Below are 51,579 nucleotides of genomic sequence, written 5' to 3' on the forward strand. Positions count from 1 at the left end.
GAAACATAAGCATGAAGGTTGTTTTGCCGATTCATGATTCCCAAGACATTTAAACGCTTTGTTCTACGACTATCAATGGGTGCATCTCAGTTTGGCAAATACATCAAATTGAAAGTTGACCGTTGAGATAAGCACAGCGAAGAGCAAGGATAGACGAAACGTTCTCAATCTTCCATTGCGCTCCCGATATTTTCACCCTTAATCCAATGCGCTTAATTAGTGATTCAATTGTTCCCGAACCAATCGAACTTATGGATTCTTCTTTGTAGTATTGGTAATTAACTATTCGGCAGCGATGAGTTTCTAAATAATTGCAAAACGTTTTAAATGCTTGACCTTTAAAGTTTTTAAATAATTTTATAACTTCATCAACTTTGCCTTTCCACAACATAGTTTCTGCTGATTTCAATCGTTTTATTGAACCCCCTACCTTGTAGAGATTTTCTTGTTCGATGATACCAATCTAAGATTTCTTGTCTTTGTTCATTGTCTCCAATTTCTTTAAATATGTTCCAAATCCCGGCATGACCGTCCCCTAGGCAATACATAGGATGTAGTAATTTTTGGCTATTAGTCCAATCAATTAAATCTTGATTGTTTTGAAAAAATGCTCCCGAATAAACATTATCTAAACACACGGCTTTATAGTCTTTCCAGTAACAGCTCTCGCCCTTGGTTTCGTTGCGTAATCTAACTTTACCGCCATCTAATGTAATTTCTTTGACTCCTTGTTGAGATGTAGGCAATTCAAATTCTTGTCTCTTGACTAATCTTTGTAATGTACTGTGAGAAATTTTTATTCCCGTCAATTTTTCTAAATCTTTTTCTGCCATTTGATAAGATTCATTGGCACTGATTAAAAGACAGCAATTTTCCATGAGTGGACTAAATTGACTGTAAGCTTTTAAGTCAAAATATTTTGCCTGATTATCTGTAATGTCGAGCGAGCCGATTATTGATTTTATTTTTCTGGGCTTTCCTGTTTTAATTCCTGATACTGCTGAAAAAAAAATTTCCCTATTTCTGGACCAACTTCTGATAACATTTTCTGACGGACTGATTTTTCTATACTTTCAAAACTTTTTAACTCGGTTGGATCTGTATTTCTGTAAAAAATTTCTGCTACCGCTTTTAAGTGGGCTTTTAGCTGTTGTTGGTCTGATGGTGTCATTTTATTTGCCTCATATTTATTTAACGATTTTACTAGCTTTTTCATTTTATCTCTTTTTTGACACATTTGCCAAAGTGAGATGCACCCACTATCAATTGACAAATATTCACCAATATCTTGCCATCCATAAGGGACACAAGGGATGCCACAAAATCCGGATTCATCCAAATAGTATAAATCAATTTTTCCCTCATCTTCTAATTGTTTTAATTTTGACAACTTTTCTTTTTTTTCCTGGTATTCTATGGGATCTGGCTTGCCGCCAACACCTCGACGCATCCTATGCCAACTCATGCTTTTTTTTAATTATTCTCTTAATTGTTTCTGTACTTATATTGACAGACCATTCTTTTTTGATTTTTTGTACTACTTGCTTTAATTGTTTTGGTTGCAATTTTACCCAGTCTCTAATTTGATCTGATTGTGCGGAATTAAATGTTTCTTTTCTGCCTCTACCTGGTTTATTATATAATCCGAGCATTCCCTCATGTTCCCATCGATTTAACCAGTTATACATGGTCTTATAACTAACTTTAAAGATTTTCATTAAATTTTCATTTGTGAGATTTTGTGAGGCTAAAATTAAAAAATGTGCTCTTTGGCGCACTTGATGATGTCTGCTTTCTCGATAAATTCGGTTTAGCAATTTCAAGGAAAGTGGATTGATATCTCGAAGTAAAAACATATAAAGCCTCTTTGAAGACAACTTAATATTTCTATTATATAATATTAGCTGTTTGTGTAATTAATTTTGTTTGACTACTTAATCCGACGCTAACAACTGTTTGCCGCTTTTTCTCGCCAGAAGCTGGGCCAGGTGTGAAAAATTGGGTGTCTGTCTGTTCTAGAAGCACTAAAATGCGCGATTGTATAGCTAAATAGCTGCGGAGGAAGTTTATTTGAGGGCGGGCATTGACAATGAATACGTCAATTTTGTCAGCCAAACCGAATAGTTTCAGGGCGAGGCGGCCGCGCGGCCGATCGATATTGTGGAAAAATACAACAATTTTCGGGCGATCGGGCAATTGACCACACACCGCCGCCACTGGAACACCAATGTCACCGCCGTTACAAAATATTACGTCGTCGCTGCTGACTTGCTTGGACAATTTGCGCGCGGCGGCCCAATGTTCGGGTTTAGAAGAAATTTTTGAGCGCAGCTTGTCGCTCAACGATATCGTTTCGCCATCCGGGGCATGAACGGTGGCATTTAAGCGGTCTCTGAGGGTTCGCAGGACGTGGCGAGGGCATTTGCCGAGTTTTGCATCGCGGTCAATTCCATCTAGGTCTATTTTGCGACCTAATGCCAAATGGTATTTCAAACTATTCTCCTTTACTGTTGAACGTGCTGGTGCGATCGGTCACTGGGTTTTAGATTGTAGATTTTAAAACAGATAAATCTAGTAAGCTAAGGCGCATTTAAATTTTATAGTCAAGTTTGATGACATTATTGTGGGGTGTCTCGCCCGCCCCAAAAATACAATTTAGATACGGGAAAGCTTAGTATCTGCTTAGTGTCTAAAAATTTTTTGAGTTCCACGAATCCTGTCTGGGGCTATACCAACGACCCTGATGGTTAGGAAACCGGGTTTCTCGACACCCGCGCGCAGATCCTGTACGAGTCAAAAACAGTGAAACGCGCCGATCGATTCCAAGGACTTAAGCTTTTATGCTGAAGTTAGCTAAAAAATTTATGTTTAACCTCATGTATATTTCTCCAGAGCAAGATCAAAAAATTCGCTACACCCTGCGCGAGTGCGGTCAAGAAGCTTACAAGCTCGCAGCCCAACCTTTTGAAGTTTGCGAGAAAGGGCCCAACGACTACGTAACGAGTATAGATCAATACCTAGACCGACAGCTATCAGCAGCATTTAGCGCTTTGTTTCCTGAAGACGGCAGAATCACGGAGGAAAACCTCGCCTCCAGAGCAGCTTACCGCGCCAATTACCAGCGCCTCTGGTGCATCGATCCCCTCGACGGGACTGAAGAATTTATTCGGGGAAAACTGCACTACGCTTCGATGGTGGGGCTGCTGCTTGAAGGGGAACCCGTGGCCGGCTGGCTCTACGCCCCGGCTTTTGACCAAATGTATTTTGGGGGCAAAGATTGGGGATTGTTCCAAAGTGTCGGAACCCAAGCGCCGCAGCCGATCGCCCTATGCAAACCCACGGCTCCGACAGCGGAAAATTGTAAAATTATTCTCGGAGACAAAGACCAGAAAAACTACGCCCAGGCGATCGCCCAAAGCATCCCCGGAGCCGAATTTTACTCGCTGGGCAGCTTTGGCTTAAAAGTGATGGAAGTTATCTTCGGTCGAGCTGGTTTGTACCTATATCTCAACGGCAGAGTTAAAGTGTGGGATACCGCCGGTCCTCTGGCTTTAGCAAAAGCAGCCGGATTGGTTTGTTGCGACTTGCAAGGTCAACCGCTGAGGTGGACTAAAGATGCGATCGAGCCGGAGACTCTGGCCCACACGCAGTCAATCGCGATCGGCTGGCCGGAATACATAGAACCTCTGTTGGGCAAAGTTCAACAGGCAGTGGCAGGCTTGTAAACCCGTTTAAGATTAAAGAATCTGCCAATTTTACGTGAACCGGGCCTCTGCACCCTTATCATCAATTAAAGGAGCAACGGATTGTTTGTGTTCCCAAACATTGATCGTTCCCTAGCTGTTGGGTGTCGCCTAATCATATTTCCCACCTCCGCGAGTTTGCGTCAGGAACCTCAGCTATCAGGCGTGAGGCTTGGAAGAGTAATCTGACAAGCCATTCTGACGGGCTATCGTCTTAACTGACTACGTTTTTTGAGTCACGACACTCCTTGAATGCGAAGCCAGTTTTGGGCTCTGTCGCTGAAGGTTAAACAGCCCTAATGTCACTGGGGCAGTGCTTTGGGCCCAACAAGCTCACTAAACCAAGGCGCAGGCTAACATCACCCCGAAAGGGAGGCTCGAAAGAGCAAAACACTATGCGTACAGGGCTGGGAAGTTTGAGGCGGTAATTGTCCCGCTGAAAGTGCAACACAAAAGCACACCGAGCCAACCAGTCCCAAGGCGGTAGTAATCAAAAAAAGACAATATAAAGCCGTCCTGAAGGACGGAGTTTCTACCCATTTTTTTGATGAAGACAGAAGCTTTCAGTGAGCTATTCCCTCTATTTAAGGGTGCTAACCCAGAAACCTTGGGAGGGCTGCTATCAAATGCCGTCAAGCATGAGTATCCCCCGGGCCGAGCTGTGGTGATGGAGGATTCTTGGGGCAACGCGATTTACTTTGTCGTGTCTGGCTGGGTAAAAGTCCGCCGCTTGTCAAACGATCGAGCTGTATCAATGGCTATTTTAGGACGGGGTGCCTTCTTCGGCGAAATGGCCATTCTGGACGAATCTCCTCGATCGAATGACGTGCTTGCTCTATCGCCCGTGCGACTTCTCAGCGTCACAGCTCAGCGATTTATCCAAACCCTGTTTAAAGACCCGCAATTGCACCACCGGATGCTGCAACTGATGGTGCGGCGGCTCCGCCAAACCAATCACCGCTATCAACTCCGAAACCGCCAGCCAGCGGTTAAACTAGCAAATACTTTAGTCGAGCTGGCAGAAAACTACGGTCAGAAAACTGCTGAGGGCAAAGAGATCTTCAATATTCCTTATGAAGACTTAGCTGATGTCACAGATATCACCCTAGATGAAACCAGCAAAATTATGGAAAAACTCGATAGTAAAGGTTGGATCAAAATCGATCCAGACCGCCAAACTATCCATTTGATCAACCTCAAGCACTTGATTAATTTGGCAAGTCAATGACTGATGTTACTTCTTTGGATACCTCGTCGGCTGCCGACAACCGTCAGGGGCAACTAACAGCACCGACAATTCAATATTCGGTGGCGATGCCGAATCCGGAATCCCACCTGTTTGAAGTGACTTTGCGCGTGCAAGGTTGGTCGAAGCCGGTTCTGGATTTAAAAATGCCTGTCTGGACTCCCGGTTCTTACTTGGTTCGAGAGTACGCCCGCCACCTGCAAGATTTTAGCTCCCAGGCGGGCGATTCCCTACGGGATAGCTACGCTTCACGTGCTTTACCTTGGCGCAAGCTCAGCAAAAATCACTGGCAAATCGAGACAACTTCGGTGTCAGATGTCACGGTTTTCTACCGCATTTTTGCCAACGAACTGACAGTGCGAACCAATCATCTAGACTCGACTCACGGTTATTTCAATCCGGCGGCTTTGTGCTTTTTCTTGTCCGGTTTTGAGAGCAACTGTTATACCGTAACCGTTGTGCCGCCGCAGCCCGAATGGCGCACAGTTACTACTTTGCCACCTGTTTCTGGCCAAAATCTTACTTTCGCTGCAGCGGATTTTGACACTCTCGTAGACAGTCCTTTTGAGATTGGCTGTCACGAAGTATACGATTTTGAAGTGATGGGAAAACCCCACCAGCTAGTTGTTTGGGGAAAAGGTAATTTAGAACCAGAACGCACGATTCGAGACATCCAAAAAGTGATAGAAGTCGAGGCAAAAATGTTCGGCGGTTTGCCTTACGAACGCTATGTGTTTTTCCTGCATTTGTCCGGCTCTGGTTTTGGCGGTTTGGAACATAAGGAGAGTTGTACTCTCAACTATCCGCGTTTTGGTTTTCGGGCTAAGGAAAAGTATGAACGCTTTATTCAGTTGGTAGCTCACGAGTTTTTTCACCTCTGGAATGTCAAGCGCATTCGACCGAAAGCTCTCGAAGTATTTGACTACGAAAAAGAAAATTACACTCCTTCTTTATGGTTCTCTGAAGGCACTACCAGTTATTACGATTTGGTGATTCCTTTTCGATCGGGTCTCTACAGCGTTAAAGGTTTTTTCCAAGGTATAGCTAAGGAAATTACTCGCTTGCAGACGACTCCGGGGCGGAGTGTGCAGCCTCTGAGCGAGTCGAGCTGGGATGCTTGGATTAAACTTTATCGCCGGGATGCTAATAGCGACAACTCGCAGATTTCCTATTATTTGAAAGGGGAAGTTGTATCGTTTTTGCTCGATTTGTTGATTCGAGCCAGACACGGCAACGATCGCTCGCTCGACGATGTGATGCGTTTGATGTGGCAGCAGTTTGGCAATGCTAATTCGGCTGGAAACGGCGGTTTTGAGCTGAAGTCGGAAACGGATGGCAAATCGGCGCATTTAACCTCAAACGGAGAGTTATATTCTCCTTCGCTGCCAGCAGCAGAAATAGGCTTTACTCCCGAACAGTTGCAAAGTGCGATCGAGTCGATCGCCGGCATTGATTTGAGCGACTTTTTTGCGCGCTATATAGACGGTACAGAAGAGTTGCCTTACAACAAGTATCTGGAACCTTTCGGGCTGGAACTTACCGCAAGTGAAACTAGCGAAACACCTCGAATCGGTTGGACGTTGGGAACGGAAAACGGGCGGGAAATGGTTAAATTTGTCGAAGTAGGATCTCCGGCACAATTGGCCGGAATTGATGCTGGAGACGAGTTGCTGGCGATCGAAGGTTTTCGGGTAAATTCAGAACAAGCGGGCGAGAGACTAAAAGATTTCAAGCCTGGGGATATCGTCTCGGTGACAGTTTTTCACCAAGACGAACTGCGGACTTGTCCTGTTACTCTCGCCCCGCCGCGCCCGACGCGTTACTCGATCGTGCCAGTGGAACAGCCCACCGCTATTCAGAAACAAAACTTTACTGGATGGCTGGGAGTTCCTCTATCGAAATTGTGACATAAATGAAGGGGAACGGGAAAGAAAAGACAAGAAGGAATCAGGCTCAATTCCCAATTCCCAATTCCCAATTCCCAATTGCCCATTCCCAATTCCCCATTACCCATTTTGATTATGCAAACCCCACCTCCTCCATCAATTACGCCCCGCCAAATGAATCTGCTGAGAATTGTTGCTTCTATGGCCTGGGCTGACGGCGAACTGGCCACAGAAGAAGTTAATTTAATGCTCGATCGCTTTTGTCGTTTGTTTGCCCCAGATACCGACGGACAACAAATGCAACAAGAACTGCGGGATTACATCATGCAAAATATTCCCCTTGATGAGTTGATCGGTCAACTAGAAACTCAAGATGAAAAGGAATTAGTCTTGCAACTCGGCTATGAAGTGATTTCCTCTAGTTCTCGTACTCCCGACGAACCAAGAATTAACGCTGAAGAAGCCGCAGCTTATCAAAAATTAGTGCAGTTGCTGAATCTTTCAGAGGATGTGGTCAAGCGTATTGAAGCTGAATCATCGGCGGGAGATACTTCGGAGGGAATTGTCGAGAAGATGGCTCAAAAATTAGAAAAGTTCATCAAAGGCTAGTTCGGGACTTGCGTGCGCTTGGCTTAAAAACCCGGTTGATTTCTAGATTTCTCGTTACTCAACCTGGAATTTTTTGTATAAACCGGGAATAAGCCTCCCATCGGTAAGTCTTGTTACCTAATTATCTGAATAATAATTTTCTGAGTGCAACTCTTTACAACTAAAGCTGAAGGGAAATAAACCGAATTGTGACTCCCCATTTCCTACGCGATATACTAACAAAAAAACACAGGGAAGTTGAGAATATTTTTCATCGCCGGGAACGGTAACAGAATTTGCGTGAAGCGAAGCTATCCCGCTCTTAATCGCCCTTCCCGCGCACTGTCTTCCCCTTAACGAGAATTAGGGACTTAGGCAAAGCCTCAATCCCTAATTGAACTACCGATTTTTTGCCATAACTGAAAGTGGTATCGTTTCCGGTTGCATCGGCATAATAAGATCGAGTAAACAGTCAACACTCAACCATTCAGTTTTTCAACACCGAGTAAACAGTCAACAGTCATTTCGCTCGTACAACCGAAATAGATATTAATCCAACCCGTCATTAGTGCGGTAACTTGCTGAGGGCGTGCCAAGTTCTGTAGCCGACAATTCCATCTTGCGGTAAAGCCTGGCTGAGTTGTAATTGTCGCACTGCTACATCTGTCATCGCCCCGAAGAATCCGTCAATCGCACCGAAATAGTATCCATTGATTTTCAAGACATTCTGAACTATTTTAACAGCATTACCAGAACTGCCCTTCATGACGATCGGCATATTCACAGGTGCACCAGAGTATAGTGCTTCCCAAGTGATAGGGCCGACAATCCCATCTTCTTTTAAAAAGACGCGGTGTTGATAGCCTTTGACCGCGTTTTGAACTTGGACGCCGAAGATACCGTCAATCGGGCCAAAATAATATGCCCAATGATATAGAAGCTGTTGTAGTTCCTTGACAGCTTGGCCTGTTGAACCCATTTGTAAAGTAGGTTTGTTTACTCCCGTGGTTTCAGCAAATGCCAGAGTTGATTGAGCAGTAGTATCGGCGACGAGAGCCATAGTTTCATTGTTCAAGCTTCTTTCTTCGGTGTACATAATGTGGTTCCTCTCAATATTTAAGTTTTGGTCTTTGATATTTCAGGTATAACTGCTGGGATTTGTGGATGCACAGTCACTTTTTGGAGTGTCACTCATGTGAGTGTCACTCGTTTGAGTTACCCGTTGGTTTGTCGTAAGGAATGCAAGTTGTAATATTTTGATGATGAGTTCCGTTGCCAATACTAACCAAGGGGTAAGGTGCGCGGTGCACACCTACCCAATACAAAGATGCGGGGTACGCACTATACCAACTCATGTTGATTGTTTGCTAAGAAAATTCTCGCAAAGCTGGAATTAAATACTGTGTCAAAGTAAAGGCATCTACTCCTAATTCCGTCCGTTCTTTGGCCGCCAGGATTCCGGCTTGAGCGTGCCACCAAACTGCTGTTGCAGCAACTGATTCGGGGGGGGATTTGCGTGCGATCGCACTTGCTAATAGTCCCCCTAACAAGCCGGTGAGAACGTCGCCGCTGCCGCCTCTGGCGAGGGCTGGGGTGCTTTCGGGATTGAGGTAGGTGATGGTACGTGAAGCGTCACTATCCCGTAGGGAATCGCCCTCATCCTTCCAACTTATGCACACTCTGGCTCCTTTGAGCAATATCGTTGCGCCGCAAAGCTGAGCTGCTGCTTGAGTTGTGGCAATTCGATCATCGCCGGTTTGCTCGGCTAATTCGGGAAATAAACGCTTGAATTCGCCCGGATGAGGCGTGATAATTGTCAGTGCTGGGCGTTCGGACAAAATCGGGACTGTGCCGAGTTGAGCGAGGATATTTAAACCGTCAGCATCTAACACCAGAGGTCGATCGCTCTCCAGTACAGATTCTACAGCTATTGCGGCTTCCAATGTCAGACCTGGCCCTGCGGCGATCGCATCATAGGTACTCAAATCAATTGCTACTGGCAATTCGCTAATTGCACCGCTCTGGGTTTCGGGACATCCTATAACTAATGCCTCTGGCAACTGGCTGCTCAACATCGATTTAATCGACTCAGGAACAGCAATTGACAGCATTCCGATGCCGCTAGCTCTTGCTCCCAATGCTGCCAAAATTGCGGCTCCGCTGTAGCGGCGGGAACCTGCAATAATTAGTAAGTGACCGTTAGTGTATTTGTGCGAAATTGGCGATCGGGGTAACGGCAAATGCTGAGTTGCCGAGGCTTCTGTAATGCGTTGTATTGCTGGCTTTTCACCCAATATTGCTGCAATATCTGGTGCGGGAATATCAAAATCAATTAATTCGGAACTCCCGATATATTCTAACGCTCTATCTTGCAGAAATGCCATTTTCCACAAACCCAAACATAATGTATGTTTGGCCCGAATTGCCGTTCCCAAAACTTCTCCGGTATCTGTATTAATTCCCGATGGAAGGTCTATACTTAAAATGGGGATATTTAAATTATTTATTTCGTCAATCGCGGCTGCTGTGGCGTTAGTAATTTCTCGTTCTAATCCAAAGCCAAATAAACCATCTACGAGTAAATCGCAGTTTTTCAGCAGTTCAATTTTATCAACAAATGGAATATTTAAAGAACTCGCATAATCAGCGTGATTTTTTGTTAGCTCTTTTAGTTTAGAAAACGGGCAGTAAATAACTACTTGGAATCCTTGAAAGTGCAATTCGCGGGCAACAACCAAAGCATCGCCGCCGTTGTGTCCGGGCCCAACCAATACGCCGATAACTGGCAATTGAGAATTAACAAGATTTTTCCCTTCTTCCCTTTTCCTTCTATCCCTTAAATCCCGTACACTGCTTGCCGAACTTCGTTCCGCTTTCAAAAGCTCCTGAATGCGTAGGGCAATCAGTCCCGCGACTTTTTCCATTAAAGCTGCGACTGGCATTCCAGCAGCAAAGATTCTGGTTTCTATTTGCCGCATTTGGTCGGCGGTGACAACAAATTTTTGAATAGTCATATTAGTGCTAAAATTTCAGCTAACAGCAGCAGTGGCAAGTTGTAGTATACTTGTGGTATAATAAATTAGCTCGATCGAACAAAGTAACCGTAAAATAGCAATTTCTCCCCAACCATGAACAAGATTGTTGTAGGCCTCTCCGGCGGGGTCGATAGTTCCGCAGCAGCCGCAATTTTACACCATCAGGGATATGAAGTGGTGGGTTTAACGCTGTGGTTGATGAAGGGCAAAGGTCAGTGCTGCTCTGAGGGAATGGTCGATGCCGCTAAAATTTGCGAAGATTTGGGCGTTCCCCACCACATTGTTGACAGCCGCGAGGTCTTTCAGGCAAGTATTGTCGATTATTTGGTGGAGGGTTACAGTGCAGGAGTTACGCCTTTGCCTTGTTCGCAGTGCAATAAAACTGTGAAGTTCGGGCCGATGCTTAAGTTTGCTCGCGAAGAACTCGGAATTGAAAAAATCGCTACAGGCCACTACGCTCGGATTACTTACGATGCTGCTACGGGTCGCTATCAGTTGCTGCGGGCGATCGACCCGGCGAAAGATCAGTCTTATTTCTTGTATGATTTAACACAGGATTTGTTGGCGGGTACGGAATTTCCTTTGGGGGAAATTACCAAGACAGAAACTCGCAGAATTGCGACGGAATTTGGCTTGACAACTGCTGATAAGCCGGAAAGTCAGGATTTGTGTTTGGTTGAAAGTAACGGTTCGATGCGGGCTTTTCTGGACAAGTACATTGCGCCGCAAAAGGGTGACATTGTGGACAAGTCAGGGCGGGTGCTCGGACAGCACGACGGCGTGCACCACTACACCATCGGCCAGCGGAAGGGACTCGGTATTGCTGCACCGGAACCGCTGTACGTGATTGAACTCGATGCTACTGGCAATCGGGTAATTGTGGGCGATCGACAGTTGGCAGTAGAATCTGAGTGTACAGTCCAGAAAGTGAATTGGGTTTCTGTGGCTGCACCGACGGCTCCGATTCGGGCTCAGGTACAGATTCGATATCGATCGCAACCCGTCCCGGCTACAATTATTCCGGTGGAATCCTCCCAAGCAGAGGAAAAAGCCGGCGGTACAAGAGTTAAGTTGATTTTTGACGAACCGCAGTTGAGCATTACCCCCGGACAAGCGGCTGTTTGGTATGACGGCGATGTGCTATTAGGCGGCGGCATCATCGAAAGAAACCAACTCCCAAATTAAAGCAAGGGGCGGGCTAGAAGCCCAACCCCTACTCCCCACAAGAAACCACCCACAAGAAAACTCACTCTTTGTGGAACAGGCAAGATGCCTGTTCCAAAAGGAAGTTTATTTTTGATTTCACATGGGTACATTTACTTAACTAACTTTTTTTCCAAACGCAAGATATTTCCCCTAGCATTAGTACGGTAAACCCAAGTTTGACTACCATCAGAAACCACAACCCGCCAACCTTCGACAATCATTTGACCGCAAATTTCATCCGTTTTCGCGAGTCCTAAACAAGTATTCGGCCAACTTTGTCCGCTCGATTCAGTTACTTTCAACTTGTCAGCAGCAATGCCAGTGGAGTCCGACAACTCTCGGCGAACTGCTTCTGCTACGGTTGCGGGCAATTTGTTCGGGGGATTTGGGCGCATCGTCTCGACCAAAACGCCCGGTTCGGAAATTAGAGTATTGAGTGCCAATACTGAATAGCTGATGTTTTGGGGCACCGCGGCTGAGGAAAATTGCTGCGCGGTTTGCTGCTGTTGCCTTTCCAACTGGGCAAAGGAATCTTTGAGGGCGCCCGCGTTAGCCGCAGCGGTGTGTCTTAGCGCCGGATACATTTCCCATACCAGAATCCCTGTCAGCACCAAAGCTAAGATTACAGGATTGGGTTGCTTTTGGTCTCTGTTTTTATTTTTTTGAAATTTATTTTTCGAGATTCTTTTCATAATATGCCCTCTGCCTCACTTTACACAATGCGCGATCGCTCCTGAACACTCAACTACAGATACTTATTTAGACACTATTGCTGGTGCTATTGGTTCCTTTGTGCAGAACCGATTTGACTGCTGGTGCGTGCGGCGCAAGTATTTTCTACTCGCCGCCTGCAGTTGTGTTTCAGGAAACTTGCACTACCCAGTTATTACTTAATTTTTACTTTTTGTCTCAGGGTATTAAGAAAAATTTATGCTTAAGTAAATATTCTTAAAAGCCTCTAATCCTGCCCCCAACTCTCAGTACAAATTACTATTCTGCGTTCCAAAACTGCTAAACGTGTTTTAGACTGTGGGAGGCGAGCTGAGCCAAGGATATCACAGGGATGCCGCAAAAATTGTTGCAATAGGACAAAAACGCATTAGAAATTAAATCAGCTATCGCTGATTAATTGTATTAGTATTGTGGTTTTCTAGAGCGAGAGTCCCGCAACTACTTTAGTAGCAAAGGCTACTTTTTGAGTACAATTTTGTTGACATCTATCCATTATGAACAGGAAATCCCTGGCAATCTATTTAATGAATCGGCTGAGTTATCCTCAAAAACTTCTCCTGATCGGTTTTCTATTTGCAATACCGTTAACCTTGGTCATGTACCTGTTGATTTCCGAAATTAACAGCAGGGTAGATTTTACTCAAAAATAAATCTACGATAATGAATACCTGCGACCGGCGCCAGTTGAGGGAATATATACCGAAACTTCAACTGTTAAATTATCAGAGTTTAAATACAAATTTAAGCCTACCAGATACGAGAGTAGATTTAGAAGCTAAGATGGACGCAAACTTTCAATTCCTGGTTAATACAGCTCGCCAGCTTGGAAACATATTAATGTTCAGTGATAAAATTAATAATATTTATCAAGATTGGCAAGATTTAAAACTTCGCCGCAGCCAGTGGAGTTTAGAAAATTACGATTTTGTCTATCAACGTTTAGCTACAGAAGTTGATAGACTGAGCGCTCGCGTCGGCGATACTTGCAATCTAATTCCAGATCCAGATTTGGATACCTATTATTTAATAAATGCTACTTTGCGTCAGCTTCCAGAAATGGAAAAACTTTGGTCAGAAATTAGGCAAATTTCTCAAAAAATTAGCCTGCGTTCCGATGCCACACCAGAAGAAAGAGCGCAACTAATTACTCTTTCGAGCAGATTGAAAGAAATCAATAATGATTTGGAAATTAATATGGAGGTAGCATTTAGCAATAACCATCAGGGTAATTTGCGCTCGGCATTAACAGAGGATTTAATAAAATTAAACTCTCTGGTTAAGCAGGTAACTAAGCAACTAGATAAAACAATATATCAAACGGTATCACTAAAATATTATACCTAGATCACTGGAAGCAATTTTGCTTTAAGTACAAGTTTTCAACTCGGCGATAAAACTGTAGTAAATGAGTTGTATTTTATTTTTCAGCACCGGATTGATGCTTTTATTAACAGAAAACAATTGATTTTTATTTTACTGTTAATAATATTAACTATCGTTATTCATCTATTTGTGTCTTCTTACAGGGCAGTTATGCAAACTGTATTTGCTCTTGATGAAACATCAAAAAAGATGGTCAGTGTAAATTTATCCCAAAAAACTATTTTGGATAACAGAGAGGAACTGGGGCAAGTTGTGGGTGCGTTTAACAAAATTGCCGATGCCTTAGTTGGTGCAAATCACAAAATTACTGTTTTCAACGATCGCCTAAAAGCTGAAAATATGCGAATGAGCGCCGAACTACACGTTATTCGCAAGATTCAGCAGATGCTACTGCCGAAAGACCGAGAACTCAAGGAATTTATCGGCTTAGATATTGCGGGATTTATGCAAGCTGCTGAGGAAGTAGGCGGCGACTATTACGATGTACTCCAACACAACGGTAGAGTAAAAATCGGCATTGGGGATGTGACGGGACACGGATTTGAGAGCGGTATTTAATGATTATGGTTCAGACGGCAGTGCCAACTTTGCTAGCCTACAATGAACCAGACTCAGTAAGATTTTTAAGTGCTATTAACATTGTAATTTACGATAATGTGCAGCGGATGAAATGCGATAAAAACGCCAGCCTTGCCTTGCTAGACTATCAGCAAGGAATGCTGAAGTTGAGCGGCCTGCATGAAGAAATGATTGTCGTGCGGTGTAATATCATGTCCGGTCGATTCCCTCCGCTTCGCTTCGCCCGAAATCAGGTAGGGGGGGTAAACCTGCCAATATCTGCCAATAATTGACAATCTCAAAAACCCGCCCGGTAGGGATATTATGGTCAATCGATCGGACATCATATAACGGTTCTGTCGAGCGGTTTGATACAATCGATTTGGGTTTCCAGATCGGGCTGGATGCAGATATTGCTGAATTTGTTGCTGAAAAAATTGTGCATTTGCATTCAGGAGAGGTGGTTGTGCTGTACACTGACGGGATTACGGAAGCTAAAAATATGGATAAACTGCTTTATGGTTTAGATAGGTTAATTGAGGTAAGAGAGATTAATTGGCAGCGCTCGGCTGCTGAAATCAGGCACGCTGTAATTAAGGACGTGCGATCGCATATCGACGAACAAAAAGTTTTTGACGACATCACATTGCTGGTACTCAAACAAAAATAACTACTTGGATATCCATTCTAAAGTTTAAAATATGTTCACTGGGGTACCTCATCTAAAACTTTAGCTCTTACATTGATATGATTAACATTTTAGGCGATTTCATAGAGCAGCCAGCTAGCCAAGAATACTTAATAATTGGATTTTCTCCGAGTTCGGTCCCTCTCAAGCAGCGGTGGCGAAACAACGGTTTGTCAGCGGATTTTCTGGCTGACTACCTGACGAGTTTTTTTCCGGGAAATCAAGATGATCCCTCGACAATTGAAAGACAAGCTGAAATAAAAAGCGCTGTTAGCTACATTGCTAACGAGTTATTGGAAAATGCCATGAAGTTTAATGATGAAACCTCGGAGTACCCGATCGATATTAAACTGCAATTAGAGAGCGACGGAGTGATTTTCTCAGTTGCTAACAGCATCTCTCCGCAAGCTGTGGAAAAGTTTCAGGCTTATATTCAGGAGTTGCTGACCTCGGAACCAAGCGAACTTTACCTTCAGCGGTTGGAAAAAAATGCTGCTGACGACAACTGTACCAATTCTGGATTGGGTTTGTTGACCATGCTCACCGATTATACCGCCAAACTTGGCTGGAAATTCGAGACTTTGCACAAAGACCCTGAAGTAATTGCGGTCACAACTATGGTGCAATTAACAGTATAAGCAACGCTGGCGATCGATAATATCTAAGGGACTTTTTTGTGTGGCTATGGAAATTAATACAGAAGATTACGAGATCTGTTACGATCCAGCAACGGCAACCGTGATTTTTATTGGATCTCTAAGGCTGAGCGGGCCTGCAGAGTACGCGCCGATAGCGCAGTTTCTGACCAAGGTTGCCGACTTGGAACCGACTAAAATTACCCTCAATTTGCAGCAGTTAGAATTTTTGAACAGTTCGGGCATCAATATGCTATCAAAGTTTATTATCGAGATCCGCAAAACAGCCAAGGTGCAAATGGCGGTACAAGGCTCTCAAAGCATAGCTTGGCACGGTAAATCTTTGAGGAATTTCCAGCGCCTGATGCCTGGTTTGCAGTTGGAATTTATATAGAAACACGATTAATTTTAGGGTGCGAGATGTTGAGCAATTTTTGTTAGTCGAGGCGCCAATTCTCGAGTTATGCTGGAAGAACAAACATCTAGAGAACAGCTACTTTTAGAGATAGAAAGATTGCGCCAGCAAGTGGAAGACTTGAAGGAGGAAAAAGCGGATCTGGAAATCTTGCTGGAAACTACTGCTGAACATTCTGATACGGTTGAAACTGAGTTACGCTCTCGCGCATTCGAGGCCGTGCGCGAAGGTGAAATTAAGCTAGCTCAATTTCTAGAAGCGATTCCCATAGGTGTGCTCGTGCTGGATTCTCTAGGCCAACCTTACTACGTAAATAACGCCGGGCACCAGTTACTCGGCCAAGGAGCTTTGCCCTTAAATTCAGTGGAGGATTTGTCAGAAAGTTATCAAATTTATATCGCGGGAACTGAGACTATTTACCCTTTCGAGAATTTGCCGATCGTCCGAGCTTTGAGGGGCGAAAACGCGACGGCTGATGATCTGGAAATTTATCAACCCCACAAGAAAGTTCCCCTAGAGATTTGGGGAACGCCAATTTTTGACGATGGTGGCAACGTTGCTTTTGCGATCGCAGTTTTTCAAGATGTCACGGAACGCAAAGAAGCTGAAGCCGATCGCCATTTATTTATTAAGAAACTATTTGATCTCAACCAAAATCTAGAAAAATCTCTGGATGCCGAATCAGACTTAACTGATGCCTACGGCAGATTTGTGCCACACCAATTTCTAAATCTGTTGGGATATGAAAGTATTATAGATGTCCATTTAGGCGACCAAGTGCAGCAGGAAATGTCGGTGCTATTTTCGGATATTCGAGACTTCACGACGCTTTCAGAAACTATGACTCCCCAAGAAAATTTTAAATTTATCAACGCTTACCTTTCACGGATGGAGTCTGCTATTACTAGCAATAACGGGTTTATTGACAAATACATCGGCGATGCAATTATGGCTTTGTTTAGTGACTTTGCAGATGATGCAGTGAAAGCGGGTATTGAAATGCTAAATATCCTGAAGAATTATAACGAATACCGTCAAGGCGTCGGCTACGTCCCGATTAAAATTGGCATTGGCATTAATTCCGGTTCTTTGATGCTGGGGACAGTCGGGGGTACAAGCCGAATGGACAGCACTGTGATTAGCGATGCTGTTAATTTAGCATCTCGCATTGAAGGACTGACCAAAGATTACGGCGTACCTCTATTAATTTCTCAGCAGACTTTGGAACGGTTGCGAAATCCCACAGATTATGCTATTAGAATTGTGGATAAAGTACAGGTAAAAGGAAAATCTCAATATGTCGTAGTCTATGAGGTATTTGATGCAGATCCGCCGGAAAGTTTGTCGGCAAAGCTAGCAAATTTGTCTGTATATAATGAAGCTATGTTACTGTGCGAACGGAAGGAATTCCGAGAAGCAGGAAAATTATTTGAAGAGTGTTTGCGAACAAATCCCAGCGATCATGTAGCTCGCATTTACCTGAAACGCTGTCGGGATTGGCGATCGCTCCTTAAAGGAATTTAGTTGATTGTAGATTGTAAATTGTAGATTGTAGATATACTCCACAGATGAATCTGGGAGATTAAAGTTTGGTATAAAAAATTGAGCTGCTTACGACTTCTGGCAGAAAGCAAGTATCCATTTTTGAGCGGAGTTATGAATCAAGATTCATATCAAGTCGGTTGAATTTAAATAATATAACAGTCGCCAAGGCTGTTAGGAAAGATACTAGAGATAGTCCCTCGTCTTAATAGTGTTCACTCCCCTCACGGCCAAACCATACAGTTACAATCTACTACGTCACAAAGTCATCCAAGCCCTGAGAGCTTTCTGGGATGAAAAAAACAGAAGTCTGTCGCGTGTTTAAAATCAGCCACAACATCATCAACAATCGAGCTTTTAGGCACAACCCAGAGACTTTCAATAAAAGCCGAATCGTCCCCGGTACGACACTGGTTTTTAAGGTGAAACGTTTATATTTTCAAGCTAGTATAACTAAAATATATCTTGAGGGGGGTAACTGACCTCTGGAATCTGTCAAAGGTGTAAAATATAAATAGCTTGATACTTGTTACTTCTGAGGGTTGTCAAAATAGAACGGCTTAGGGAACAAAAACCAGCGATCGGTAATTTGCTGCGAGAACGGCGGCCAGCGCTAAACCTGTCTTAGAAAAAGTTGGCGAATGAATTAGGTATGACCTTACCCCGATTAATCGTTGGGAAAATGGACACGCTACGCCTTCTCGCTTGGCACTCAAGCAAATTTAGATATTGCTGGATGAGTTAGGTGATTCGCCAGATGCAACGGCGAATGCAGTAAGGCACAGCGAGCAAGATATTTTTCGGATAAGGAGTAAAAAGGGTGAGTGTAGAGGGAATCAACAGCATTTTCAGAGATATTCGACTACTTCCCTATGGTGTGGCCACCCTCTCCGTGGCTCTGGCACTGGCGCTAACCCGATCGCTTTTACCGTGGATCTACCCAACCACGACACCCCTGTTTTTCATCGCGGTGATAGTGAGTAGCTGGTATGGCAGTTTCGGGGCTGGGTTACTGGCAACAATTTTATCCACGCTGGCAATTAACTATTTTTTTATTGAGCCGTTCTATTCTTTACAGATAGTTAATGTAGAGACAATTCTTCGGATTGGTATGTTTTTGCTCGCGGCAGGATTGATCGCTTCACTCAATCAATCGTGGCGCACTGCTATAAAAAACGCGAAAGCAGCCTTGCAAAATTTACAGCAGTCAATGGAAGTAGAACAACAGGTGCGCGGCGAAGCAGCACAAGCTGCGGCGACTGAGGCAAAAGAACAACTAGAAACGGTACTTTCTACCATCAACGATGGGTTTTACATCCTCGATCGCGATTGGCGCTACACCTATGCCAACGATCGCTACTGTGAAATGGTTGGAATGCCGCGGTCAGCGATTCTGGGTCAGAACGTTTGGGAGCTATTTCCGGCGACAGTTGACACCGATGCTTATGTGCAGTTTCATCGGGCAATGCGCGAACAAACGCCACTCCAGTTTGATTATCTCTACTCACCTTGGAAGGGTTGGCATGACTATCGAATTTACCCTTCGCCCAGTGGACTGACCGTTTTGGTTGCTGACATTACCGATCGCAAACAGGCAGAACTCCTGCTAATCGAGCAGACACGACTGTTGGAGTCGATCGCATTCGGGCAGCCCCTCGAAGACTGTCTGGCAGCCGTGTGTGACTCAGTATCCAGGCTGAATCCCGGTACCCGCGCCTGCTTCCTGCTAGCCGATGCTCAGCGGCTGACGTTTAAGAGATCAATTACTCCAGACTTTCCACCGTCTTTTGGTGAAGGACTTCAAGATGCTCCCATTAACGATTTGTGCATTGGAACCTGTGGCGAAGCAGTATATAGCGGTCAGTCCGTGACCTGCGCCGACATTGCCAACGACGATCGCTGGTCGCAAGCATGGCGAAATTTATGCGTGGCTCATGGCATTCTAGCCTGTCATTCTCAGCCCGTGTTCAGGCAGGACAATATACCTCTGGGATCGCTGATGCTGTGCTTTAGCGAGGCGCGGATGCCGACGGATTGGGAATATAAACTCGCCGAGTTCGGCACCCAAGTTGCCAGCATCGCCTTCGAGCGCGATCGATCGTTCCAGGCGTTGCGCGAGAGCGAAGAACAGCTCCGACTGGCTTCCGAAGGCGGCAATTTGGGTTTGTGGTATTGGGATATAGAAACTGACACGCTGAGTTTTACGGACATAGCCAAAGCGATGTTTGGTTTACCCGTAGATACGGCAATGTCGATGCAGGTGTTTTTAGAAGCGGTGCATCACGACGATCGCCCATTCGTTCACACCGTGATCACGGAGCTAAAAGCGAATCAACCGCATACTGAAATTGAGTATCGGACGCTGTGGGCAGATGGCACCGTTCGTTGGATTTTGGCAAAGGGCGATTGCGCCTACAACGCTGATGGCGTCAGAATTTCGATGCGCGGCGTATTAATCGACATCAGCGATCGCAAACAAGCCGAAGAAGCGTTGCGTCAAAGCGAAGAGCAGAGTCGCAACATTCTAGAGAGTATTGATGATGGATTCTTTTCCCTTGATGAGAATTGGCGTTTCACTTACGTGAATCGGTCAGCGGAAATTCTGCTAGACCGCGCTCCGGGCGCTCTGATTGGGAAGAATTTTTGGGAAGAATTCCCAGGGCTCAATGGCAGCGAGTTTGAGCGGGTTCATCGGCGCGTGGCAAACGAGCGCGTGGCTTTTTCAGTCACGGCTTTTTATCCCGATCACGATCGGTGGTATGAGGTTCGCACCTACCCTGCCGCCAACGGGATTACCATTTATTTCCGAAATGTCACCGATCAAAAACTGGCCGAGGAGGTATTGCAACAACGAGAAACAGAACTTCGTTTAGTTACCAATGCCGTGCCTGCCTTAATTTCCTTTGTAGACTCAGGTCAGTGCTATCGCTTCAACAATCGAGCATATGAAGAATGGTTTGGACATCCGGCAGCGGAAATCTATGGCAAGCACCTCCAAGAGGTTTTAGGCGAAACTGGCTATGAAGGGATTCGTCCTTATGTTGAGCAAGTCTTGGCAGGACAGGAAGTGACCTTTGAAAGCCAAATTCCCTACAAAGATGGTGGAACCCGTTATATCAATGCGACCTATGTTCCCCGCTTCAATAGCCAGGGAAAAGTTGAAGGGTTTGTAGCACTGGTCAACGACATCACCGATCGCAAACAAGCCGAAGCCACACTACGGGAGAGTGAGGAACGGTTCCGGCTGATGGCAGATGCTGCCCCTGTGCTGATTTGGATGTCGGGCACCGATAAACTCTGTTATTACTTCAACCTCCCGTGGCTAAACTTTACGGGAAGGACGATCGAGCAAGAAAGGGGCAATGGTTGGACAGAAGGAGTCCACCCCGACGACCTTGATCGGTGTTTAGACACGTATGTGACTGCCTTTGATGCCCGTCAACCGTTCAAGATGGAATATCGCTTGAAACGCTGTGATGGCATATACCGTTGGGTTATGGATGAAGCTGTTCCTCGCTACGGATTGGAAAGTGAGTTCTTGGGCTACATCGGCTCCTGTGTTGATATTGAAGACCACAAGCAAGCTGAGGAAGCCCTGCGCGAGAGTGAATCCCGCCTCCGTCTGATCATTGAAAGCGCCAAAGATTATGCCATCTTCACCATCGACCTTAACGGCATCATTGCCAGTTGGAACTCAGGGGCAGAAAGGTTGTTGGGCTATACCGAGACAGAAGCAATTGGTTGCTCGAGTCGGATGATCTTCACACCCGAAGATAACGAACAAGGACAAGCCGAGTACGAGAGGCAAACGGCTCTACTTCAAGGACGGGCAGAAGACGAACGCTGGCACATCCGCAAAGATGGGAATCGCTTTTGGGCCAGTGGATTGATGATGCCCCTGCTTAACGAAGCGGATTGTCCGCAGGGATTTGTCAAAATAATGCAGGACAAGACCGCACAACGGCAAGCGAGTGAGCGACTGCAATTACTGTATGAAACTACCCGCGATCTGATGCAGACAGAACAGCCTCTGGCTTTGATGGACACGCTATTCCGCAAACTTGCAGTGCAACTCGATCTGCACTCTTACTACAACTTCATGGTCGAAGAAAAAGACAACCGCCCGATGCTGCATTTGAGAAACTATGATGGCATCTCTGAAGAAAGGGCGCAGGCGATCGCATGGATCGAATTAGGGGAATATCTCTGTGGACTGGTTGCCCAAACGCAGCAGCAACTTGTCTTGAATCAAGCCGAACTTTCCACTCATCCGAATGCTAAAGCCGCCTCTGAACTGGGCATCACGGCTTACGTGGGTCAACCGTTAATTGCTCAAGGGCGGTTATTAGGGACGCTCTCATTTGCCAGTCTGACTCGGACGCACTTCACGCCTGCAGAAATCGAGCTGCTGGGCTCTATCTGTGACCAAATCGCGATCGCCCTGGAACGGGCAAACCTGAACGATTCACTGCAGCAGCAAGCGGAACAGCTAAAACAGGCAAATCGGATCAAGGATGAGTTTTTAGCGGTTCTATCCCATGAATTGCGATCGCCCCTCAATCCGATCCTGGGGTGGACAAAGCTGCTGCAAACTGGCAAGCTGGATGCGGCCAAAACTGCACAGGCGTTAGCGACGATCGAACGCAATGCCAAGCTGCAAAGTGAATTGATTGAAGATTTGCTTGATGTCTCGAAAATTCTCCAAGGCAAGCTCAGTCTTAATATTCGTCCAGTCGATTTAGCTTTAACTGTGGAATCGGCGATCGAAACTGTCAATTTGGCTGCTGTTGCCAAATCCATTGATATTCGGACTGTGTTAGATCCTCAGATCGGACAAATTTTGGGGGATTCGGGCCGTTTGCAGCAAGTAGTCTGGAATCTTGTTTCCAATGCGGTCAAATTTACTTCAGCCGGGGGGCGCGTTGAGGTGAATTTGATTCGTGTTGGCAATCAGGCTCAAATTACTGTAACGGATACAGGGATTGGCATCGCACCGGAGTTTTTACCCTACGTGTTTGACTACTTCCGGCAAAAAGATGGCGCTACAACCCGCAAGTTTGGTGGCTTGGGATTGGGGCTGGCGATCGTGCGGCATCTAGTCGAACTGCACGGTGGCACCGTTGGGGCCCAGAGCCAGGGTGAAGGGTTAGGAGCTACCTTTACTGTAAGACTGCCCCTATCAGGGAAGGTAAGAGAAGAAAACTCTTTTGCAAGACTTTCGGAACGATCGACTGCGGATGAACCGTTATCGGGGATGCGGATACTTGTGGTAGATGATGAGCCGGATATGCGAGAGTTGATTTCTTTTTTGCTAGAAGATGCAGGTGCAGAGGTACTGACTATTGCTGTCGCTCAAGAAGCCCTCACAGCGTTGGCTAATTTCCAGCCAGATGTCCTGTTGAGCGACATTGGAATGCCGGGGATGGATGGCTATATGCTGTTGCGACAAGTGCGAGCCATGCCGCCAGAACGGGGTGGGCTGATTCCCGCGATCGCCCTGACTGCCTATGCGGGAGAGTTTAATCAACAGCAAGCTTTGCAAGCTGGATTTAACCGACATCTGGCAAAGCCGATCGAACCGGATCAATTAATTAAGACGATCGTCGCACTTCTTAGCAAGAACACTCATGACCCAGCAAGCTATAAAGATTGAGCCGAAAGAGATCAAACCGCTCAAACATCACCAAGCTTTTAAGTTGCTGTGGCTAGGCAGCGATATTTGTATTAGAGGAGAATCTACAAATAAATCCGGTTTCTAGTCTAACAGTGCGTAAGTCCTGATAATATAATCAATAATTTGGAGTGTCAAAAAAAGACGATGGGAATTAACAAGCACCAGCCTAGAATACGTATAAAACCTTCAGTGATTAAAGCAATAGCTCTGTTCTTTATGTGCTGCTTGTTAACTGCAAGTTGTGGACAAAGAACACGTCCATCGGTCACTGCGAGCGGCGAAAATGCTAATAACCGCGTTACTATTGGCACAACCTTGAAATTACGGACGATCGACCCTGCGGACGGTTACGAAACCTTATCAGGACAATTGCTGCGAAATTTGGGCGACACTCTCTACACTTACAAGTCGGGAACTACAGAGTTAATCCCCCACTTAGCGACAGCAATGCCAAAAGTTAGCCAAGACGGATTGACATATACAATCCCCTTGCGTCAAGGCGTTATTTTTCACGACGACACACCGTTTAACGCCGCCGCAATGGAATTTTCCTTGCAGCGGTTTATCAAAAATGGTGGCAGTCCGGCTATGTTGTTGAGCGATGCAGTAGAATCGGTAAAAGCCACGGGCGAATACGAATTAACTTTTCAACTCAAAAAGCCTTTTTCTGCTTTTCCTTCCCTGTTGACATTTTCCGGTATGTGTGCTGTTTCTCCGAAAGCATACGAGATTGGACAGGGTAAATTTAAACCCGATACGTTTGTGGGAACTGGACGTTACAAGCTGGCGAAGTACGGCAGCGATTCTGTCAAGTTTGACGTGTTTGACAAGTATTGGGGGGAAAAGCCGGTTAATCAAGGAATTGACATTTTGCTGCTTTCTAGTTCGTCAAATTTGTTCAATACTTTTCAGACTGGTGCAGTTGATGTGGCTTATTTGTCTATGGATGCAGACCAAGTTCAAAGCTTGGACGAGGGAGCAAAAAAAGGGAAATGGCAGGAAATCGCGGGGGAAAGCAGTACGGTTAATTACATAACGCTGAATACCAAGTCTAAACCGCTGGACAAGTTAGAAGTCAGACAGGCTATCGCAGCAGTGATGGATCGCCCGGTGATTAACGAGCGCGTACTGCGGGGACAAGCACAACCGCTTTACAGTCTGATTCCCACAAACTTCGACGTTCAAAAACCTGTTTTTAAAGAACTCTACGGTGATGCCAACACGACAAAGGCTAAGGAACTTTTAACGAAAGCGGGGTACTCGGCCACCAATCCTTTCGTTCTGCCAATTTGGTATGCTTCATCTTCCACAAAACGAGCTTTAGTGGTGAGCATGATGGAGGCGCAAGCTAAACTCAAAATGGACGGGATAATGAAGGTAGAAATTAACAGCGTGGAATCTCCGACTTTGTTTCAAAACATAGAGAAGGGAATTTATCCTGCGGTTTTAGTGGATTGGTCTGCGGACTTTTTTGACGCTGACAATTACATTCACCCGTTTTTAGATTGTGCGACAGGTTCCGAGGCTGAGGGCTGCTCCAAAGGTCAAAGTCAAGGTCAGGGTTCGTTTTATTATAGCGATCGGGTAAATCAACTGATCGACAAGGAGCGCAAAGAAACAAACCCTGAAACCCGCAAAGCCCTATTTGGCGAAATTCAAGACATACTGGGTCAAGATGTACCTTTCATCCCTCTTTGGCAAGATAAGGACTATACGTTTGCTCAGAACAGCATTACCGGCGTCCGTCTCGAACCGACGCAATCTTTTCCTTTTTGGTTCCTGAAAAAGCAATAATTCTTTACAAGAATTTCCAGGAGGTGAAACGTCAATAATTATTGCATATTGTGTACACAATAGGGTGATGATTGTCACAGTTTATCAAAGAGACTGATCACCCAACCCTCTTTAATAATGTGCGATATTATTAAAGAGAGATATTGCTGAGGGTGGGTATATGAAACTTGGGATTTTAACAACAACAGGGCTGCTGATTGCGATCGGTTGTGCCTCGGGAGTAAAGGCAGAAAACGTATCGCACGTCAAGCAATTATTAGAAACTAAAAAATGTAGCCAATGTGACTTGACAGGAGCGCAGCTTGCTGGTACTGATTTGACTGGCGCAGATTTGAGCGGTGCGAACCTGAGCGGTGCGAACCTGAACGGTGCAAATTTGAACGAAGCCAAACTGAATGAAGCAAATCTGAAACAAGCTAAATTGCAAGGTGCAAGTTTAATTGCGGCTAAAATGCACGGGGCTAATTTGGAGAGTGCTGATTTGAGCCGCGCTAATCTGAGTTTGGCGGGTTTAGTGATTGCGAGTTTGAAAAATACCAACCTCACCAGTGCTAATTTAATCGGCGCTAATTTAGAAAGCGCCAATTTGGCGGGTGCAAACCTGAGAAATGCTCGCCAGTCTGTAGCGAATTTAGCTAATGTCAGCCTCAAAGGTGGCAGTTTGTCGGGAATAGACGTACAGGGAGTCAACTTGCGGGATGCAAATTTGACTAATGCAAATTTGAACGGTGCAAATTTGAACGGTTCGGACTTGACAGGTGCTAATTTAAAGAATGCCAATATGGCAAATGTAGATTTGAAAAACGCTTCTTTGCCGTAGGATGATCGCCAATTGCTATATCAAATTCTGGTGCTTAACAAAGTTAGTATAATAAGGTAGGGGCAATTATGAAATTGCCCCTAAATTTTTAATTGTAGGACTTATCTTGTTTCCGATCGCTGCGTAGCGTAGATGATTGTTCGGTGTGCGAAGCTTTTCCTTAGCGTCTGCGATGGCTTCATATTTGGATCTCGGATCAATCTTCCTCGTGAGAATCTTGGGCGAAGCGGATAATGTCATCATCGCCGAGGTATTCACCATTTTGGATTTCGATCATCACCAGGGGAATAACGCCTGGATTTTCTACGCGGTGAGCAGTATTCATGGGAACGTAGGTTGACTGTTTCTGCATGAGAATCGTCTCTTTGTCATCGCAGATAACTTTAGCGGTACCGGAGACGACAACCCAGTGCTCGCTGCGGTGATAGTGCATTTGGGTGCTGATGTGATGCCCCGGCTTGACTTCAATGCGATTGATCTTATAACGATCGCCCGCATCTATTACTGTAACTTGACCCCAGTAGCGGGTTTGTGTGCGATCGTCAATTTTTTCGATTGTGTCCACTGTTTCCACCATCCTATTTATCTCGCCAACGGTGTCTGTCAAAATATCTGTAGTTCAAAGTATAGCAGGGATTGGCTAAGTGCGTAAGTGCGTAAGTGCGATCGGCTTCTGCAACCTTCGCTAACGAGTTCATTCCTGAGTTTTTATCCCAGAATCCAGCTTCATGAGATTAATCGCCATTCGCGAGCATCCACAAACTGAGACAAATGACCCACATTTGTTGTCGCAATCACCACTTCATTGCCTGCATTTACTTCCAATATTGCTTGAGCCGCCAGAATCACATCCCCGTCAAGTGCATTGGGTTCTGCTGTTGTCTTTCCTCTGTTTCTTGCATCCGCCCACAACTGAGCCGCTAGAAGCATTACCTCGGTAGTCAAAGGACGGTAGGGGATTTGCGATTTAAGTTGATCGAGTCGTCTAATACCTGCCGTTTTACCTGCACGAATTAATTCGCGCCTCACCTCATAGTCAGCAATTTCAGGAAGCATGACAATGTAACCTTTTAGCGGCAAAGATTGCAGCCAGACTTTACCCTCTTGAGATAAAGGAGAGGCGGCTTTGGGATTTGTAACAATTGCTAAAGGCCCAGAATCTAAGAAAACTATTCTGCTCATGGACTATATATGCACCGGGTTTTCTTCTAGTGCCTTGCGGAGAACTTCAGCGGTTTCAGTTTGTTCCTGTTCATCTCCATCATCTACCCAAGACTGTAACAGCTTGCTCAGAGCTTCGTGCTGCTGTAAAGGATCGATAATTTCTGGTTTTTCGTTATCCTCATTTCCCTCCTTTATCCCCGCTAGCATTACTCTGCTCATAGCTTGATTTCTGTTGATACTGCTCTCCTTCGACAGTTTAGTAAAATCTACATTTTCAGGTGTCTCGGCGGGTTCCGACAATCCTGGCTTAACTGTCACAGTTTCCAGAAATAACCTCATCATTTTAAGCAAATTAGGCCAATATTCTCTCGGAGTTTGCTGAATTACACTGAGAAACTCTACCATTTCATTACCAATGCGAATTTCGGGCACTGAAGTTGGTGTCTCTGGGTTTTCAGTGATTAAAGCTCGTTCAGACATACTTTTTTTCTCCTCAAGCGGATTTATAGGGATTGGCAGGTCGATATCCTGGATCGGAATTAGAGACTGGCGATCGAACTCGCCTCTACTTATATTTTAAACAAAAAACGGGGGATGATTCATGGAGATTCTGGGATTTGTTGTAACCGCAGATGTCAGCGGATTAACACAAATGAACGCAGATAAAATTCATCTGCGTACACCTGCGTTCATCTGCGTTTCAAGATAAGCAGTTCGCTGAGTTTCGACGAAATTACTTGCTCAATACACCATCGGGAATCCCCAAAAGATCCTCAATGCGAGGCATATCTTCCAAAGCAATCACTCGACCTTCATCCTCAAAACCAGCAATTTGATCGAAATTCAAATATCGATACAAATCACCAGCAAAAGGATCGATTCTCTTCGACACAATGTCATTGTATTCTTGGACTGTAGGAATGCGACCTAACAGCGAACAAACTGCCGCCAATTCCGCCGAACCGAGATAAACTTGTGCATCTTTGCCCATGCGGTTGTTAAAGTTACGAGTAGAAGTTGAAAAAACCGTTGTCGCATCTTTAACCCGCGCTTGATTGCCCATACAAAGACTGCAACCGGGCATTTCTGTACGCGCTCCAGCGGCTCCAAAAATGCTGTAATAACCTTCTTCTTTGAGTTGCTGTTCGTCCATCCGAGTTGGCGGACAAATCCACAGGCGAGTTTTGACTTCGCCTGCACCTTCCAACACCTTTGCAGTGGCGCGGTAGTGACCGATATTTGTCATGCAAGAACCGACAAATACTTCGTCAACCCGATCGCCCGCAACCTCACTCAACAACTTAACATTATCCGGGTCATTGGGAGCAGCCACAATGGGTTCTTTAATCTCGTTCAGATCGATTTCGATGATTTCAACGTATTCCGCATCAGAATCCGCCTCCATCAGCACCGGATTTGCCAGCCATTCCTCCATCTTAGCCACCCGGCGCATCATCGTCCGCGCATCTTGATAGCCCCGCGCCACCATGTTTTTCAGCAGCGCGACATTGGAGCGAATGTACTCGGAAACAGTCTCCACGCTCAATTTAATCGTGCATCCAGCGCAAGAACGCTCGGCCGTCGCATCTGTCAATTCAAAAGCCTGCTCGACCTTCAAATCGGGCAAACCTTCAATCTCCATAATCCGCCCAGAAAAGATGTTTTTCTTGTTCTGTTTCGCGACGGTTAGCAAACCTTTTTGAATTGCTACATAGGGAATGGCATTCACAACATCCCGCAACGTTACTCCCGGCTGCAATTCACCTTTGAACCGCACTAAAACCGATTCCGGCATATCCAAAGGCATGACGCCCAAGGCCGCCGCAAATGCCACCAATCCCGAACCTGCAGGGAAGGAAATTCCCAAAGGAAAACGAGTGTGAGAATCGCCGCCAGTTCCCACTGTATCCGGCAATAACATTCGGTTCAGCCAAGAGTGAATAATGCCGTCTCCGGGGCGCAAAGCTATGCCGGCGCGTTCTGCCATGAAATCGGGCAATTCATGGTGAGTTTTGACATCAACTGGTTTTGGATAAGCGGCGGTGTGGCAGAAACTTTGAATTACCAAATCAGCGCTAAATCCCAAACAAGCAAGTTCTTTCAATTCGTCCCGAGTCATCGGCCCGGTGGTATCTTGCGAGCCGACTGTTGTCATGACTGGTTCACAAGATGTACCGGGACGAACGCCGGACAAACCGCAAGCTTTCCCTACCATTTTTTGTGCTAAAGTGAAGCCTTTGCCTGTATCTACTGGGATTGTAGGACGGGTAAAAATAGTGCTAGGTTCTAGTCCTAAAGCTTCGCGGGTTTTGTCTGTTAAAGTGCGTCCAATTAATAGCGGAATTCGACCACCGGCGCGAACTTCGTCTAGAATTGTGTCGGGTTTGAGGGTGAAGGTGGAGATGATTTCTCCGGCTTCGTTGGTAATTTCGCCTTTGTAGGGATGGATGGTAATTACCATTCCTGTTTCCATTTGGGAGACATCGCATTCGATCGGCAAAGCGCCGGAATCTTCAGCGGTATTGAAGAAAATCGGGGCGATCGCACTTCCTAAAATATAACCGCCGCTGCGCTTGTTCGGCACAAACGGAATATCATTGCCAATGTGCCACAGCACGGAATTAATCGCCGATTTCCGCGAAGAACCGGTACCGACAACATCACCAACATAGGCTACCGGATGGCCTTTTTGCTTCAAATCTGCAATGGTTTGCAAAGATCCTGGCATCTTACTTTCCAGCATCGCCAAAGCGTGTAGGGGAATGTCCGGCCGCGTGGTAGCATGAGGTGCTGGCGACAAGTCGTCAGTATTGGTTTCTCCAGGAACTTTGAAGACTGTAACGGTAATCGCTTCTGGCAACACAGGACGACCCGTAAACCACTCGGCATCCGCCCAAGAATCGACTACCTGCTTGGCATAGGGATTGGTATCAGACAAAGCTATAACGTCATGGAAAGCATCGAATACTAACAACGTTTTGCTCAGTGCCCGGGCGGCGGTGGCGGGAATTGCAATTTCGGCAGTGGGATTGAGCAAATCGATTAAAGATTGCACGTTGTAACCGCCCATCATTGTCCCCAGCAGGTAAACTGCCCATTTGGGAGCAATTAGGGGGCTGTGGATTTCGCCTTTAGCAATACCGGTTAAAAAACCAGCTTTGACGTAGGCGGCGCTGTCTACTCCGGGTGGGACGCGATCGCGCAATAATTCTATTAAGGTTTCTTCTTCTCCAGCCGGCGGATTTTTCAGCAGTTCACACAGTTCCGACGTTTGCTGGGCGTCTAGCGGCAGCGGGGGAATTCCCAAAGCTGCCCGTTCGGCAGCGTTACGGCGGTAAGATTCAAGCATTTCTCCTCTCTCCTGGGATAGTTTCAGTGGTTGGCAAGCAGATGACTTTACTTTTTAGATTAGGAGCTTCCGCTGCACATTGGGTAAAGTACCTCGCTCTACATAAAAACTTAACGCAACTTTAAAAACAGTAGATTGTCATACCAAAGAGAGATGTGTTCTTCACCGGGAGTGCAAAATATCAAACTCCTGCCGAGCAGTTTAGAGGCCTTCAGTTGCATTGTTGTGGTTAAGATTAATGTGTTGTGGGGTACTTTTGATCGTCCTCTGCATCCATCCCTGACAACTCAAGCTAGGGAAGCATTTGTCAATGAGCAATTATGCTCAGAATTTATTCTGATTATGGGTACAAAACTCAGATTGGCGCGATCGAGGAATCATGCCAAGCGCCATATTTATGCCTACCCACTCCCAAATCGCGAATTTTCTACTCCTAGAAAAGCTGTTTTTTTGAGTAATCTTACTGATTGACAAATGAAATTAAGTCTTCAGTTGTTACTAATGCTCTGCGTCTGAAATCGTCATTTACCACAAGTTTAAAAAAGTTGTCCTGCTAATGGATAGATTGAAAAATGGAAAGTTTTATCCCTGAAAACTCTGAAGACTCTCACGGCTGGGCCTCCAAGCCAGATTTGTACAAAGAGCTGCAAGGAACCAAAGAATTACTGCTGACGATCGCCAACTCGATGCCGATGCCCCTGATCGTGAGCAGTCTGGCGGACGGCACAATTCTTTATAGCAATGATTTATGCCGTCAGGCTTTCGGGTTCACAGGATTCAAGTCGATCGACCGCCAAAAAGCCGAAATGCTGTACCACAAACCTGCAGAGCGCCAAGAATTGCTGTTGCGACTCGCCCACAACGGACACGTCCGCGAGACAGAAATCCGGCTTAAAAAAGCTGACGGCACGCTATTTTGGGCAAGTGTATCGATGCGGTATCTGACATTGGTGTCGGGGAAAGCTGTTCTGTCGGTGTTCAGCGACATTACGGATCGGAAGCGAGCGGCCGCCAAGGAGCAGGAATTGCTCACGTCAATCCACTCGCGGGCCCGCCAGCAAGCTGCCGTCGCTTACTTGGGGCAGCAGGCCCTGGCCGAAACAGATTTGTCCGCACTGATGGACAAAGCTGCGGTTTTAATTGCTCAAACCCTGGACGTTGATTATTGTCAGTTGTTAGAACTGTTGCCCTCTGGTCATGCTTTTCTCCTGCGAGCGGGGGTTGGCTGGCAGCCAGGCCTCGTCGGCAGCGCTACTGTTGCCGCTTCTGCCCGATCGCAAGCAGGTTACACATTGCGAGTGGGTGAACCGACAATCGTGGAAGATTTGCGGGTGGAAACACGCTTTAGCGAGTTGCCGCTGCTGCACAACCACCGCGCTGTCAGCGGCGTTACTGTGATCATTCCCGGCAATCGAGGACTGGGGAGCAACTGGGGACAAGCAGAACCAACGAACAGTTCCTCCTCGCAGGCCTGGGGCATTTTGGGGGTTCATACCAGCCAAAGGCGGGTTTTCAGTCAAGATGATGTTTATTTTGTAGAAGCGATCGCCAACGTGTTAGCTGCGGCGATCGAGCGGATTCGATCGCAAGAGCGCTTACAAATGATGGAACGGGCGATCGAAAGTTGCAGCAACGGCATTGCAATCACCGACGCAACCGTTGCAGATAATCCGATTATTTATGTCAATCCCAGTTTTGAGCGGATTACGGGTTATCGCAGAGACGAGTTAATGGGCAAAAATTGCCGTTTTTTGCAGGGTACAGACACTGACAGCCCCGCTGCCAAACAATTGCGAATTGCGATTGAAGAAGGGAGAGAAGCTCAAGTTATATTACGCAACTTTCGGAAAGACGGCACGCCTTTTTGGCACGAACTGTCGATCGCTCCGATTTACAACTCGCGGCGACACTTAACCCACTTTATTGGAGTACAAACAGACATTACCGACCGCCAGCGCTCGGAAGAAGAATTATTTTTAAAGTCTCAAGCTTTAGCAGCTTTTAGCGCTAATCTCAAACACTTGCACCGGATTACAACTTATCATTATCAAAACTTTGAAGAACTGGTTGACGATTATCTAACAGCAGGCTGTTTGATGTTTGGACTTTCTATAGGGATCATGGCTGAAGTTGAGAGCGAAACTTTTATTGTCCAAGCAGCGAAAACAGATTTAGGATACTTCGTGCGAGGCTTAGAATTGAACCTCAGCGATACTTACTGCGCCGCAGTCATTAAGCTCAACAAAACAGTTGCGTATTCTCATATAGGAGCAGACATAGAGATGCGCGAACATCCAGCTTATCAAAGCTGCAAATCAGAATCTTACATCGGAACGCCGATATTTGTTAACAATAAAACCTACGGAACTTTAAGTTTTAGTTCGCCAGAAATAAAAAAAAGGAAGTTCAAGTATGAGGAGATAGAAATTATAGAATTGATGGCTCAAAGTATTGGCAAAATTCTGGCGGTTCACCAAATGGAAGTCGAACGCCAGCAAGCTGAAAAAGAGCGATGCGAGTTAATAGTATCACTCAAAGAAAGTGAAGAACGCTATCGCCGTTTAGTAGAACTATCTCCCGAAGCGATCGCCGTTCACAGTCAAGGGAGAATCGCCTACATCAATGCTGCCGGCGCGAAACTCCTCGGTGCGATCTCTCCCGAAGCGCTCATCGGCTTTCCCGTATTGCATTTCGTCCATCCAAACTATGTGGAAACTGCCAAAGAGCGCATCCGGCTAGTCGAGACAGAAAATCAGCCGATCGACCTTGCCGAACAAAAACTGATTCGGTTCGATGGACAAATAATAGACGTTGAAGTTGTCGGCATCCCCGCTACTTATCAAGGCTCAACCGCCGCCCAGATTATTATCCGAGATGTCACCGAGCGCAAGCGAGTAGAACGGGAACTGCTGCACGGCGCTTTTCACGATGCGCTGACAGGTTTGCCCAACCGCGTTTTGTTCCTAGACAGGCTAGGACAAGCCATCCGCCGAGCCAATCAGTCCCCGGATTACAAATTTGGTTTACTTTTCCTCGATTTAGACCGCTTCAAAGTAGTTAATGATTCTTTAGGACACGTTTTAGGAGACAAACTGCTAATCGCCCTAGCCCAGCGACTGCAAACCTGCGTCCGGGTTTCTGATACCGTCGCCCGGCTGGGGGGAGACGAATTCACCATCCTGCTAGACCACATTCAGAGCCTCAGCGACGCCACCCTCGCAGCTAAAAAGATACAAAAAGAACTGACGAAGCCGTTTCATATCGAAGGGCACGAAGTATTTACCACCGCTAGCATTGGCATTGTTTTCAGTCGAGGCGAAGCCACCGACAGTGGGGAATCGAATCCGTACACTCACCCGGAAGAATTCCTACGCGATGCTGACATCGCTATGTACCGCGCTAAAGCTTTGGGTAAGGCCCGCCACGAAGTGTTTAATTTGGCGATGCACGACCAAACTATGTCGCTGTTGCAGTTAGAAACTGACCTGCGGTTGGCTATTTTGGGCAAGGAGGAATTAGGAGAGAGCAAGGATCAATGTTCGCACTTTATTGTGCACTACCAACCGATTGTTTCGATCGCCAGCGGTGCGCTCGAAGGTTTTGAGGCCTTGGTGCGCTGGCATCACCCAGTTCGGGGTCTAGTCCCGCCGTCTACTTTTATCCCTGTAGCTGAAGAAACAGGTTTGATCGTGCCTCTGGGAGCCTGGGTGTTGCGGGAAGCTTGTCAGCAATTGCGGATTTGGCAAGAAATGTTAACCGAGGAACAGGGAAGAAGTCCAATGGAAGTCGGAACAAGGCCCTTCGACTCCCTTGGGCTGCACTCAGGACAAGTTGCTCAGGGTAACAAGAAGGAAGAAGGCGCTTCGACTTCGCTCAGGGTAACAACAGGGAAGAGGACAACGGGCAATGTAGGGAATTTAACTGATGTAACAGATACAGGGCATGAGGAACACGGAACTTTTACTGAGCGTAGCCCCAGTATTGGTCACAGGAAAGAAAGAATAGGTAAAAAATTACCAATTCCCAGTTACCAATTCCCGATTACCGATTTCCACTCATCTATTACCAATTCCCAATTCCCAATTACCAATACTTCGGCTACGTTCAGTACAACTGCCCAGGTACCAATTCCTAATTTTAAATTACCAATTATTGATCCTTCGCAATTAACAATGAGCGTCAATCTCTCTCCTAAACAGTTAGGTTTTCCGAATTTAATTGAGGAAATCGATGAAATTTTAGCAGAAACGGGCTGCGCTCCGAGCTGTTTAAAATTGGAGATTACTGAAAGCGCGATCGTGGAAAATGTCAAGAAAGCCAATATTGTGCTAGCCCAATTAAAAAATAGAAATATTCGATTGTCGATCGACGATTTCGGTACTGGCTATTCGTCTTTGAGTTACTTGCACCGTTTTCCGCTGGATACACTGAAGATCGATCGATCTTTTGTGAGCCGCTTAGGGGCCGTCGAAAACGGTGACGACGGGGGCCAGCCTTTGCAGATTGTGCGGGCGATCGTAACTTTGGCTCACAATTTGGGATTGAATGCGATCGCCGAAGGTGTAGAGACACCCGAACAATTATCACAGCTTCGAGAACTAGACTGCGAATTAGCTCAGGGATATTGGTTTTCTAAACCTTTGGACAGTTCTACCGTGACAGAAATGCTGATCAATCTCGGTAATAGAGCAATTATGGACTGAGTGAGGGACAGATTGGTAAATTGTGCGTCACCCCGTGAAGACATTTTTGCTACAAACTCACAATCTCAAAACTGATGCACCGGCCCGAGAAATTCTCTTTTTAAAACCGCAGATGATGGCAGATAAACACAGATTAACGCAGATGAATTAGATCCATTCCGGTTGCATTGTCGGTAATTGTTGACTATTGACTGGATTTTATCAGGACGATGCTACCGGATTTGATATGGTTGACAATTACAAAACTGACGCACCGTAACGCTTTCGCAATTGCCAATTGCCAATTATATCATTTCCGGTTACACTCATACATGATGTTGACTGTTGACGGTTGACTGTTGACGCCGTGAACAGTGAACAGTCAACAGTCAACCGTCAACTCGAATTTACCATTCCGATGCTAACGGATTTGATATTACAACTTACCAATTCCCCATTAACAATTAGCTTAGAGGGGAATCTCGATCGCCAATTCAGTACCCTGTCCCGGCGAAGAAGTACATTTCAGCGAACCTTTGTGTCTGTCTGTAACAATTTGATAGCTAATTGACAAGCCCATCCCAGTGCCTTTACCCACAGGTTTAGTGGTAAAAAACGGGTCAAAAAGCCGAGTGCCGACAGTCTCCGGTATTCCCGGCCCGTTGTCAGCAATCCGAATGATTACCTTGCCCGCTGGCGATATTTCAGTGCGGATGCGGATGTGGCTGGGCTGTTCCCGCATTTCCTCAGCAGAACGGCGCAGATCCCGTTCTTCCAAAGCATCCAAAGCATTGCTCAAGATGTTCATAAATACTTGATTTAACTGTCCGGCATAACATTCTACTAAGGGCAGTTCAGCGTATTCTTTAATCACCTCAATTTCTGGATGATTGTGTTTAGCTTTGAGCCGGTGCTGCAAAATCATCAGGGTGCTATCTATGCCCTCGTGGATGTTGACTGCTTTCATTTCCGCTTCGTCCATGCGGGAAAATGTGCGGAGAGAAGCAACAATTTGTTGAATTCTGTCTGCACCGACTTTCATTGAAGAAAGCAACTTGGGCAAGTCTTCCATCAGAAAGTCTAGTTCAATATTGTCTACTTCTTCTTGAATTTCCGGGACTGGATCGGGATAGTGATTTTGGTAAAGTTCGATCAGGTGTAGCAAGTCTTGAGTATAGTCGTTGGCGTGGGTGAGATTGCCGTAAATAAAGTTAACTGGGTTGTTTATTTCGTGGGCGACTCCTGCCACAAGTTGACCGAGACTTGACATTTTTTCATTTTGAATTAACTGCGATTGAGTGCTGGTTAATTTCTGCAAGGTTTGTTCTAATTCGAGAGCTTTATTGCGAGTCTGGGCGTAAAGATCGGCTTGGTTGAGAGCGATCGCCAATTGAACTGTAATCGCTTGCAACAATTCTACTTCGCTGTCGCTCCAGGGTCGTACAGAACAGCAGGAGCAGCAGCTAACTGCACTTATTACCCCAGAAAGTGCCTGCAGGGGAATGATTAATACAGATTGGTAGCCCATCGATCGAACGATTTGTTTCCAAACAGGATCTGCGACTGTTTCGACATCATCCACCCGCAGCATTTCCATCTGCAATACTTTTTCTCCCACAGGACCGAAGTCGGAAGCTTGATAGCTACCTGTTAAATCGGGAAGTTCCCGAAGGCGAGATTCTTTAATAATTTCCCAGAAAGGCTCCTCTCCGTCGTCGCGATACCAGGCAAAATTGCAACGATCGATCTGCAGGAAAGCGCGAATTTCCTTAACTGCGACTGTAACGATGCTGTCGAAATCGAGGGAATTGCGGATTTGAGTAGTGAGGTTGTTGAGCAATTTTTCTCGCTCGGCCTGCTGCTTGAGTTGGGCTTCCGATCGCCTCAAGGCAATTTCTCCCCGCTTGCGATCGGTAATGTCTTCGGTGACAGCTAATAGATATTGCGGTTTGCCATCAGCATCGAGTATTGCTGTTTTCTTGGTATGAAATATCCGCGTTTCTCCTTGGCTTGTTTCAATCTCTTCTTCGGCGATTTCTACAATTTGCCCGCTGTTGAGCACTTCCCGGTCTTTGGCGGTAAAAAAATCAGCTTGTTCTGTTGGGAAAAAGTCGTAATCATTTTTGCCCATAACTTCTGCTGCACTGAAACCGAGTAACTGTTCAGCTACTGGGTTCCACAGAACAAACCGCAGTTCTTGGGCATTCTTGGCAACCACTCCTACGGGTATGGTTTTGAGTACGGACTCCATAAACTGTTGGGCGTGGTGGAGTTCTGCTTCTGCCTGTTTGCGATCGCTAATATCTCGGACGTTTGCAATGATGCTGAGATTGCCGTTGAGATGAATTCTGGACAGGGCAACTTCTGCATCAAAAGTTGAACCGTCGTTGGGACGCCTCGCTTTCCATTCCACGCGACCTGTTTCGCCTGCTAATACTCTTTCCCAAAGTTCTTCCATTTGTTCAATGGGATTGTCGTCTGTTGAATAGTCGTTTTTAATTGATAATTTTGTTGCTTGCTCACGGGTAACTCCGTACATTTCTAACATTCGATTATTGACATCAAGAATGTTTCCTTCTAAATCGTGAATAAAGATAGCATCGTAGACATTGTTAAATATGGTTCGCAAGTTTTGCTCGGAAACTAGCAGCGCTGCTTCTGCCTGTTTACGATCGCCAATTTCTTGTTCTAATTGCGTGACTGCTTCGGAAAGTTCGGCCGTGCGATCGCTCACTCTGTCTTCTAACTCGACTGCTGCTTGCCGTAGTGCTGCTTCGGCGGCTTTGCGATCGGTAATGTCGAGCGCCGTACCGAACAGTTTTACCACCTTGCCGTTCGCATCGGTTTCGGCTTTGCCCACGGCGTTCAGGTATCGCAAGGTGCCGTCGGGACGGTAAAAGCGGTAGTCAAAATCGTAGGGAATGCCGAATTCAAGGCTCTGCTGTATTTGCCTTTGCCACAATTCCACATCTTCTGGATGGTACAAAGAGATTTGCTGCTCTACGCTGGGCGCTGCCGCAGCGGGTTCGAGTCCGTAGATGCGGAAGAGTTCTTCCGACCAAGTGACGGTATTCGTAGCTGGGTAGAATTCCCAATTGCCGACGTGGGCGACTCTCTGGGCTTCTTTTAGCTGCCGCTGGCTCTCGCGGATGGCGGTTTCGGCAACTTTGCGATCGGTAATGTCGAACAATACGCCGCAAAATACGATTTCGCCGTTCTCGCTGCGGGTGGGCATGGAGTCGCCCTGCCACCAGCGAATCTCACCGTCGGGCTTGACTAACCGTCCTTCGTAGTGCCAGAGGGAAAGGTTTTCTACGGCTTCGTTGACGGAGGCGATGTAGCTTTCCAAGTCTTCGGGGTGGACGCGGGAAATGAATGTATTCATGTCTCGCATCATTTCTGCTGCTGTGACGCCGCTGATATATTCGATGCGATCGCTCATGTAGTCAATGCGCCAAACTCCGTCACGGTTGCAAAACTGGAACAAAGCTCCGGGCATGGTGGCTGCGATCGTCCGAAACTTGGTTTCGCTGGCACTGAGGGCGGCAAAAGTCTGGCGCAGTTCTGCCGTGCGTGCTTCTACTCTGCGCTCTAGTTCTGCGTTGGCGTGTTGTAAGGCTGCTTCTGCTCGCTTGCGATCGGTAATGTCGGTGGCTGTACCGGTGGTGCCGAGGCAGTTTCCGGTTTCGTCGTAGAGGGCGATCGCGTTAAACATTAAATGTTTCATGCTGCCGTCTTTGGCGATTTGGGTGGTTTCGTACTGGAAAATTGATTCTCCGGCAAACAGGCGGGCGAACACTTCTAAATCTTTCTGGCTTTGTTCTGGTGTCGCAAAGTCGGAGAACGGCCGACCGATCATTTCTTCTGGTTCGTAACCGTAGATGTACTTAACTGCTGGGTTGACGAAGGTGTAGCGCCCGATCGCATCGACCGACCAAATCATGTCTTGGGAGGTTTCTACCAGGCTGCGGTATTTGGTTTCGCTGGCTTTGACCGCTTCTTCTGTTTTTTTGCGTTCCGTCATGTCGCGGGAGACGCCGACTGTCATTGTGATTTGGCCGTCTTCATTGCGGATGGGTGTTTTGACGGTGCTCCACAGCCGCACTTCTCCGTCGTAGCGAGTCACAGGTTCTTCGGCAATTTGCAGGGTTTGTCCGGTTTCAAATACGAAGGCGTCATCTTTAATGTACTGGAGAGTGTGGTCAGGTTCGGCGAAAGGTGCGTCTATGATGCCTTGCAGTTCCTCTTGACTCATGCCGTAATAGTCCCGGAAGGCTTGATTTGCCCAGACGATTTGGGCTTTGGGGCCTTTGACTAATACCATATCGGCGATCGAATCGAGAATTTGGTGATATTTTTGCTCGCTGTCGCGGAGTTTCTGCTGCGTGGATTCGATTTGTGCTATTTGCCTCTGGGTTTGCAAGTGCAGTTCGGCTTGGTAGATGGCAACTGCTAAATGGTCGCCTACTTGTCTGGCAAATTCGATTTCGTCTTCTTGCCACTGGCGGGGTTGACCGCAGGAGTGAATGCACAGCAATCCCCACAAATGTTGCCCTTGCAGTAGGGGTACAACTAAGTTTGCTCTGATTTGAAATCGCTTGAGAATTTTGAGGTGACAGGGGCTCAACCGGGCTTTGTAGATGTCGGTGACTGCTTGAACGTATCCTTTGGCGTAGTTGGCGGCAAATTGTTCGCCGAAGCAGTGGTCGTGGACTTTTGCGCCCAAGGAAGGGCTGTATAGGGGCAGTACGTCTTCTGAGACTACTTCGCCCTCATTACATTCGGATTCGGGAAAGAAGCGATAGACGGCGACTCGATCGGCCTTGAGGAGTTGCCGAACTTCGGTGGCTGTGATTTTGAATATTGTTTCTAAGTCTAGGGATTCACGAATTTTGCTAATAACTCCCATGAGCGCTTGCAGCTTTTTGAACCAAGTTTGAGACTGCGTTTCTCTTTCTAGGTGAGCTAGTTTCTCGCGCAGATTGCTGACTTCGTAATACAGGTATTCATGAAACATAATGCTTTTTCTTTAGTTATTTTGCGGTTTGTTATCCAGGTTGATGGCATCTCAATAGCGCTCTGCAAGTTGAGCCTGGTAACTCAAAAAGGCAAAGAACATATTCTCCTCCTTCTGCTAGCACTTAGCAGCTACTCAGGCTGCATTTCCGTATTTTTTCTAGATTGGGAGGTCAATCCACCATCTTAGAGTCCGTATATTTACTGGAAAGAGGCATAACTTGCTACTTCATAAAGTGCCAATTATTGAGAATTATGATAACAAAACTTACACATAAACCCTGTTTGTTAACGTAATTAAGTCAGGGAAGCTCCGAAAGTGGAAACAAGAAACCCGGTTCCCTTGCGGGATCGGGAGGAGCGTCTCTGGCTAATTTTGACATTGTTTTGGCTCGCCTTTGGTTGCAATTGTCACCTTTTTATTATTTACCGCAAACTCGATCTATGGTTTCCTTGGTTTGGCGAGCGAATATCCTGTTGCGATCGCATCTATTAAAACTTATTTTAATAGATGCGATCGCCTTTTCTAGAGTTTTCATTAATTCTCGGTTTCTCTGTCCTAAATTAGATTTTATACAGCCTTTGGGGCAAGCCAATATTTTAGATATTTTTCCTTGCATTCTCATTGTTTTATGCGAGGGATTAGATTTTTTAAACTGATTACAATTCACCGAGTCAGAGGTTAGTTTTCGGTCAAACAGTTGAGGTAGTTGCAGGCTATGGTTAAATTGGCTCAACTCAAGGGCGATTATTGCCTACCGCAAAGGGTTCGCACGCGCGTTCGGGATAGCTTCGCAGGCGCGGAGACTTTTTGGCAGATTTTTGCGACTTTTGACAAGTGTAAAAATTTTAGATAATACAAATATTTAGGCTATCACATTTTTGGGGAAAGTAAAGGTATTTCAAGCTTGATCAATAGAAATGGGGATCGCGAGGATTAAAGTTTGGGCGAAGTAATGATAAATTCCGTAGAAACTCGCATTTCGCTTTCCACCTTTAAACTGCCACCGTGTTGTTGGGCAATCCGATCGCGAGTGAGAGATAGCCAAAACCGACTGCTTCTGCTGTTGGTTTAGTAGTAAAGAAAAGATGCCAGATTTTTGCTTTAATTTCTAGATAAACTCTGATGGTAGGTCGCGCAGACCAAGTTCAACTGCTTTTGCCAGCTTTTGCATTTTTACCAAATTTTTGAGAGTAAATTTTATATTTATCGATCGGTTCCTTGCGGCCATTTTTCGGTTTGTGAAATACAGCCTAACAAACATGATCAATGATATTTATCAAAGCGCGGTTGAAATCCGAGAAGCCTACTTCCGACAGAGCGATCGCACTGTCATACTCAATATAAATTATTATATTGAAGTGGCGATCGGCTGCTATGATCAAGGAACTGCTACAAGCTTAAGAAGCAGTTTTCAGTATCGCCTTTGCTTCCTCAATATTTTCGGCAACCAATTTGCCTGACTCGATAAAGGCTGCTCTTTCGGTATCGCTGAGTTCGAGTTCCACTATTTGTTCTACTCCCTGATATCCCAAGCGGCAGGGTACTCCTAAAAAGATATCTTGCACGCCGTATTCGCCGTGCAAATAAACGCAGCAAGGCAAGAGTCGCGACTGATTAAATAAAATAGATTCTACCATCAAACAGGCAGAAGATGCGGGTGCAAAATAAGCACTACCAGTCTTCATCAATTCGACAATTTCTGCGCCGCCGTGGCGAGTCCGCTGTACGAGTCGATCAATCGCCCCAGCATCCATAAGTTGATTGATGGGAATACCGTTGACAGTTGAATAGCGGGGCAAAGGAACCATTAAATCGCCGTGAGAACCGATGACAGTTGCATTGATTTCAGCATTTGAAACGCCCAATTCCATGGCAATAAAAGTTTGAAAGCGGGCGGAGTCGAGAACTCCCCCCATACCCATGACTCGGTGTTTGGGCAAATCCGCAGCTTCCCAAGCTAAATAAGTCATGATATCTAGGGGATTGGTGATGACGATTAAGATTGCTTCGGGAGAATGCTCGATCGCCTGTTTTGAGGCTTCGGTGACAATTCGAGCATTGATTTTTATTAAATCTTCGCGATTAATGCCGGGTTTGCGGGGCACTCCGGCGGCAATTACTATGATATTTGAGTTTGCCGTATCTGTATAATCATTTGTACCAACAATTTGGCGATCGTGGCGTTCCACTCCCCTAGCTTCCATCAAATCCAAAGCAACGCCCTGCGGCCAACCCTCCACAATATCTAGCAATACTACATCTGCCAGATTTTTCTCAGCAATTCGCTGGGCTAACGTACTACCGACTTTGCCTGCACCAATAATTGATACGCGGTTTGATGGAGAATTCATTAGATTTTAGATTTTAGATTTTAGATTTTAGCAGTCAGCTTAATTGGGGAAAGGTGCGCGGTGTGCACCCTTCGCTACATTAAGAACAGTGATGTTTAGTTTTGGTGAGTTACTTAAAATCTTCGAGTTGGTCTACCCGCAGCCAAATATTCGGGGTGGGAACTTTGCCAAATTTGACGAAGGCGTAGTCGCCGCGAACATCCATCACTTCGCCCTTTGTTTCAAATATATACGAGGAAAAGCGCTGGTCGCTGGCTTTGGCTTCTAGACTGTTTTCCAATTTTTCGCGTACAGCGCGAACTATACTGCCTTTTTTGATTGCCATAACTTGCTTTGTTTAGTTTAAAAAACTATACAAATTTTAATCTAGATTTGGCTTGAAAGTCACTCGTCGATTGAAATCGCTACTAAACAAACGAAGTCCGCCTACGCGGACTAAGGAATAAAGGGGTGTGATTCGTGGGGTAAATCTACAATCTAAAATCTAAAGCCTAAAATCCATTGACTGCTTCCTATGTCTGACAAATGGGGCAAAAATGAGTCGATCGCCCTGCTAATTTTATACGTTCGATGGTTGCGGAGCAAGTGCGGCAGGGTTGGCCGGTGCGATTGTACACCCAAGCGACGCCGCCGTAGTTGCCGTTGACACCTTGGACGTTGAGAAAATTGCTAAAAGTGGTGCCGCCGGATGCGATCGCCTTCTGTAAAACTTGAATAATAGCTGTATGAATGCGTCCAATTTGCTCTGCGGTCAAATCCGCGCACAGAGTTGTGGGCATCACTCCCGACAAAAACAAAGTTTCGTCTGCGTAAATATTTCCCAAACCAGCTATCAGTGACTGGTCTAGCAAAGCTGTTTTAATGGGTCGCACTCGCCGGTGCAGCTTGCGGGCCAAATATTCTGTTGTAAACTCGTCGGAAAACGGTTCTGGGCCTAAGAGTTTCAAACCGATGACTGTGCTCGAAACCTCGGTTTCTGCGGGCACGTACCACATTTGCCCGAAGGTGCGCTGGTCTACAAAGCGCAATTCTTGGTTTCCCTCAAAAAATAGCCGCACTCGCGCGTGTTTTTGCAGGGGTTCGGATCTGTTCACCCACAGCAGTTGTCCGGTCATCCGCAGGTGAACGCCCAGCCAGCCGGCTTTTGAAGGCAAAAGGGAGGGGGAGAAAGAAGGCGTTCGGGAAGAGTTTGGAGTTTGGGCAAGAAATTCTCCCACTCTCCCCCTCTCCCCCTCTCCCTCTCTCCCCCTTTCCCTTTCTCCTTCTGGGAATTGAGATAGTTCTGCCAGTAGATATTTGCCGCGTCTGTACCAGCGGGCGATCGACTTTCCTTTGAGTTGTGTCAAAAAATCGGTCGCAGAGATTGAGCGGGCGATCGTGCTGTTTAACAACACGTCCCCGCCCAACATTTCTCGATCGAGGGTTGCTTGATTCAAACCCCGGCAAATAGTTTCAACTTCTGGCAGTTCTGGCACAATTAGCGTTGTTCTGTTCCTTGACCTTGAGGTGAACCTTCGACCGTGCCGGTCACTTCGGCGCCCGGTTTGCTGCCCGTAGAAGTTTTCGGCTGCTGCGAGGGGGTACCGCTGCCAGTTTTCCGAGTCTTCTCGTCGAGCGTGGTTTGTTTGCCGCCGGAAGCTACTGGAGTCCCTGTTTTCGCTTTTGCTTTGGGTGCTGCCACTTCCACTAATTCGCTTTGGGCGAAGTTGTTGGTGTTGACGCCTGCATAATTTACGTTGTTAAAGCGAACGATAACTGGGTATTTAATGCCGCTTTGGTCTACCGTAGCAACGGTGCCCACTTCTTGATACCAGTAGGATTCTTTGCGGAGAATCCGGACTGTAGAACCGCGTTGAACCATGAGCTTTTTTTCCTTTGCGATGAATAAACGGATCAAGCCATTTTTTTTACTCTAGTCGATCGCGCGGCGCATTTAAAGTCTGCAACGGAATTTTTACCTCGCGCGTCGTTTTTTGTCTGCGGTTTGTAAAGAAAAGTAAATACTTTGGTAGGGCGATCGCTGCCGTTGCAAAATAAATAAACTCACATTATCCGTCAAATAAAACCAGTACGAGCGAGTTGAAAACAAACTTTACAAATAGTTATGAATTGGTACAGTTAAATGTTGTTCTGCGAAATTCTGATAAGTCATGACTGAACCTCACGCAACAGTAATACTCGCGATTAGTGCGGACGGTAAAATTGCAGATGCAGTACGATCGCCCGCGAGATTCGGTTCTGCCAACGACAAAGCGCACCTCGAACAGCAAGTAGCAGCAAGCGACGCCGTTTTGTTCGGCAACGGCACTTTACAGGCTTATGGAACGACGATGAGAGTGATTTCGCCGGAATTGGTCAAACAGAGGGAACAGCAAGGGAAGCCCCCACAACCGGTGCAAATTGTGTGTTCGCGATCGTCCCAATTTGACCCAAATTTGCGATTTTTCCAGCAACCGGTGCCTCGCTGGCTGCTGACAGGGCAAGACAGTAGGGAAAGGGCATTGCCGTCTCCCTACGCGATGACAAACAGTAAGTTCGATCGAATTATCTATGCGAAAACCGTAGGTGGAGAGATTGATTGGATTGATGCGTTTCAACAGCTAGCAAGCTTCGGTATCAAACGCTTGGCGATTCTGGGCGGGGGAAAACTCGTCGCGTCTGTGCTGGCTGCAGGCTTGGTAGACGAACTTTGGCTGACGGTGTGCCCGTTAATTTTGGGCGGCGCGGATGCACCGACACCTGTGGAGGGAGAGGGTTTTTTGGCGAATCTAGCTCCGAAATTGGAGCTTTTGGCGGTTAAACAGGTGGGACAAGAGGTATTTTTGCATTATCGGGTCGATCGATAGTCGCGCATTTAACTGGTTCCCAGGCAGAGCCTGGTAACAAGTGTCGAAGAGGGGAAATTATATTAACTTAAATGAAGTTCGATCGCTCTACGCACAAATCTCCCTATGCTGAAACAGCCAAAACCTCAATATTCTGTAGCCTGGATTAGCAAAATAGGCGAAATCCCGCAAGCGTCGTGGGATGCCCTAGCGATGCCACTAAAAACTCCATTTCTGGAATGGGATTGGCTGAACAATCTCGAAGTATCGGGCAGTGCAACAGGTAAAACCGGTTGGCTGCCGCATCACTTGACTGTGTGGCGAGACAAACAGTTGATTGCTTGCGCGCCACTTTATGTCAAAAGCCACAGCTACGGCGAATTTGTGTTCGACAATCAGTGGGCCGATTTAGCTCAACGTTTGGGTGTTCAATATTATCCCAAATTGATGGGAATGACGCCGTTTACTCCGGCTGAAGGCTATCGGTTTTTGATTGCCGAGGGAGAAGATGAAGACGAATTAACCGGAGTAATGGTAAGCGCGATCGACCATTTTTGCGATCGCCACAATATCTCCGGCTGCAATTTCCTTTATGTCGATCCCGAATGGCGCGAAAGAATGGAACGCCACGGTTTCAGCAGTTGGCTGCACCACAGCTATATTTGGCAAAATCAAGGCTATCAAAATTTTGACAATTATTTAGGCGCATTTAATGCCAACCAGCGCCGCAATATAAAACGCGAACGCAAAGCAGTCGATCAAGCTGGTTTGTTGATAAAAACGCTGACGGGCGATGAAATTCCCCAAGCTATGTTTGCTCAAATGTATGCTTTTTATGAGAATACTTGCGACAAATTTGGTTGGTGGGGAAGCAAGTATCTGACTAAGCGATTTTTTGAACAGTTGCACCACAATTATCGCGATCGAGTTTTATTTGTAGCCGCCTACGACAAGGAAGATGACAGACAGCCGATGGGTATGTCTTTTTGTTTGTATAAGGGCGATCGACTGTACGGGCGTTATTGGGGAAGTTTGCAGGAAATCGACTGCTTGCACTTCGATGCTTGTTACTATACGCCGATCGAATGGGCGATCGATCGGGGCATCCAAAGCTTCGATCCCGGTGCCGGCGGACGGCACAAAAAACGGCGCGGCTTTCCAGCTACGCCAAATTATAGTTTGCATCGATTTTATAATAACCGTCTGGCCCAAATTCTCAAGTCTTATATCGGTCAAATCAACGAAAGAGAACAGGAAGAAATTGATGCAATCAACGAGGATTTACCTTTTACTAAGTTACCTCCGTTGTTACTCGGCGAGTGAAGGTTGACTGGGAATTTGGAATTGGAAATTGGGAATTAGTAACAGCCCATCGGTGTCAACCTAATACTAAAACCCTGTGTATATCTCGTTTGTATCGAATTTTTGATCCCCCTAAATCCCCCTTGATAAGGGGGACTTTGAATGCTCTTTCCCCTTTATTAATGGGAGTTAGAGGGGGCGTAAGAATACTCTTGTCCCCCCCCTTATTAATAGGGGTTAGGGGGACTAGAAACTCAACTATAAACGATATTTATTATGGATTTTAGTCTTAAGTTGACACGAATGATAACAGTCAACAGTCAACAGTCAACAGTCAAAAGTCAACAGTCAACAGTCAACAGTCAACAGTCAACAGTCAACAGTCAAAAGTCAACAGTCAACAGTCAACAGTCAACAGTCAACAGTCAACAGTTAAACTAATTCAAAATTACCTTGCCATCTTCCTGAATTTGCAGCGATTTTGTATCAGCTTCCAACTCAGTTGTCGCGCCGAAACTGACTTGCAACATTCCCGGCATCGCGGTTGCTTGGGGGCGAACCAGCAGCAATCCGCCGTCTGGGCGCTGGTAAGTGAGGGTGATTGGCACTGGGATGCTTTTAAGCACAATTTCCGATTGTTCCCCCAGAGTGCGCGGCTGGGTGACGCCTACGATTTGATAATTGATGACAGCATTGGTGGTATTCACCAGTTTAATTACTATCATGCCTTCGCTAGGCGTAACTCGCGCACTGGGCATCGGGAAGCGGGCAGGCGCGTCTGTTGGTGTAGAGGGCATCTCGCTGGGGTCCGGACTCGCAGCCGGAGTTGGTTCGCTGACGGGTTCTTCAGTGGCTGCGGGAGTCTCTGCGGGTTGGGAAACGGGTTTTCCTTGTTGGGGCGGTGGGCCGCCGGCCTGGGAAAGTGTTGCGAGACTAACGAGTAAACCTCCGCAGGTGGCTGCTAGGAAGCTGATTTTTTTTAACGGTAGATTGTGGCGAAACATAAATAACTCCTCACAAGTTCGATCGAGGTTGTCCAACAAAGTTCATGTTAATCTATGCGGGAATTGAATTTTAATAGCTTGCTTGGGGCCATAGGTAAGAAGAATCAGGCTTGAGGGGGAGATTTTTTTTTAACCGCAGAGGGCGCAGAGGGCGCAGAGGAGGAGGGGAAGTTTTAGAGGTGGGATGCTTCTGATTTGTGGGCGGAGAGGGTGACGGTAACGGCGGTACCTCGATCGACTTGGCTGTCTATGCGGATTTGGCCGCGGTGATTTTCGACAATTGCTTTGGCGATAGCTAATCCTAAACCGGAACCAGCGGCGCTGCGATGGGTGCGGGCGGGATCTGCGCGGTAGAATCGATCGAACAAATGCGGCAGGGCTTCTGCGGAAATTCCGATGCCGGTGTCTGTTACTTTGATTTGCAGCGCTGGATTTAACATCGGCGAATTTCTTTTGTTTTTAGCTGCAAGTTGCAATTCTACTTCAATTTCGCCGCCAGAGGGCGTGTACTGCACGGCGTTGCTGACGATATTAGTAAACAGTCGGGCTAGTTGATCCCAGTCGCCCAACAGTGTAAAGTTGTCCTCAGCGTTGGGCAGATCGACAATTTCTAAAGAAAGAGAGAGATTTTGGGTTGTGGCGATCGCCTGTTGTTCTTCTATTACCTCCATCAGCAAAGCATCGAGGGGAACCTCAATCCACTGCTGCTGCACGATACCGCTGTCTTGTCTTGCTAAAAACAGCAAATCGTCAACCAAGCGCCCCAAACGGCGGGTGAGGCGTTCGATAACTTGTAGCTGTTGATGCTGCTGCGGTTCGATATCCGGTTCCGCCAAAGCTACTTGGACGTTAGTTTGAATAGTGGCGATCGGATTTCTGAGTTCGTGAGAAGCATCAGCGGTAAACTGTTTGAGACGCCCGTAAGACTCCCGTATCGGTGCCATCGCCAATCCCGACAGCAGCCAGCCAATAGCTGCAACGCAAATTAGAGTTAAACTCGCGCCCAAAATCAAATCGAGAATTAATTGGCGGATGGGTTTTGTCACTTCAAACCAAGGATGGCTGACTCGCAAATATCCCAGAACTTGGCGGCCGGTTTCTACTCGCTGCGTTACTTGTCTGAGGGAATAGTTTTGATCGGAATGCAACTTATTATTAATTATCCAAACTGTTTCGCCGGTGCGGTTAGCGTGAATGGGAATATTCAGCGGTTCCGATAATGTAGACCACAGCAATTCGCCCGTAGGACTGAACCATTCTAAATCAATGTGGTCATCTTCTACTGCATCGGTGCTATCTCGAAAACTGGCTTGAATATTAACTTGCAATTTATTTTTATCTTTGGTAGTAGGGAAAGTTAGCGGTTGTTCGATAACGAGAGTTCGCTCTATTACTTCGACAACATGATTGAGGGTGTCATCTATGCGATCGATCAAAGTATTGCGGACGTAGAAATAGAAACCAGTGGCGAATACAAGTAACAATACAGCAGTAACGGCTGTGTACCAAATAGCGAGGCGGCGGCGGGTAGCTTGGAACATATTGCGAAAGAAGTTCGGCAACGGATTGTGTAATTGATTCAATAGATTTAACCGATTTAATAACTATAACCTTCTTCTATTATCTTCTTCTCTTCTTCTCTTCCTTCGTGCCCTAGCGCTAACGCGCCACTTCGCTAACGCGCTTTCGCGGTTCGTTAAAAAAAGCCTTGTTGGCAAATTACATCAAAAAACTCTAACAACTTTCCTTTCTTGATACTTCAGACAGATGTCGAGAGAGCAGTCACCATAGTATTCTAATCGCGAAACTTTTTAGGTAAAAGCCTGTGAATAAATTTTTATTTCGAGCCGCGATCGGGCTATTAATGGCTTTTTTTGGAGCAATCACCTATTTTACAAACGACGTACAAAATCCGGTAACTGGAGAGAGACAGCGGGTGCAGCTTTCTCCCCGCCAAGAGATAGTTTTGGGATTGCAGGCGCGAGATAAAATGGCCGCCCAGCACGGGGGGCTTTATCCCAACCAGAGTATTCAACAGTATGTCGATCGAGTAGGAGCACGAGTTGTCAACGGTTCGGCCGCGAAACAAGCGGGTTATCCGTTTGAATTCCACCTGCTGCGAGACCCCGAAACTGTCAATGCTTTTGCTTTACCGGGGGGACAAGTTTTCATTACTGCGGGGCTACTGCGGCGGCTGAATTCCGAGGCTCAGTTGGCCGCTATACTGGGGCATGAAAGCGGTCACGTTGTGGCGCGTCACGGTGCGGAACACTTGGCCAAACAGCAGTTCGGCAGGTCTTTGGTAACGGCGGTTGGGGTGGCTACTAGCGACGATCGCGGGGGTGGTCAGCAGGCAGCATTAATTGCTCAAGCTGTCAATCAAGTTGTCGGTTTGCGGTACGGTAGGTCTGATGAACTTGAGAGCGATCAGCTTGGTTTTCGGTTTATGACGGAGGCGGGTTACGATCCTAGAGGTATTGTTGAGGTGATGAAAATCCTCGGTGCCGCTAGGAAGGGCGAAGCGCCGCCGGAGTTTTTGAGTTCTCACCCAAACCCTGAAAACCGAGTTCAAAAGTTGCAAGCTTTAATCACGAAAAATTACCCTAACGGCGTTCCAGCTAATTTGGTGTCTGGACGCGATGAGTTTGCTAAGAATGTGTCGGGCGGTTAGGGAGAATTGCATCGGGCTTTACCGAAATTAATGGGTCTAAAGCCCCGTCCTTCTAGGACGGCTTTTTATTTTATTGTATTTTATTTCCTCTGAGTCCCCCATCAGAACATTTTGACTATACAATAATAGTATGAAGACTCTGAAGTTCAAACTATACAATCATAAGCGAAATAAATACCTCAAGCGAACCATCAATGCTGCCGGGCTAATTTATAACCATTGTATAGCACTCCATAAACGGTACTACCGGATGTGGGCTAAGCATTTGAACTGCGCCAAACTTCAGGCTCATATTGCCAAACTGCGGAAGCGCAATCCGTTCTGGCAGTTGGTTGGATCTCAAGCTGTGCAGGATATCTGCCAGCGCATTGAGAAAGCCTACCAGTTGTTTTTCAAACATCATCAAAAAGGAGTGAGGGCGCCGGGATTCAAGAAAGTAAAGAAATATAAGTCTTTCACCTTAAAACAGGCTGGATACAAGTTTTTAGGTGGCAATCGGCTCAAGATTGGGCAGAAAGTGTATCAATATTGGAAATCGAGAGAAATTGAGGGAACAGTCAAAACTTTAACCATTAAACGCACGACATTAGGTGAGTTGTTTATGGTTGTGGTTGTTGATAGCGTTTCGGAGTCAGAAAGCAAATTCGAGACGAGTAGAATCGCTGGATTTGACTTTGGTTTAAAAACGTTCCTCACCGTCTCTGATGCTGCCAAAATCGAATCGCCTCAATTCCTCAAACAGTCGCTTAATGCCATCCAGAAAGCGAGTCGCCAGCACTCTCATAAACAGAAAGGTTCAGCCAATCGGGAACGCGCTAGAAAGCATCTTGTTCGCCAGCATGAGGATGTGGTGAATCGGCGCTCTGACTGGTTCTGGAAGCTGGCACATAAACTAACAGATCAGTTTGACGTGCTGTGCTTTGAGACGTTGAACCTGAAGGGAATGCAACGCCTCTGGGGACGGAAAATTTCAGATTTAGCATTTGGGGAATTCCTGCAAATTCTGGGATGGGTGGCGACGAAGAAAGGTAAACAAATCATTTTTATCAACCGTTGGTATCCATCGAGCAAGACTTGCTTTCATTGCAGTCATGTTCTGGAAAACCTAGATTTAAGTAGCTAGACAAAATTAATTACATAGTTTTCTCCAAATTCTTTCAGGATTTTTTCCACAGATGTAACAAAAGTTCCCCAATTCTTGTAAGCAGATATCTCAATCCATTCATACTTAATAAACCGCCATAAAATTTCAATTAAATTTAATTC

33 protein-coding genes and 3 pseudogenes are annotated in these 51,579 nt (G+C 46.2%); 18 read left to right on the top strand and 18 right to left on the bottom strand.

What is annotated here, in order from left to right; all coding sequences use genetic code 11:
• Positions 1–103 precede the first annotated feature (103 nt).
• The 3 genes and pseudogenes from QUB37_RS21015 to QUB37_RS21025 all read right to left on the bottom strand — a co-directional run bounded on the left by QUB37_RS21015 (position 104) and on the right by QUB37_RS21025 (position 2,493).
• Positions 104–1,171 (bottom strand): annotated as a pseudogene (locus QUB37_RS21015) (ISKra4 family transposase).
• 280 nt (positions 1,172–1,451) lie between these two features.
• Positions 1,452–1,856 carry a helix-turn-helix domain-containing protein gene (locus QUB37_RS21020; protein WP_333165696.1) on the bottom strand — a complete coding sequence of 135 codons (405 nt, stop codon included), beginning with the start codon at positions 1,854–1,856 and terminating at the stop codon, positions 1,452–1,454.
• A gap of 34 nt (positions 1,857–1,890) precedes the next feature.
• Positions 1,891–2,493, bottom strand: coding sequence for a hypothetical protein (locus tag QUB37_RS21025; protein ID WP_333165698.1), 603 nt, complete (start codon positions 2,491–2,493; stop codon positions 1,891–1,893).
• 371 nt (positions 2,494–2,864) lie between these two features.
• On the opposite strand from QUB37_RS21025, the gene QUB37_RS21030 reads away from it, so the two are divergent.
• The 4 genes from QUB37_RS21030 to QUB37_RS21045 all read left to right on the top strand — a co-directional run bounded on the left by QUB37_RS21030 (position 2,865) and on the right by QUB37_RS21045 (position 7,484).
• Entirely contained in the window at positions 2,865–3,725 is an 861-nt protein-coding gene (locus QUB37_RS21030) for an inositol monophosphatase family protein (RefSeq protein WP_333165700.1), read from the top strand.
• Between the two features lie 565 nt (positions 3,726–4,290).
• Entirely contained in the window at positions 4,291–4,971 is a 681-nt protein-coding gene (locus QUB37_RS21035; RefSeq protein ID WP_333165702.1) for a Crp/Fnr family transcriptional regulator, read from the top strand.
• A complete protein-coding gene (locus QUB37_RS21040) occupies positions 4,968–6,896 on the top strand; it encodes a M61 family metallopeptidase (RefSeq protein WP_333165704.1) in 1,929 nt (642 codons plus the stop codon). Before QUB37_RS21035 ends, QUB37_RS21040 begins: the two co-directional genes overlap by 4 nt.
• A 114-nt stretch (positions 6,897–7,010) precedes the next feature.
• Entirely contained in the window at positions 7,011–7,484 is a 474-nt protein-coding gene (locus QUB37_RS21045; RefSeq protein ID WP_333165705.1) for a TerB family tellurite resistance protein, read from the top strand.
• A gap of 544 nt (positions 7,485–8,028) precedes the next feature.
• Here the strand turns inward: QUB37_RS21045 and QUB37_RS21050 are convergent.
• Together QUB37_RS21050 and QUB37_RS21055 are read right to left on the bottom strand one after the other, a co-directional pair.
• Positions 8,029–8,559 (bottom strand): peptidoglycan-binding protein, encoded by a 531-nt coding sequence (locus QUB37_RS21050; RefSeq protein ID WP_333165707.1) that lies wholly within the window; start codon positions 8,557–8,559, stop codon positions 8,029–8,031.
• Between the two features lie 271 nt (positions 8,560–8,830).
• Positions 8,831–10,477 carry an NAD(P)H-hydrate dehydratase gene (locus QUB37_RS21055; RefSeq protein ID WP_333165709.1) on the bottom strand — a complete coding sequence of 549 codons (1,647 nt, stop codon included), beginning with the start codon at positions 10,475–10,477 and terminating at the stop codon, positions 8,831–8,833.
• Between the two features lie 114 nt (positions 10,478–10,591).
• Between QUB37_RS21055 and mnmA the strand changes: the two genes are divergently transcribed.
• Positions 10,592–11,683, top strand: a complete 1,092-nt coding sequence (mnmA, locus tag QUB37_RS21060; protein ID WP_333165712.1) for a tRNA 2-thiouridine(34) synthase MnmA — start codon at positions 10,592–10,594, stop codon at positions 11,681–11,683.
• Positions 11,684–11,814: 131 nt separating this feature from the next.
• On the opposite strand, the gene QUB37_RS21065 is transcribed toward mnmA, so the two are convergent.
• Positions 11,815–12,396, bottom strand: coding sequence for a hypothetical protein (locus QUB37_RS21065; protein ID WP_333165714.1), 582 nt, complete (start codon positions 12,394–12,396; stop codon positions 11,815–11,817).
• A 700-nt stretch (positions 12,397–13,096) separates the two neighbouring features.
• Here QUB37_RS21065 and QUB37_RS21070 point away from each other — a divergent pair.
• The 8 genes and pseudogenes from QUB37_RS21070 to QUB37_RS21115 all read left to right on the top strand — a co-directional run bounded on the left by QUB37_RS21070 (position 13,097) and on the right by QUB37_RS21115 (position 25,945).
• Entirely contained in the window at positions 13,097–13,780 is a 684-nt protein-coding gene (locus QUB37_RS21070) for a hypothetical protein (protein WP_333165716.1), read from the top strand.
• Between the two features lie 321 nt (positions 13,781–14,101).
• Positions 14,102–15,047: pseudogene (locus tag QUB37_RS29900) on the top strand (PP2C family protein-serine/threonine phosphatase); the annotation flags it as partial.
• Positions 15,048–15,124: 77 nt separating this feature from the next.
• Entirely contained in the window at positions 15,125–15,703 is a 579-nt protein-coding gene (locus tag QUB37_RS21090; RefSeq protein WP_333165724.1) for a DUF6272 family protein, read from the top strand.
• 46 nt (positions 15,704–15,749) lie between these two features.
• Positions 15,750–16,094, top strand: a complete 345-nt coding sequence (locus QUB37_RS21095) for a slr1659 superfamily regulator (RefSeq protein ID WP_333165726.1) — start codon at positions 15,750–15,752, stop codon at positions 16,092–16,094.
• 69 nt (positions 16,095–16,163) lie between these two features.
• The gene (locus tag QUB37_RS21100) at positions 16,164–17,639 is read left to right on the top strand and encodes an adenylate/guanylate cyclase domain-containing protein (protein WP_333165728.1); all 1,476 of its coding nucleotides are present in this window, start codon (positions 16,164–16,166) and stop codon (positions 17,637–17,639) included.
• Positions 17,640–18,477: 838 nt separating this feature from the next.
• The gene (locus QUB37_RS21105; RefSeq protein ID WP_333165730.1) at positions 18,478–23,310 is read left to right on the top strand and encodes a PAS domain S-box protein; all 4,833 of its coding nucleotides are present in this window, start codon (positions 18,478–18,480) and stop codon (positions 23,308–23,310) included.
• A gap of 165 nt (positions 23,311–23,475) precedes the next feature.
• Positions 23,476–25,125 carry an ABC transporter substrate-binding protein gene (locus QUB37_RS21110; RefSeq protein ID WP_333165732.1) on the top strand — a complete coding sequence of 550 codons (1,650 nt, stop codon included), beginning with the start codon at positions 23,476–23,478 and terminating at the stop codon, positions 25,123–25,125.
• 160 nt (positions 25,126–25,285) lie between these two features.
• Positions 25,286–25,945 (top strand): pentapeptide repeat-containing protein, encoded by a 660-nt coding sequence (locus tag QUB37_RS21115; protein WP_333165734.1) that lies wholly within the window; start codon positions 25,286–25,288, stop codon positions 25,943–25,945.
• Positions 25,946–26,141: 196 nt separating this feature from the next.
• On the opposite strand, the gene QUB37_RS21120 is transcribed toward QUB37_RS21115, so the two are convergent.
• The 4 genes from QUB37_RS21120 to acnB form a co-directional block, all read right to left on the bottom strand.
• The gene (locus tag QUB37_RS21120; protein WP_333165736.1) at positions 26,142–26,522 is read right to left on the bottom strand and encodes a cupin domain-containing protein; all 381 of its coding nucleotides are present in this window, start codon (positions 26,520–26,522) and stop codon (positions 26,142–26,144) included.
• A 149-nt stretch (positions 26,523–26,671) separates the two neighbouring features.
• On the bottom strand, positions 26,672–27,127 hold the full coding sequence (locus QUB37_RS21125; RefSeq protein ID WP_333165738.1) for a nucleic acid-binding protein: 456 nt from the start codon (positions 27,125–27,127) through the stop codon (positions 26,672–26,674).
• A 3-nt stretch (positions 27,128–27,130) separates the two neighbouring features.
• Positions 27,131–27,589 (bottom strand): hypothetical protein, encoded by a 459-nt coding sequence (locus QUB37_RS21130; protein ID WP_333165741.1) that lies wholly within the window; start codon positions 27,587–27,589, stop codon positions 27,131–27,133.
• Positions 27,590–27,842: 253 nt separating this feature from the next.
• Complete coding sequence (gene acnB, locus QUB37_RS21135; RefSeq protein WP_333165744.1) at positions 27,843–30,458, bottom strand: bifunctional aconitate hydratase 2/2-methylisocitrate dehydratase; 2,616 nt, start codon at positions 30,456–30,458, stop codon at positions 27,843–27,845.
• A gap of 572 nt (positions 30,459–31,030) precedes the next feature.
• On the opposite strand from acnB, the gene QUB37_RS21140 reads away from it, so the two are divergent.
• Complete coding sequence (locus QUB37_RS21140) at positions 31,031–35,161, top strand: EAL domain-containing protein (protein ID WP_333165747.1); 4,131 nt, start codon at positions 31,031–31,033, stop codon at positions 35,159–35,161.
• Positions 35,162–35,609: 448 nt separating this feature from the next.
• On the opposite strand, the gene QUB37_RS21145 is transcribed toward QUB37_RS21140, so the two are convergent.
• From QUB37_RS21145 to QUB37_RS21165, 5 genes are all read right to left on the bottom strand, one after another.
• Positions 35,610–40,157: a PAS domain S-box protein gene (locus QUB37_RS21145; protein WP_333165749.1), complete on the bottom strand. Its 4,548-nt coding sequence runs from the start codon at positions 40,155–40,157 to the stop codon at positions 35,610–35,612.
• A gap of 1,400 nt (positions 40,158–41,557) precedes the next feature.
• A complete protein-coding gene (gene mdh, locus QUB37_RS21150; protein ID WP_333165751.1) occupies positions 41,558–42,511 on the bottom strand; it encodes a malate dehydrogenase in 954 nt (317 codons plus the stop codon).
• A gap of 109 nt (positions 42,512–42,620) precedes the next feature.
• A complete protein-coding gene (locus QUB37_RS21155) occupies positions 42,621–42,836 on the bottom strand; it encodes an NAD(P)H-quinone oxidoreductase subunit O (RefSeq protein WP_015178120.1) in 216 nt (71 codons plus the stop codon).
• Between the two features lie 187 nt (positions 42,837–43,023).
• Positions 43,024–43,986, bottom strand: coding sequence for a DNA-formamidopyrimidine glycosylase (locus QUB37_RS21160; RefSeq protein WP_333165753.1), 963 nt, complete (start codon positions 43,984–43,986; stop codon positions 43,024–43,026).
• A gap of 2 nt (positions 43,987–43,988) precedes the next feature.
• Entirely contained in the window at positions 43,989–44,372 is a 384-nt protein-coding gene (locus QUB37_RS21165; protein ID WP_333165755.1) for a photosystem I reaction center subunit IV, read from the bottom strand.
• A gap of 289 nt (positions 44,373–44,661) precedes the next feature.
• Here QUB37_RS21165 and QUB37_RS21170 point away from each other — a divergent pair, with 289 nt between their 5' ends.
• Entirely contained in the window at positions 44,662–45,357 is a 696-nt protein-coding gene (locus QUB37_RS21170; protein WP_333165757.1) for a dihydrofolate reductase family protein, read from the top strand.
• Between the two features lie 105 nt (positions 45,358–45,462).
• Positions 45,463–46,659 (top strand): GNAT family N-acetyltransferase, encoded by a 1,197-nt coding sequence (locus tag QUB37_RS21175; protein WP_333165760.1) that lies wholly within the window; start codon positions 45,463–45,465, stop codon positions 46,657–46,659.
• A gap of 416 nt (positions 46,660–47,075) precedes the next feature.
• Here the strand turns inward: QUB37_RS21175 and QUB37_RS21180 are convergent, their stop codons facing one another.
• Entirely contained in the window at positions 47,076–47,642 is a 567-nt protein-coding gene (locus QUB37_RS21180) for a hypothetical protein (RefSeq protein WP_333165762.1), read from the bottom strand.
• Between the two features lie 173 nt (positions 47,643–47,815).
• Positions 47,816–49,183, bottom strand: coding sequence for an ATP-binding protein (locus QUB37_RS21185; RefSeq protein WP_333165770.1), 1,368 nt, complete (start codon positions 49,181–49,183; stop codon positions 47,816–47,818).
• Between the two features lie 284 nt (positions 49,184–49,467).
• Between QUB37_RS21185 and QUB37_RS21190 the strand changes: the two genes are divergently transcribed.
• Together QUB37_RS21190 and QUB37_RS21195 are read left to right on the top strand one after the other, a co-directional pair.
• On the top strand, positions 49,468–50,313 hold the full coding sequence (locus QUB37_RS21190; protein ID WP_333165764.1) for a M48 family metallopeptidase: 846 nt from the start codon (positions 49,468–49,470) through the stop codon (positions 50,311–50,313).
• A gap of 130 nt (positions 50,314–50,443) precedes the next feature.
• A complete protein-coding gene (locus QUB37_RS21195; protein ID WP_333165768.1) occupies positions 50,444–51,436 on the top strand; it encodes a transposase in 993 nt (330 codons plus the stop codon).
• Here the strand turns inward: QUB37_RS21195 and QUB37_RS21200 are convergent.
• A pseudogene (locus QUB37_RS21200) lies at positions 51,433–51,579 on the bottom strand (IS630-like element ISAcma34 family transposase); the annotation flags it as partial. The gene QUB37_RS21195 and the pseudogene QUB37_RS21200 overlap by 4 nt on opposite strands.

The sequence above is a fragment of the Microcoleus sp. AT3-A2 genome, from assembly GCF_036705685.1.
GTDB lineage: Bacteria > Cyanobacteriota > Cyanobacteriia > Cyanobacteriales > Microcoleaceae > Microcoleus.

What these genes read in the sequence shown, in the direction of transcription:
- QUB37_RS21095 (WP_333165726.1), top strand. Translation starts at nt 15,750, where the DNA reads ATGGAAATTAATACAGAAGATTACGAGATCTGTTACGATCCAGCAACG.
- QUB37_RS21140 (WP_333165747.1), top strand. Translation starts at nt 31,031, where the DNA reads ATGGAAAGTTTTATCCCTGAAAACTCTGAAGACTCTCACGGCTGGGCC.
- QUB37_RS21145 (WP_333165749.1), bottom strand. Translation starts at nt 40,157, where the DNA reads ATGTTTCATGAATACCTGTATTACGAAGTCAGCAATCTGCGCGAGAAA.
- mnmA (WP_333165712.1), top strand. Translation starts at nt 10,592, where the DNA reads ATGAACAAGATTGTTGTAGGCCTCTCCGGCGGGGTCGATAGTTCCGCA.
- QUB37_RS21110 (WP_333165732.1), top strand. Translation starts at nt 23,476, where the DNA reads ATGGGAATTAACAAGCACCAGCCTAGAATACGTATAAAACCTTCAGTG.
- QUB37_RS21125 (WP_333165738.1), bottom strand. Translation starts at nt 27,127, where the DNA reads ATGAGCAGAATAGTTTTCTTAGATTCTGGGCCTTTAGCAATTGTTACA.
- QUB37_RS21165 (WP_333165755.1), bottom strand. Translation starts at nt 44,372, where the DNA reads ATGGTTCAACGCGGTTCTACAGTCCGGATTCTCCGCAAAGAATCCTAC.
- QUB37_RS21020 (WP_333165696.1), bottom strand. Translation starts at nt 1,856, where the DNA reads ATGTTTTTACTTCGAGATATCAATCCACTTTCCTTGAAATTGCTAAAC.
- QUB37_RS21090 (WP_333165724.1), top strand. Translation starts at nt 15,125, where the DNA reads ATGATTAACATTTTAGGCGATTTCATAGAGCAGCCAGCTAGCCAAGAA.
- QUB37_RS21035 (WP_333165702.1), top strand. Translation starts at nt 4,291, where the DNA reads ATGAAGACAGAAGCTTTCAGTGAGCTATTCCCTCTATTTAAGGGTGCT.
- QUB37_RS21175 (WP_333165760.1), top strand. Translation starts at nt 45,463, where the DNA reads ATGCTGAAACAGCCAAAACCTCAATATTCTGTAGCCTGGATTAGCAAA.
- QUB37_RS21030 (WP_333165700.1), top strand. Translation starts at nt 2,865, where the DNA reads ATGTTTAACCTCATGTATATTTCTCCAGAGCAAGATCAAAAAATTCGC.
- QUB37_RS21045 (WP_333165705.1), top strand. Translation starts at nt 7,011, where the DNA reads ATGCAAACCCCACCTCCTCCATCAATTACGCCCCGCCAAATGAATCTG.
- mdh (WP_333165751.1), bottom strand. Translation starts at nt 42,511, where the DNA reads ATGAATTCTCCATCAAACCGCGTATCAATTATTGGTGCAGGCAAAGTC.
- QUB37_RS21055 (WP_333165709.1), bottom strand. Translation starts at nt 10,477, where the DNA reads ATGACTATTCAAAAATTTGTTGTCACCGCCGACCAAATGCGGCAAATA.
- QUB37_RS21040 (WP_333165704.1), top strand. Translation starts at nt 4,968, where the DNA reads ATGACTGATGTTACTTCTTTGGATACCTCGTCGGCTGCCGACAACCGT.
- QUB37_RS21185 (WP_333165770.1), bottom strand. Translation starts at nt 49,183, where the DNA reads ATGTTCCAAGCTACCCGCCGCCGCCTCGCTATTTGGTACACAGCCGTT.
- QUB37_RS21170 (WP_333165757.1), top strand. Translation starts at nt 44,662, where the DNA reads ATGACTGAACCTCACGCAACAGTAATACTCGCGATTAGTGCGGACGGT.
- acnB (WP_333165744.1), bottom strand. Translation starts at nt 30,458, where the DNA reads ATGCTTGAATCTTACCGCCGTAACGCTGCCGAACGGGCAGCTTTGGGA.
- QUB37_RS21115 (WP_333165734.1), top strand. Translation starts at nt 25,286, where the DNA reads ATGAAACTTGGGATTTTAACAACAACAGGGCTGCTGATTGCGATCGGT.
- QUB37_RS21100 (WP_333165728.1), top strand. Translation starts at nt 16,164, where the DNA reads ATGCTGGAAGAACAAACATCTAGAGAACAGCTACTTTTAGAGATAGAA.
- QUB37_RS21120 (WP_333165736.1), bottom strand. Translation starts at nt 26,522, where the DNA reads ATGGTGGAAACAGTGGACACAATCGAAAAAATTGACGATCGCACACAA.
- QUB37_RS21070 (WP_333165716.1), top strand. Translation starts at nt 13,097, where the DNA reads ATGAATACCTGCGACCGGCGCCAGTTGAGGGAATATATACCGAAACTT.
- QUB37_RS21155 (WP_015178120.1), bottom strand. Translation starts at nt 42,836, where the DNA reads ATGGCAATCAAAAAAGGCAGTATAGTTCGCGCTGTACGCGAAAAATTG.
- QUB37_RS21130 (WP_333165741.1), bottom strand. Translation starts at nt 27,589, where the DNA reads ATGTCTGAACGAGCTTTAATCACTGAAAACCCAGAGACACCAACTTCA.
- QUB37_RS21050 (WP_333165707.1), bottom strand. Translation starts at nt 8,559, where the DNA reads ATGTACACCGAAGAAAGAAGCTTGAACAATGAAACTATGGCTCTCGTC.
- QUB37_RS21195 (WP_333165768.1), top strand. Translation starts at nt 50,444, where the DNA reads ATGAAGACTCTGAAGTTCAAACTATACAATCATAAGCGAAATAAATAC.
- QUB37_RS21180 (WP_333165762.1), bottom strand. Translation starts at nt 47,642, where the DNA reads ATGTTTCGCCACAATCTACCGTTAAAAAAAATCAGCTTCCTAGCAGCC.
- QUB37_RS21065 (WP_333165714.1), bottom strand. Translation starts at nt 12,396, where the DNA reads ATGAAAAGAATCTCGAAAAATAAATTTCAAAAAAATAAAAACAGAGAC.